The sequence below is a fragment of the Bartonella sp. CL25QHWL genome (assembly GCF_042195335.1).
Classification (GTDB): domain Bacteria; phylum Pseudomonadota; class Alphaproteobacteria; order Rhizobiales; family Rhizobiaceae; genus Bartonella.
The window spans coordinates 57,672-115,342 of record NZ_JBHIOE010000008.1; the positions used below are offsets into that span (position 1 = coordinate 57,672).

48 protein-coding genes and 1 pseudogene (2 of these 49 cut by a window edge) are annotated in these 57,671 nt (G+C 37.4%); 19 read left to right on the forward strand and 30 right to left on the reverse strand.

The window, feature by feature from the left end; genetic code table 11:
• From ACFILY_RS05925 to ACFILY_RS05940, 4 genes are all read left to right on the forward strand, one after another.
• On the forward strand, window positions 1-354 hold the end of the coding sequence (locus ACFILY_RS05925) for an asparaginase (protein ID WP_375637596.1). 636 nt of this gene lie to the left of the window's left edge; only the last 354 of its 990 coding nucleotides appear in the window; its start codon lies off the left edge, out of view; it ends in the stop codon at window positions 352-354.
• A 122-nt stretch (window positions 355-476) separates the two neighbouring features.
• Window positions 477-1,475 (forward strand): type I pantothenate kinase, encoded by a 999-nt coding sequence (gene coaA / locus ACFILY_RS05930; RefSeq protein WP_273790598.1) that lies wholly within the window; start codon window positions 477-479, stop codon window positions 1,473-1,475.
• Window positions 1,476-1,488: 13 nt separating this feature from the next.
• Entirely contained in the window at window positions 1,489-2,862 is a 1,374-nt protein-coding gene (locus tag ACFILY_RS05935) for a M17 family metallopeptidase (RefSeq protein WP_375631081.1), read from the forward strand.
• A gap of 153 nt (window positions 2,863-3,015) precedes the next feature.
• Window positions 3,016-3,903 (forward strand): NlpC/P60 family protein, encoded by an 888-nt coding sequence (locus ACFILY_RS05940; protein WP_375637609.1) that lies wholly within the window; start codon window positions 3,016-3,018, stop codon window positions 3,901-3,903.
• 877 nt (window positions 3,904-4,780) lie between these two features.
• Here ACFILY_RS05940 and mutT read toward each other — a convergent pair.
• The 3 genes from mutT to ACFILY_RS05955 all read right to left on the reverse strand — a co-directional run bounded on the left by mutT (window position 4,781) and on the right by ACFILY_RS05955 (window position 7,635).
• On the reverse strand, window positions 4,781-5,194 hold the full coding sequence (gene mutT / locus ACFILY_RS05945) for an 8-oxo-dGTP diphosphatase MutT (protein ID WP_375631082.1): 414 nt from the start codon (window positions 5,192-5,194) through the stop codon (window positions 4,781-4,783).
• Between the two features lie 125 nt (window positions 5,195-5,319).
• A complete protein-coding gene (gene argJ / locus ACFILY_RS05950; RefSeq protein WP_273790600.1) occupies window positions 5,320-6,552 on the reverse strand; it encodes a bifunctional glutamate N-acetyltransferase/amino-acid acetyltransferase ArgJ in 1,233 nt (410 codons plus the stop codon).
• 129 nt (window positions 6,553-6,681) lie between these two features.
• Window positions 6,682-7,635, reverse strand: coding sequence for a peptidylprolyl isomerase (locus ACFILY_RS05955; protein ID WP_273790601.1), 954 nt, complete (start codon window positions 7,633-7,635; stop codon window positions 6,682-6,684).
• A gap of 435 nt (window positions 7,636-8,070) precedes the next feature.
• Between ACFILY_RS05955 and secA the strand changes: the two genes are divergently transcribed.
• From secA to prmC, 4 genes are all read left to right on the forward strand, one after another.
• The gene (gene secA, locus ACFILY_RS05960) at window positions 8,071-10,788 is read left to right on the forward strand and encodes a preprotein translocase subunit SecA (protein WP_375637595.1); all 2,718 of its coding nucleotides are present in this window, start codon (window positions 8,071-8,073) and stop codon (window positions 10,786-10,788) included.
• On the forward strand, window positions 10,727-11,218 hold the full coding sequence (locus ACFILY_RS05965) for a Fur family transcriptional regulator (RefSeq protein WP_273790603.1): 492 nt from the start codon (window positions 10,727-10,729) through the stop codon (window positions 11,216-11,218). The genes secA and ACFILY_RS05965 overlap by 62 nt, the downstream gene beginning before the upstream one ends.
• Window positions 11,219-11,441: 223 nt before the next feature.
• Window positions 11,442-12,518, forward strand: coding sequence for a peptide chain release factor 1 (gene prfA, locus ACFILY_RS05970; RefSeq protein ID WP_375631085.1), 1,077 nt, complete (start codon window positions 11,442-11,444; stop codon window positions 12,516-12,518).
• Complete coding sequence (gene prmC / locus ACFILY_RS05975) at window positions 12,515-13,381, forward strand: peptide chain release factor N(5)-glutamine methyltransferase (RefSeq protein WP_273790605.1); 867 nt, start codon at window positions 12,515-12,517, stop codon at window positions 13,379-13,381. Before prfA ends, prmC begins: the two co-directional genes overlap by 4 nt.
• Here the strand turns inward: prmC and nrdF are convergent.
• The 4 genes from nrdF to nrdH are packed head-to-tail and all read right to left on the reverse strand — an operon-like array spanning window position 13,378 to window position 17,118.
• Window positions 13,378-14,352 (reverse strand): class 1b ribonucleoside-diphosphate reductase subunit beta, encoded by a 975-nt coding sequence (gene nrdF, locus ACFILY_RS05980; protein ID WP_273722534.1) that lies wholly within the window; start codon window positions 14,350-14,352, stop codon window positions 13,378-13,380. The two genes, prmC and nrdF, sit on opposite strands and share 4 nt — an antisense overlap.
• Window positions 14,353-14,363: 11 nt before the next feature.
• Window positions 14,364-16,514 (reverse strand): class 1b ribonucleoside-diphosphate reductase subunit alpha, encoded by a 2,151-nt coding sequence (nrdE, locus tag ACFILY_RS05985; protein ID WP_273790606.1) that lies wholly within the window; start codon window positions 16,512-16,514, stop codon window positions 14,364-14,366.
• Window positions 16,496-16,894 (reverse strand): class Ib ribonucleoside-diphosphate reductase assembly flavoprotein NrdI, encoded by a 399-nt coding sequence (nrdI, locus tag ACFILY_RS05990; RefSeq protein ID WP_273790607.1) that lies wholly within the window; start codon window positions 16,892-16,894, stop codon window positions 16,496-16,498. The genes nrdE and nrdI overlap by 19 nt, the downstream gene beginning before the upstream one ends.
• A complete protein-coding gene (gene nrdH / locus ACFILY_RS05995) occupies window positions 16,894-17,118 on the reverse strand; it encodes a glutaredoxin-like protein NrdH (RefSeq protein ID WP_273790608.1) in 225 nt (74 codons plus the stop codon). The genes nrdI and nrdH overlap by 1 nt, the downstream gene beginning before the upstream one ends.
• A 682-nt stretch (window positions 17,119-17,800) precedes the next feature.
• On the opposite strand from nrdH, the gene ACFILY_RS06000 reads away from it, so the two are divergent.
• The 4 genes and pseudogenes from ACFILY_RS06000 to ACFILY_RS06015 all read left to right on the forward strand — a co-directional run bounded on the left by ACFILY_RS06000 (window position 17,801) and on the right by ACFILY_RS06015 (window position 22,195).
• Entirely contained in the window at window positions 17,801-18,553 is a 753-nt protein-coding gene (locus ACFILY_RS06000; RefSeq protein ID WP_273790609.1) for an ABC transporter ATP-binding protein, read from the forward strand.
• A 3-nt stretch (window positions 18,554-18,556) separates the two neighbouring features.
• Window positions 18,557-19,426: a metal ABC transporter permease gene (locus ACFILY_RS06005; RefSeq protein WP_375631086.1), complete on the forward strand. Its 870-nt coding sequence runs from the start codon at window positions 18,557-18,559 to the stop codon at window positions 19,424-19,426.
• Between the two features lie 10 nt (window positions 19,427-19,436).
• Window positions 19,437-20,354 (forward strand): metal ABC transporter solute-binding protein, Zn/Mn family, encoded by a 918-nt coding sequence (locus tag ACFILY_RS06010; RefSeq protein ID WP_375631087.1) that lies wholly within the window; start codon window positions 19,437-19,439, stop codon window positions 20,352-20,354.
• A 1,640-nt stretch (window positions 20,355-21,994) separates the two neighbouring features.
• Window positions 21,995-22,195 (forward strand): annotated as a pseudogene (locus tag ACFILY_RS06015) (DNA-binding protein).
• A 28-nt stretch (window positions 22,196-22,223) separates the two neighbouring features.
• Here the strand turns inward: ACFILY_RS06015 and ACFILY_RS06020 are convergent.
• The 7 genes from ACFILY_RS06020 to ACFILY_RS06050 all read right to left on the reverse strand — a co-directional run bounded on the left by ACFILY_RS06020 (window position 22,224) and on the right by ACFILY_RS06050 (window position 30,981).
• The gene (locus tag ACFILY_RS06020) at window positions 22,224-23,270 is read right to left on the reverse strand and encodes a sn-glycerol-3-phosphate import ATP-binding protein UgpC (RefSeq protein ID WP_375637594.1); all 1,047 of its coding nucleotides are present in this window, start codon (window positions 23,268-23,270) and stop codon (window positions 22,224-22,226) included.
• 2 nt (window positions 23,271-23,272) lie between these two features.
• The gene (gene ugpE, locus ACFILY_RS06025; RefSeq protein WP_375637593.1) at window positions 23,273-24,124 is read right to left on the reverse strand and encodes a sn-glycerol-3-phosphate ABC transporter permease UgpE; all 852 of its coding nucleotides are present in this window, start codon (window positions 24,122-24,124) and stop codon (window positions 23,273-23,275) included.
• Window positions 24,125-24,134: 10 nt separating this feature from the next.
• On the reverse strand, window positions 24,135-25,019 hold the full coding sequence (gene ugpA, locus ACFILY_RS06030) for a sn-glycerol-3-phosphate ABC transporter permease UgpA (RefSeq protein WP_375637592.1): 885 nt from the start codon (window positions 25,017-25,019) through the stop codon (window positions 24,135-24,137).
• Between the two features lie 95 nt (window positions 25,020-25,114).
• Entirely contained in the window at window positions 25,115-26,449 is a 1,335-nt protein-coding gene (ugpB, locus tag ACFILY_RS06035; protein WP_375631091.1) for a sn-glycerol-3-phosphate ABC transporter substrate-binding protein UgpB, read from the reverse strand.
• Window positions 26,450-27,206: 757 nt separating this feature from the next.
• Entirely contained in the window at window positions 27,207-27,929 is a 723-nt protein-coding gene (locus ACFILY_RS06040) for a glycerophosphodiester phosphodiesterase family protein (RefSeq protein WP_273790616.1), read from the reverse strand.
• Window positions 27,930-28,005: 76 nt separating this feature from the next.
• Window positions 28,006-29,562, reverse strand: coding sequence for a glutamine-hydrolyzing GMP synthase (gene guaA, locus ACFILY_RS06045; RefSeq protein ID WP_375637608.1), 1,557 nt, complete (start codon window positions 29,560-29,562; stop codon window positions 28,006-28,008).
• Between the two features lie 132 nt (window positions 29,563-29,694).
• The gene (locus ACFILY_RS06050; protein ID WP_375637591.1) at window positions 29,695-30,981 is read right to left on the reverse strand and encodes an RsmB/NOP family class I SAM-dependent RNA methyltransferase; all 1,287 of its coding nucleotides are present in this window, start codon (window positions 30,979-30,981) and stop codon (window positions 29,695-29,697) included.
• A 454-nt stretch (window positions 30,982-31,435) separates the two neighbouring features.
• Between ACFILY_RS06050 and ACFILY_RS06055 the strand changes: the two genes are divergently transcribed.
• On the forward strand, window positions 31,436-31,582 hold the full coding sequence (locus ACFILY_RS06055; RefSeq protein WP_375631092.1) for a hypothetical protein: 147 nt from the start codon (window positions 31,436-31,438) through the stop codon (window positions 31,580-31,582).
• 179 nt (window positions 31,583-31,761) lie between these two features.
• Here the strand turns inward: ACFILY_RS06055 and guaB are convergent, their stop codons facing one another.
• The 3 genes from guaB to ACFILY_RS06070 all read right to left on the reverse strand — a co-directional run bounded on the left by guaB (window position 31,762) and on the right by ACFILY_RS06070 (window position 36,772).
• Window positions 31,762-33,261, reverse strand: a complete 1,500-nt coding sequence (gene guaB, locus ACFILY_RS06060; protein WP_273790618.1) for an IMP dehydrogenase — start codon at window positions 33,259-33,261, stop codon at window positions 31,762-31,764.
• 150 nt (window positions 33,262-33,411) lie between these two features.
• The gene (locus ACFILY_RS06065) at window positions 33,412-34,983 is read right to left on the reverse strand and encodes a phospholipase D family protein (RefSeq protein ID WP_375631093.1); all 1,572 of its coding nucleotides are present in this window, start codon (window positions 34,981-34,983) and stop codon (window positions 33,412-33,414) included.
• Window positions 34,984-35,386: 403 nt separating this feature from the next.
• Window positions 35,387-36,772 (reverse strand): sigma-54-dependent transcriptional regulator, encoded by a 1,386-nt coding sequence (locus ACFILY_RS06070; RefSeq protein ID WP_375631094.1) that lies wholly within the window; start codon window positions 36,770-36,772, stop codon window positions 35,387-35,389.
• 252 nt (window positions 36,773-37,024) lie between these two features.
• On the opposite strand from ACFILY_RS06070, the gene ACFILY_RS06075 reads away from it, so the two are divergent.
• Entirely contained in the window at window positions 37,025-37,384 is a 360-nt protein-coding gene (locus ACFILY_RS06075; protein ID WP_375631095.1) for a hypothetical protein, read from the forward strand.
• Window positions 37,385-37,659: 275 nt separating this feature from the next.
• Here ACFILY_RS06075 and ACFILY_RS06080 read toward each other — a convergent pair whose 3' ends face one another.
• Complete coding sequence (locus ACFILY_RS06080; RefSeq protein ID WP_273790622.1) at window positions 37,660-38,652, reverse strand: SIS domain-containing protein; 993 nt, start codon at window positions 38,650-38,652, stop codon at window positions 37,660-37,662.
• Window positions 38,653-38,691: 39 nt separating this feature from the next.
• Window positions 38,692-39,582, reverse strand: coding sequence for a UTP--glucose-1-phosphate uridylyltransferase (locus ACFILY_RS06085; RefSeq protein WP_375631096.1), 891 nt, complete (start codon window positions 39,580-39,582; stop codon window positions 38,692-38,694).
• A gap of 264 nt (window positions 39,583-39,846) precedes the next feature.
• Between ACFILY_RS06085 and ACFILY_RS06090 the strand changes: the two genes are divergently transcribed.
• Window positions 39,847-41,100, forward strand: a complete 1,254-nt coding sequence (locus ACFILY_RS06090; protein ID WP_375637590.1) for a lytic murein transglycosylase — start codon at window positions 39,847-39,849, stop codon at window positions 41,098-41,100.
• 14 nt (window positions 41,101-41,114) lie between these two features.
• On the forward strand, window positions 41,115-42,191 hold the full coding sequence (locus ACFILY_RS06095) for an SGNH family hydrolase (protein ID WP_375637589.1): 1,077 nt from the start codon (window positions 41,115-41,117) through the stop codon (window positions 42,189-42,191).
• A gap of 162 nt (window positions 42,192-42,353) precedes the next feature.
• Here ACFILY_RS06095 and ACFILY_RS06100 read toward each other — a convergent pair whose 3' ends face one another.
• Window positions 42,354-44,378, reverse strand: a complete 2,025-nt coding sequence (locus ACFILY_RS06100) for a M3 family metallopeptidase (protein ID WP_273790626.1) — start codon at window positions 44,376-44,378, stop codon at window positions 42,354-42,356.
• Window positions 44,379-44,930: 552 nt separating this feature from the next.
• Between ACFILY_RS06100 and mgtE the strand changes: the two genes are divergently transcribed.
• From mgtE to ppa, 3 genes are all read left to right on the forward strand, one after another.
• Entirely contained in the window at window positions 44,931-46,307 is a 1,377-nt protein-coding gene (gene mgtE / locus ACFILY_RS06105) for a magnesium transporter (protein WP_375637588.1), read from the forward strand.
• 1,268 nt (window positions 46,308-47,575) lie between these two features.
• The gene (gene typA / locus ACFILY_RS06110) at window positions 47,576-49,402 is read left to right on the forward strand and encodes a translational GTPase TypA (RefSeq protein ID WP_273790628.1); all 1,827 of its coding nucleotides are present in this window, start codon (window positions 47,576-47,578) and stop codon (window positions 49,400-49,402) included.
• Between the two features lie 68 nt (window positions 49,403-49,470).
• Complete coding sequence (gene ppa / locus ACFILY_RS06115; protein ID WP_273790629.1) at window positions 49,471-50,001, forward strand: inorganic diphosphatase; 531 nt, start codon at window positions 49,471-49,473, stop codon at window positions 49,999-50,001.
• A gap of 53 nt (window positions 50,002-50,054) precedes the next feature.
• On the opposite strand, the gene ACFILY_RS06120 is transcribed toward ppa, so the two are convergent.
• The 10 genes from ACFILY_RS06120 to ACFILY_RS06165 all read right to left on the reverse strand — a co-directional run.
• The gene (locus ACFILY_RS06120) at window positions 50,055-50,369 is read right to left on the reverse strand and encodes a DUF167 domain-containing protein (RefSeq protein WP_273790630.1); all 315 of its coding nucleotides are present in this window, start codon (window positions 50,367-50,369) and stop codon (window positions 50,055-50,057) included.
• Between the two features lie 22 nt (window positions 50,370-50,391).
• Complete coding sequence (locus ACFILY_RS06125) at window positions 50,392-50,685, reverse strand: YggT family protein (protein WP_273790631.1); 294 nt, start codon at window positions 50,683-50,685, stop codon at window positions 50,392-50,394.
• Between the two features lie 327 nt (window positions 50,686-51,012).
• Window positions 51,013-51,573 carry an invasion associated locus B family protein gene (locus ACFILY_RS06130; protein ID WP_273790632.1) on the reverse strand — a complete coding sequence of 187 codons (561 nt, stop codon included), beginning with the start codon at window positions 51,571-51,573 and terminating at the stop codon, window positions 51,013-51,015.
• Between the two features lie 99 nt (window positions 51,574-51,672).
• Window positions 51,673-52,194: an RNA pyrophosphohydrolase gene (locus ACFILY_RS06135; RefSeq protein WP_273790633.1), complete on the reverse strand. Its 522-nt coding sequence runs from the start codon at window positions 52,192-52,194 to the stop codon at window positions 51,673-51,675.
• 39 nt (window positions 52,195-52,233) lie between these two features.
• Window positions 52,234-53,544, reverse strand: coding sequence for a S41 family peptidase (locus ACFILY_RS06140; protein ID WP_273790634.1), 1,311 nt, complete (start codon window positions 53,542-53,544; stop codon window positions 52,234-52,236).
• Window positions 53,534-54,778, reverse strand: coding sequence for a murein hydrolase activator EnvC (locus ACFILY_RS06145; RefSeq protein WP_273790650.1), 1,245 nt, complete (start codon window positions 54,776-54,778; stop codon window positions 53,534-53,536). Before ACFILY_RS06145 ends, ACFILY_RS06140 begins: the two co-directional genes overlap by 11 nt.
• Window positions 54,779-54,911: 133 nt before the next feature.
• The gene (gene rlmH / locus ACFILY_RS06150; RefSeq protein WP_375631100.1) at window positions 54,912-55,394 is read right to left on the reverse strand and encodes a 23S rRNA (pseudouridine(1915)-N(3))-methyltransferase RlmH; all 483 of its coding nucleotides are present in this window, start codon (window positions 55,392-55,394) and stop codon (window positions 54,912-54,914) included.
• 1 nt (window position 55,395) lies between these two features.
• A complete protein-coding gene (gene rsfS / locus ACFILY_RS06155; protein ID WP_273790636.1) occupies window positions 55,396-55,782 on the reverse strand; it encodes a ribosome silencing factor in 387 nt (128 codons plus the stop codon).
• Between the two features lie 111 nt (window positions 55,783-55,893).
• The gene (locus tag ACFILY_RS06160; RefSeq protein WP_273790637.1) at window positions 55,894-56,487 is read right to left on the reverse strand and encodes a nicotinate-nucleotide adenylyltransferase; all 594 of its coding nucleotides are present in this window, start codon (window positions 56,485-56,487) and stop codon (window positions 55,894-55,896) included.
• A gap of 29 nt (window positions 56,488-56,516) precedes the next feature.
• Window positions 56,517-57,671 carry the 3' portion of a glutamate-5-semialdehyde dehydrogenase gene (locus ACFILY_RS06165; protein WP_375637587.1) on the reverse strand. It continues 102 nt past the right edge of the window, so 1,155 of the gene's 1,257 nt are visible here — the last part of the coding sequence; the start codon falls outside the window, past its right edge; its stop codon occupies window positions 56,517-56,519.

A 57,671-nucleotide genomic window follows, 5' to 3' on the forward strand; every position in this document is an offset into this window, starting at 1 on the left:
TCCTCTTTATCATCTGGTGCACAATTAATGAAACTATGCCTTGAAAGTGGGTATTATGCTGGAGTTGTTATTGCTGGTTTTGGTGCGGGGCACTGTAGTTTTCAAGAAGCAGACCTTGTACAACAATATGCACAAAAAATACCAATCATTATTGCTAGTCGTTGTTGTAATGGCTCAACAACTCGTATAACTTATGGCTATAAAGGCTCCGAAATCGATATGATTGCTTCTGGTGCTCTCATGTCTGGTTATTTATCAGCCGTAAAAGCGCGTCTACTTTTATGGGCTTTTTTGGCGCAAGGGCACTCATTAGCACAAATCCGTGCAAACTGGAATGACTGGACTATAAGTTAATGAAAAATGATCTATTATCTTAAAAGAAGAGAGCATGCAAAACAAAATTTATTTGAAAATAAAGCCGCTCTTCTGTCTGCTCTTAATCAATTGCTGCTGCAAAAAAATCTCGACAAATACAAATGATTGATACAACTATACAAAAAATTAATCAGAAAGATAATCTGGTCAAATCTGTTTCTGACCGATATTCACCCTATCGTGTTTTTACTGCACAAGAATGGTCAGAGTTTCGTGAAGACACACCTCTTACTTTGACTTTTGATGAAATTAAGCGTTTACGCTCTATTGATGATCCTATCGATCTTAAAGAAGTCCAACGCATTTATCTTTCTTTATCGCGTCTGTTATCATGCCATGTTGAAGCAGTACAGGAACTTTTCCACAAACGTCAGCAGTTTCTCCATCAAGAAGAGAGTAGAAAAACGCCCTTTATTATTGGAATTGCTGGTTCTGTAGCTGTAGGAAAATCAACCACGGCTCGCATTCTTCAAGAACTGTTGAAACGTTGGACATCTAGTCTTAAAGTTGATCTAATCACAACGGATGGTTTTCTCTATCCTAACGCAATCTTACAGCAAAAAAATCGTATGAATCGTAAAGGATTTCCTGATTCCTATGACATTAAAAAGCTGCTGTGCTTTCTTTCGGCTATAAAAGCAGGTATCGGAAATGTCCGTGCCCCACTTTACTCACATATGACCTATGATGTTCTAGAAAATCAGACAATTACCATCGATCGTCCTGATATTTTAATTGTTGAAGGTATTAATGTATTACAGGTCAGTGATCTTCCTAAAGATGGAAAAGCTATTCCTTTCGTATCAGATTTTTTTGATTTTTCAATCTATGTCGATGCCGAAACAGAAGTCATTCGTCACTGGTATTTGGAGCGCTTTAAACGTTTGCGTAAAACAACTTTTCAAAATCCTGAATCCTATTTTCATCGTTATGCCCACCTCAATGAAAAAGAAGCCTCAAAAATCGCTGAGGATCTTTGGCAAACGATTAATTTAAAAAATTTACAGGAAAATATATTGCCAACACGACCACGGTCCAATCTCATTCTACGAAAGGGAAAAAATCATTTGGTCGAATATGTCGCACTTAGACGACTATAAGGATCTCATAACTATGCAGCACCACCACATTCATTTTACCTCAACGCGTATCGATAACAGTTGCCCTATCATCTTGGTAAACCAAAGAAATCTTGCTAACTTATCACTTGATGCGTCAACAACAGCATGGATAAAAGTTAATGACTTTACTGGAAAAGCGGGACAAATACTCTTTGTTCCTCACGAAACGGGGCATTTAAAAAAAGTTTTATTTGGAATTGGCAATAATAGCGATCCTTTTATCACAGGAGTTCTTGCTCAAAAACTTCCTGCTGGTCAATGGCATTTAGAAGGTACAACCTCTGATGAAATAAATACCTATCTTGGATTAGCATTCGGTAGCTATCAATTTAATCGCTATCGTCAAAATTCTTCTTTCAAATCATTATCCATCCATGTCAATGAGGCCGTTGATCTTAATGAACTCCAACGAATTTATGAAGCTGTCTTTTTCGTCCGTGATCTCATTAATATTCCAGCCAATGATATGACCCCTGATGCTCTCGAAAAAGAAGCTCGAAAACTAGGAAAAACCTACGGTGCTCACATCAAAAGTATTTGTGGAGATGATCTCTTAACACATAACTTTCCGATGATTCATGCTGTAGGACGAGCAGGCAGCACTGCACCACGACTGATTGAGTTACTCTGGGGGAAAGAACATCATCCTAAAATAACGTTGGTGGGCAAAGGCGTAACTTTTGATACTGGAGGACTCGATATTAAATCAGCCAATAACATGTTGCTTATGAAAAAAGACATGGGGGGTGGAGCAAACGTTTTGGGATTGGCTAAACTTATCATGGATGCAAAATTGCCTTTCCGTCTACGTGTTTTGATTCCAGCTGTAGAAAATGCAATTTCTGCGAATGCTTACCGACCAAGTGATATCCTTAGAAGTCGTAAAGGTTTAAGTGTTGAAGTAGGTAATACAGATGCTGAAGGGCGCCTTGTCCTTGCCGATGCACTCGCCTATGGTGATGAAGAAAGTCCACAATTCATGCTTTGTATGGCTACTTTAACAGGGGCAGCGCGTATAGCATTAGGACCAGATCTTCCCGCATTTTATTGTAATGATTCAATATGGGCACAACAAATTTCTGAATCTGCTCACGCTGTCTTTGATCCTCTTTGGCAAATGCCCCTTTGGAAACCTTACCAAGAGATGTTATCATCACCAATTGCTGATCTTAACAATGTAACTGGAAATAGCTTTGCTGGTTCTATAACAGCTGCTTTATTTCTTAATTCTTTTGTTGAAAAAGCTGAACATTTTGCGCATTTTGACCTTTATGGATGGATTCCAAAAGAAAAACCAGGATACCCTATTGGTGGATCAGCACAAACTATTCGTGCCCTTTATAATATTTTTAAAAATGAAGTTTGACACACAATATTCAAAAAAATAGACAATTTTGCAGCTTAAAGAATAATTGGTCTTACACAGTGTTCTTAGTTTTGTTTGAGGATAAAAATCTTACCAATACAGCTTTCATGAGTTTGTTTAAAGGTAAGAAGTAACAAAATGGAAAGCAAAAAGATGATCTCTAAAGACCCAAGACTTCATGCATTCAGAGATGATCTAGCAGATCAACGTCTTGAAACAGAAATTACAGCTCAGCGCTTTGTTCAAGGTGAAAAAAGACGTGTTAATACAGCGGTCGCTGGACTTTTTAAAGAAAATAGTAAAAAAAGTGAAAGACAAACAGAATGCTTATTCGGAGAAGAACTTCTCATTTTTGAACAAGGGGAAACAATGTCGTGGGGACAATCACTCAAAGATGGTTATGTTGGTTATATTGATACAAAAGTTCTTTGTACATCAACCATAAAACAAACGCATGTGGTTTCAGTACCACGTACATTTAAATATTTACACGCTGACTTACGTGGACCAATAGTGTCCCCTTTATCTATGGGAAGCAAAGTCAGTGTTGTTGATGAAATTGAAGTCCGTGACACAATGTATTCTATTCTTGAAAATGGAACAGCAATCATTACGAGTCATCTCAGCCCCATTGGACGCGTATATGAAGATTATGTCACAGTTGCAGAAACCTTTATCCGTACACCTTATCTTTGGGGTGGTGTCAGCGGTTTTGGAATTGATTGTTCGGGACTCATTCAGCTCTCTATGATGATGACCAATCAAATAGTTTTACGTGATACCGATATGCAGCAAGAAACTATAGGCAGTCCTCTTACAGATACTGATAAACTTCAACGAGGCGATTTAATTTTTTGGAAAGATCATGTTGCTATTATGGTCGATCACGCAAATATTATTCACGCAAATGGTTTTTCTATGGACGTTATGATTGAGCCATTGGAAAACGCAATTACGCGTATCGCTAAAAAAAATCAATATCCCATCGCAAAACGCCGTCCAATTCAAGAAACTTCATACATGCCTCCTATAAAAAATTAATTGAATGTTTTATTATACAATATATTGATTTATAAGGATAATTATCCATCATTCACTCTGCGTCAAGCATTCTAAATATCGTAAAATTTTTTATTTCAAATCTGTTTTTATGTTGGATCAATCAAAGCCGCTTGTCTGTTCATCACAAGCGTAATTGATGTATAAGTAAAAATGATTATGAAAAGAAAAATATTCCTTCTGAATGCCCTCAAATGCCAAGAGCTATCGTAATATTGGGACCAGCTTACTTCTTCATAAGCGTAAAGATAGTGGCGCTCAATAGATTTTACATTATTTCCATAGGGGCTTTAACGTTATATCATTCCGGGCACCATCGCGAAATGGGCTTTGGAGCATTGCGAGGTGCCTCTTTTAAAAAAGCTCGTGAATATGCAACACAATGCCATTCTACATTACGTAAAGAACGTACCCCTCTTAATCAAAAGCAACATTTTTTGAAATTTTTCCTATTATCGATATCTCATGAAATAAATACCCCTTATACCTCTCAGTGCACCCAAACCCATCTCACAATGATACACGTGAAAAGTATAACATACATTGTCTACCACTATCTTTATACTTATGAATCGTGTAAAGACATCATTATACACTTTGCCAATTCTCAATGTTGCGATAACCCTTGGCTATTGGAGAGTGTTCTTTCAGCACGTATTTTATTTCTTTCTTAAATAATTTTATCCACATAACCCTCCCCGCTTGGAACGTGCAAAAGAATGGTTTTGATTAATTTAACATAAAACAGATTTGAAATGAGAAAGTTTTTTACGACTCTGGACTTCCCCATTCAACATAAAAAATTATAAATTATCATTTTAAATCAATATATTGAATTATATTTTCTTCTTATAACACATTAAAGAAGATGATTTTTCAATACCTGAACCAATGGTTTATCAGCATCAGGCATAGAGTATTTATCAAGATCATTAATAAAAACCCATTCTAAATTTTGCCCCTCTCGTCCTTGCGCAACACCCTCATAATGGTCACAAAGATACAATGGCATTAAGAGATGAAATGTTTTATAGTTATGACTTGCAAATGTTAAAGGGTGTAAATTATTTGGTTGAACATAAATACCAAGCTCTTCCTCTAATTCACGAATCAATGATGCTTCCGGAGTTTCACCTTGCTCAACCTTGCCACCAGGAAACTCCCATAAACCAGCCAGTGATTTTCCTTCAGGACGCTGTGTAAGCAAAACACGATTATTCTGATCGAACAATGCGCATGCAACAACAAGAAGAATAGAACTTTTCATACACATATCACTCCCCAATAGGGAACATAAAAATAACTGACTTTCCTATCATATCCCCTCTGCTCCTAAAAGAGCTCACATACCCCATTTGCTCTGAAAAATAATAAGCTGTTAAATATAAAGTGCATCCATTAACTTCTGTAATCGCTATTGATCATAACGTACTCTTTTGTTAAATCGCAAGACCAAACCGTCGCCGTGCTCTTACCCAAACCGATATCAACACGAATTGTGATGTGTTTACCTTGCATATAAGCACCTATTGTCTCTTCACAATACTCAGGATCTCGTACGCCATTCACGGCCACACGATGCTCACCAAACCAAATCGTCAATAGATCACGATCGACTTCAACACCGGCCTTCCCAACTGCCATAACGACCCGCCCCCAATTCGCATCTTCACCGGCAATAGCCGTTTTTACGAGCGGTGAATTTGCAATTGATAAAGCAATAGTTTTAGCTGCATTGTTTGTTGTAGCGCCCATCACATTAACCTCAATTAAATGACGAGCACCTTCACCATCACAAACAACTTGTAGTGCAAGTTCATGCAGAAGTGCACTCAATTGTTTCACAAAAACCCTATAACGCGGATCAGATTTACTTGTAAGACATGGAAAATGTTCTTTTCCTGTCGCAAACAACATAAGCGTATCTGAAGTTGAGGTATCGCTATCAACAGTAATTGAATTGAAAGAACCCTCAACTGCCTCTGATAACATGGATTGGAGTGCATCCGAAGAAATAGTCGCATCACTAACCACAAATGACAGCATTGTCGCCATATCTGGTGCAATCATACCAGAACCTTTTGCAATTCCATTAATGGTAACACGCTCTCCCCCACAGTCAAAAGTGCGCGTCGCAAGTTTTGGAAATGTGTCCGTTGTCATTATGGCTTTTGCAGCTTCCAACCAATTGCCCTCTTCTGCTGTCTCTGCCATACTTGGTAAAAGATTGACAATACCCGATGCATCCATTGGCTCACCAATAACACCCGTAGAAGCTATAAAAATTTCATCTTCTCTAACCTTTAAAGCGTTCGCTGCTGCACAAATAATTGCATCGGTTGTGTGCTTTCCTTTGCTTCCTGTAAAAGCATTTGCATTTCCAGAATTCACAACAACGCCCCTCGCAACCCCATGAGGAAGCGATGCACGACAATGCTCTACAGGGGCAGATGGACATTTTGAACGAGTAAAAACACCGGCCACACTCACTGGCTTATCGAATATGATGAAAAGAAGATCTGTACGATCTTTATATTTAATCCCAGCTTCAGCTGTTGCTATCCGTACACCAGATAATGGAGAAAGCTCTTGGATCTTTTGAGGCGACAAAGGAGAGATTTTCAAAACCACAATATGCTTTCTATAAAAAAATGAAATGATTGCAGATCAATAACCTCTCATAGAAAACTGCTAGGCTTTTTGAACAAAACTAACCTAGCAAATTATCTATTAAAGAGGCTATCTACTTATTTTTCCTAGCTATTCCGTATCTTCTTCATCTGATGTCTCATCGGGAAGTAGCGTCCCATTTTGATGAAGCGATTCCATGATTTTTGTAACATTAGGATCAGGGTATTTCACATCTATCTTGCTACGCAAATCAACAATCAGTTCTTGATAGCGCTTTTTTATTAGCTGTGTCCGCAACATCTCTTTAACATCATCAAATGCAGGCGGTTGTTTTACACGACGATCTTCTAATTTAATAATATGCCAACCAAAAGGACTTTCAACGGGTTGTTTTGTGTATTCGCCAACTTTCAAACCAAATGCGGCATCTTCAAAAGGCTTGACCATTTGACCATGGCTAAAATAACCAAGATCACCCCCAACGGCAGCAGAACCATCTGTTGAACTTTTCTTTGCAATCTCTTCAAAATTTTCGCCTTTATTTAAATGCTTAATGATAGCTTCTGCTTCTTTTCTCGTTTTGACCAAAATATGACGCGCTTTAACCTCATCCTCTTTAGGTAAAGCAGCAACTTCTTGCTTATAAAGAGCTTCCAAATCAGTATCCGATATTTTATCAACAATCTCCTGTTTAAAATAAAGCTGTTGAAGAACATTGTCACGCATGACTGCCATACGTTTATCGTAAGCTTCTGTCTTATCAAGACCCTTGCTTCTTGCTGCTTTTGCGAGTGCCTGCATATCTAAATAAGCTTTTAAAACCATCATACGGCGTTGTTCATCAGGAAAACGTGCTAAATTAGGATTTATTTCAAGCGCTAAATCATCCAATTGGCCTGCTGTAATATTTTTCCCATCAATAACCGCCATAACATGAGAAGGAGAAACGGCTTTTTCAGAAGCTTTCTCTAAAGTCTTTAAATCACTCGACGATGAATTCAAACCTTCTTGAGCACTCACCCCTAAACTTGTACTTGCCAATAAAGTTGATGCTAAAAAAAGCGTGATAAAGTTAAATTTCATAAATATACTCCTTAAAAATGAAGGCAGGTTCAAGATTCCAATTTTCTTTACCATAACACTTTAATCTTTAAACATAGAGAAATAAATTAGTAATTTTATTTTAAAAAAGTATAAAATCATCCTTTTATCTCAGTTTCTCCAATCCTATCTAATGCAGATGAAAAACATGATAATAGAGAAAAATGACATATTGTATCTTAAATTACTTTGTATTGTATCAGTTAAATAGCATACTTAAAGTTGACATAAAGCGCTTAGCCTCTTATCTCTACTTTACAATTAGAGTGAAAAATTGCACACCAGCAAGTATAATGGTACCATCTGCATTTCATGATGTCTCCAATGATATCAGACAACCTGAAGGAAATGTAGAGTATGGGGAGAGCATATGAATTTCCCAACAAGAGTGACAACAATTAAAAGAAAGGGCCAGAGATGGTCAGTTTAGGTGTTTTTGCCCGTAAGTTTTTTGGTTCAGCTCATGAGCGACATCTCAAAGCACTCCGCCAAAAAGTTGCACAAATTAATGCTTTGGAAGAACAATTCGTAAAATTAAGTGATGAGCAGCTTTGCCAAAAAACAGATGCCTTTCGTAAACGTCTTAGTGAAGGTGAAAGTGTTGATTTGCTCTTACCAGAAGCTTTCGCGACTGTTCGTGAAGCCGCAAAACGTGTTTATGACATGCGTCCTTTTGACGTACAACTTATTGGTGGAATGGTCCTTCACGATTGCGGCATAGCTGAAATGCGTACTGGTGAAGGTAAAACCTTAATGGCAACTCTACCAATTTATCTCAATGCATTGGAAGGTAAGGGCGTTCATGTTGTGACAGTAAACGATTATCTCGCCAGTCGTGATGCTGAAACAATGGGAAAAATTTTTAGTTTTCTAGGGCTTACAACAGGCGTGATTCTTCATGATCTTGATAGTGATGCCCGCCGAGAGGCCTATGCATGCGACATCACCTATGCCACAAATAATGAATTAGGTTTTGATTATTTGCGTGATAATATGGCCTTCGATCGTAGTCAAATGGTCCAACGTGAACATCATTACGCAATTGTCGATGAAGTTGATTCGATTCTTATTGATGAAGCCCGTACCCCCCTTATTATTTCTGGTCCTCTAGAAGATCGTACTGACTTCTATAACCTTATTGATACATTTATTCCTGCCTTAACTCCAGAAGACTATGAAATAGACGAAAAACAAAAAACAACGACCTTTACCGAAGTTGGTACTGAAAAAATTGAAAAAATGCTCGAACAAGCTGGGCATCTTAAAGGTGAGAGTCTTTATGACATAGAAAATGTCGCTATCGTTCATCATGTCAATAATGCTCTAAAAGCTCATAAACTGTTTGCTCGCGATAAAGATTACATTGTTCGCAATGATGAAATCGTTATTATTGACGAATTTACAGGGCGAATGATGCCTGGGCGGCGTTATTCTGAAGGACTTCATCAAGCGTTAGAAGCTAAAGAGCATGTTGCTATTCAACCAGAAAACCAGACACTTGCTTCCATCACTTTCCAAAATTACTTCCGTATGTATAGGAAATTATCTGGCATGACTGGAACTGCAACAACAGAAGCCGAAGAATTCAGAAATATTTATGGTCTTGACGTTGTCGAAATCCCTACAAATTTGCCAATACAACGTATTGATGAAGATGATGAGATTTATCGAACAGCAGAAGAGAAATATCGGGCAATTGTGCGTGATATCCGTCAAGCGCACGAAAAAGAACAGCCTATTCTTGTTGGAACAACCTCTATTGAAAAGTCAGAACAATTGGCAGAGCGTTTGCGAAAAGAAGGCATTACCGATTTTAGAGTCTTAAATGCTCGCTATCACGAACAAGAAGCATATATCATTGCGCAAGCAGGCGTTCCTAGAGCTCTCACCATTGCAACCAACATGGCAGGACGCGGTACGGATATACAGCTTGGTGGTAATGTTGAAATGCGCATCCGACAAGAGTTACAGGATATCCCCGAAGGTCCAGAGCGAACAGCTAAAATTGAAGAAATAAAAAAAGATGTTCAGAAGCTTAAAGAAAAAGCTTTAGCGGCTGGAGGGCTTTACGTTATCGCTACTGAACGTCATGAAAGCCGTCGTATTGATAACCAGCTTCGTGGACGTTCTGGTCGCCAAGGCGATCCTGGTCGCTCAAAATTCTTTCTCTCTCTTCAAGATGATCTTATGCGTATCTTTGGCTCTAACCGTATGGATGGTATGCTGCAAAAACTTGGATTGAAAGAAAATGAAGCTATTATCCACCCATGGATTAATAAAGCCCTTGAAAAAGCACAAAAAAAGGTCGAAGCACGAAACTTTGAAATTCGTAAAAATCTGCTAAAATATGATGATGTCATGAATGATCAACGCAAGGTTATTTTTGAACAGCGTATGGAGGTCATGAACGCAGATGATTTATCAGAAATGATCCTTGAAATGCGCAATGAAGTCGTAGAGGATCTCGTAGAGGCTTATATTCCATCAGGGACATATTCTGAAAAATGGGATGCAAAAACTCTTGAAGAAGAGCTTCAACAACTCTTTAATCTTGAGCTTCCAGTGGAAGAATGGGCAAAAGAAGATGGAATTGCCGAGGAGCAAATTCTAGAGCGTGTATCAGATGCTGTTACAAAACTTGAAAATGAGCGTACTGAACGATATTCTCCAGAAGTTATGGCTTATTTTCACAAAGCAGTATTGCTCGAAACTATTGACACGTTATGGCGTGAACATCTGGTGAGTTTAGACCATTTGCGTTCTGTTGTTGGTTTTCGTGGTTATGCGCAGCGGGATCCGCTCAATGAATATAAGACAGAATCATTTGAACTCTTTCAAAGTATGTTGAGAAATTTGCGCCGAATTGTCACTTCTAAGCTTATGCGCTTTGAAATCATTCAACACCCCACAGAACCGACCATACCTGAGCAAACTGATGCTGCTTCTTCTGTCTTTAATGATCAAAGTCAAGAAAATGCTCCCACCTTATCGGCACGATCACAAGAAAATAGATTTGTTAATCCACAAGATCGTGACCCTAACGATATAACCACATGGGGAAAAGTTGGACGTAATGAGCGTTGTCCTTGCGGTTCAGAGAAAAAATACAAACACTGTCATGGAGCCTTTATTTGAAAAGCAAATTATGCAAATGAATAAAAAGCGAAATTATGAGCAAGAATTGCGCACCGCTGGTTTAAGAGTAACACGTCAACGACGAGTTATTCTTGATATTTTGACTGATACAAATGATCATCCCAATGCATTTGAAATTTTTCAGCGTGCAAACAAAATAGATTCGAATATTTCACTCTCAACTGTTTATCGAACCATGAAAATATTAGAAGGAAATGGAACAATTCATCGCCATAGCTTTAGTGGTGGTCCATCTCGTTTTGAGCAAGCAGATGGGCAACATCATGATCATCTCATTGATATAGAAACAGGACAAGTCATCGAGTTTCATTCTGATGTTATTGAAAAGCTACAAGAGGAAATTGCAAAATCTCTTGGCTATGATATTATTCATCACCGCCTTGAACTTTACGGAAAAAAAAACTCTTAAAAAAGTGATCATATATCATTAGATAAAAGACCTCAGGCAAATCAAATTTTATAAAAATTTACCTTTAAAATATAATAGTTTTCATTGGCAAAAAAAAAGAATTGCTTTATTACCCCTCTTTGTATGATGCTATACGGTAATTCATTGCCAATATTATAACAAAAAATCATTGCAACAAAATATTATAAAAAATTGTATTATAAAAAATTAGGCCAATATTATCATGGTTTCCTTGCCACAAGATCGTATGAGACAGCTTGAAAAGCGCTTTGAAATAATTGAAAGCCAAATGACGACGAATCCAAATGCTGAAACATATGTTAAATTAGCTTCTGAATATGCAGAACTACAACCCGTTATTGCCTCTATACGCGCATTAAATGCTCTTTACGAAGAGATTACAGAATTAGAAACGATTATCAACGATAAACAAACAGATATAGAGATGCGTAATCTTGCCCAAGAAGAGCTACCATCGTTATATAAAAAAGTAGAGCAATTTGAAAAAGAACTCCAGATTCTGCTTTTGCCTAAAGATGTTGCTGATGAAAAAAACGCTATTGTTGAAATTCGTGCAGGAACGGGTGGATCAGAAGCAGCACTTTTTTCCGGTGATCTTTTCCGCATGTATGAACGTTATGCCCATGCTCACCATTGGAAAGTAGAAGTTATTTCACTTAGTGAGGGGGAAGTTGGCGGATATAAAGAGATTATTGCTACCATTTCAGGAAAAGGTGTCTTTTCTAAATTGAAATATGAATCAGGGGTTCATCGTGTGCAACGCATCCCTGAAACAGAAACAGGTGGACGTATCCATACATCTGCTGCTACCGTTGCTGTGCTTCCAGAAGCTGAAGATATTGATATTGATATTCGTCCTGAAGATATTCGTATCGACACAATGCGTGCATCCGGAGCAGGAGGACAGCATGTTAATACAACGGATTCAGCTGTTCGTATCACGCATATTCCAACAGGAATTATGGTCGTACAAGCAGAAAAATCACAACATCAAAACCGAGCAAGAGCCCTTCAAATTTTACGGGCACGCTTATTCGATATCGAACGACAAAAAGCGGAAAGTGAACGTTCAGCTTCTCGTAAAAGCCAAGTTGGTTCTGGTGATCGCTCAGAACGTATTCGTACCTATAATTTTCCACAAGGACGTGTCACGGATCACCGTATTAATCTAACCTTGTATAAGCTTGATCGCATTCTAGAGGGAGATCTTGATGAGCTTCTTCATGCACTCATCTCAGATCATCAAACAACACTGCTGATGGAAATGGATAATAATTGAGCAAATATTCTTTCAAGAATGTCATCCAACAAATGCAAGAAAAATTGCGCACGAAAGGAATTGCTGAAGCCGATCTCGATGCGAAAATACTCGTTGAATGGATAACAGGAATAAATGCTGCTGAAAGAATTTCTAAACCAGATATGCATCTATCTTCTGAGCATATTATACAAATAGAACAAGCTTTACAACGGCGTATTGCAGGCGAACCCGTTTACCGTATTATAGGAGCACGAGAATTTTATGGTATATCTTTTACATTGTCTCAAGAGACGTTAGAACCTCGCCCTGATACAGAAACGCTGATAGATCTTGTTCTCCCTTTTCTCCAAAAACAGGTCGAAAATTCGAGAAAAACAACATTCCTTGATATGGGAACAGGAAGTGGCGCCATTGCTATTGCACTCCTTAAACAAATTCCCCAATCCTATGCGGTGGCAGTCGATATTTCTGAAGATGCCCTTAGAACAGCAAAAAAAAATGCAAAAAATGCTGAAGTAGCACACCGCTTCACACCTCTTCTTAGCGACTGGTTTGATTCTGTCGCAGATCGCTTTGATTTTATTGTTTCCAATCCACCTTATATTCCCGCAAAAGATATCAAAAAACTTGCAAAAGAAGTGCGCTTACATGACCCATTGCGCGCTCTGATAGGAGGAGAAGATGGACTTGATTTTTATCGAAAACTCGCCCATGAAGCAGCCAACTACTTAAAAGAAAACGGCTATATCGCTGTTGAAATTGGTTTCTCTCAAGAAAATGAAGTCTGCAATTTGTTCGAAAAAAATGGTTTTCAATGTTTAGAAGTGCGCAAAGATCTAAGTGGAATACCCCGCGCACTTCTATTTGCATGCAAACATTAAAATTCCCAATCATCATCCGTGGTAGCAACCGCCTTGCCGATGACATAAGAAGAACCTGCCCCTGAAAAAAAGTCGTGATTTTCGTCAGAGTTTGGTGATAAAGCTGCCAAAATAGCGGGATTAACACGACAAACCTCAGGGGGGAAAAGAGCTTCAAAACCTAAATTCATTAAAGCCTTGTTTGCATTATAATGAAGAAAAATTTTAACATCTTCTGTCAATCCAAGCGCATCATAAAGATCTTCAGTATATTTGCACTCAATGTTATAAAGATCAAAGAGCAGGTTAAAAGCAAAATCTTTAATTTCTTGTCTTTTGGCTTCATCAAGCTTTGCAAAGCCCAATTGGAATTTATAACCTATATAATAACCATGGACTGCTTCATCACGAATGATTAGTCGAATGAGGTCTGCTGTATTGGTCAACTTAGCGCGACTGGCCCAATACATGGGCAAATAAAAACCAGAATAAAATAAAAAGCTTTCCAGCAAAGTCGAAGCAATTTTTTTCTTAAGTGGATCATTTGCTTCATAACGCTCAAGTACTAATCTAGCCTTTTTCTGCAAATGAATATTTTCTTCTGACCATCTAAACGCGTCATCAACTTCTACCGTCGAACAAAGGGTTGAAAAAATAGAGGAATAAGAACGTGCATGAACCGCTTCCATGAAGGCAATATTCGTCAAAACTGCCTCCTCATGCTCTGTTATCGCATCAGCCAGAAGCGAAATGGCTCCTACAGTGTTTTGAATTGTATCTAAAAGCGTTAGTCCTGTAAAAACACGAATTGTCAATTTACGTTCTTCATCCGTTAAGCTTGACCATGAGGGAATGTCATTGGAAAGTGGAACCTTCTCAGGTAACCAAAAATTCCCAGTTAAGCGATTCCATACTTCAAGATCCTTCTCATCATGTAATCTATTCCAATTAACAGCGCACACAACAGGATTTTTGGTTGTAATCTTTGTCATATGATGATCTCCTATAAACTGCAAGAAACACAGCCATCAACTTCCGTTCCACTTAATGCTACTTGCCGTAACCGTACATAGTAAATACTCTTGATACCCTTTTTCCAAGCATAAATTTGTGCGCGGTTAATATCACGTGTGGTCGCTGTATCAGGAAAAAATAATGTTAATGAAAGACCTTGATCAACATGCTGTGTTGCAGCAGCATAGGTATCTATAATTTTTTCAGGGCCAATCTCATAAGCATCTTGGTAAAAATTCAAATTCGTATTATCCATATAAGGAGCGGGATAATAAACGCGTCCAATTTTTCCCTCTTTGCGAATTTCAATTTTTGAAGCAATTGGATGAATAGAAGAAGTGGCATGATTAATATAGGAAATAGATCCCGTAGGTGGAACTGCCTGCAAATTGCGGTTATAAAGCCCATACTCAATAACTAATTTTTTGAGTTCCTGCCAATCCTTTTGATCTGGGATAACAATATTATTCCGTGCAAAAAGCTCTTGCACAAGCGCAAATTGCGGTTTCCATTCTTTTTCAATATATTTTTCGAAAAAACTTCCATCTGCATAAGCTGATTTTTCAAACCCTGCAAACATTTCTTGACGTTCGTGCGCAATTAAATTGGAAGCCCGTATGGCATGATATGTCACAATATAAAAATAGATATTGGTAAAATCAATCGCTTCTGGAGACCCATAATAGATCTGCTCACGCGCTAGAAACCCATGCAAATTCATTTGTCCCAAACCAATCGCATGACTTTCAGCATTGCCTTTCGCAATGGAAGGCACACAGGCAATATTGCTCATATCCGAAACAGCAGTAAGAGCACGAACAGCAGATTCCACGGTCTGTCCAAAATCAGGACTTTCCATTGCTTTGGCAATATTCATGGATCCAAGATTACAGGATATATCACTTCCAATCGTGCGATAAGTTAAATCTGTCTCCAGTTCACTCGCCTCACTCACCTGCAAAATTTCTGAACATAAATTGCTCATACTTATGCGCCCAGCTATCGGATTCGATCGATTAGCAGTATCCTCAAATAAAATATAGGGATAACCGGACTCAAATTGAATTTCCGCTAATGTCTGGAAAAAAACGCGTGCACTTATTTTCTTTTTACGAATCTTTGCATTATCAACAAAAGAACGATAATGCTCCGTTAAAGAAATATCGCTAAAAGGCTTACCTGTCACACGCTCGATATCATACGATGAGAAGAGATACATATCCTCATTATTCCGTGCAAGCTCAAAAGTAATATCAGGAATAACGACACCAAGCGAAAGCGTTTTAATTCTAACTTTTTCATCAGCATTTTCACGCTTTGTATCCAAAAATTTCATAATATCTAAATGATGAGCATGCAAATAAACAGCTCCAGCCCCCTGTCGTGCCCCAAGCTGATTGGCATAAGAAAAAGAATCTTCCAAGAGTTTCATCACCGGTAAAACACCTGAGGACTGATTTTCTATTTGCTTAATTGGTGCCCCTGCTTCCCGCAAATTCGTTAAACAAAGCGCCACACCTCCACCACGTTTTGAAAGCTGCAAAGCCGAATTAACCGCACGACCTATCGATTCCATATTATCTTCAACACGTAGCAAAAAACACGAAACCAATTCACCTCGTTGTTTTTTCCCAGCATTTAAAAATGTCGGTGTTGCCGGTTGAAAACGTCCTGTAATAATTTCATCCACAAAATTTTCAGCAAGAGCTTTATTCCCTTGTGCCAAATATAAAGCTACAAGACAGACGCGATCTTCATAACGTTCAAGATAACGTTTCCCATCAAAAGTCTTCAGTGTATAGCTGGTATAATACTTAAATGCGCCTAAAAAGGTAGGAAAACGAAACTTAAATGCATAAGCACGTTTAAAAAGTTTTTTAATAAAAGAAAAATCATAAAGCTCAAATAAAGCTTTTTCATAATAACCTTCTTCTATTAAGTAATCTATTTTTTCCTTCAGGTTATGAAAAAAAACTGTATTTTGATTAACATGCTGAAGAAAATATTGCCGTGCGGCAAGCCGATCCATATCAAATTGAATATGACCATTTTCATCATAAAGATTAAGCATTGCATTCAGCGCATGATAATCAGTAATCTGATCCGATTTCTGCGATTGTCCTATACCAATTGTTTCCAAAATATTTCCAATCCCTTTTTTACATAAATAACGTCTTCATCAGTTCCACGCAGCTCAAAACGATAAAGGCAAGGTACACAACATTTTTCAGCAATAATTTTACTTGCTAAATTATAATAGCGACCAAAATTACGATTCCCACCGCCAATAACACCACAAATTAATTTTCGGTTCTCAGCTTCATTAAGAAACTGGACAACGGCTTTCGGCACTGCCCCTCTTCCTTCACCATCTGCATATGTAGGAACAACCAGTACATAAGGTTCACCAACCAATGCAGAAGGCTTTCTTTTATCAATTTTGAAGAGTCGTTGACCAAGCTGCGAGACAAAATGCTGTGTATTACCCGTTGCACTCGAATAATAAACAATAAGCCCCATTAAGCACAAAGACCACTAATCATATCTGGTCTAAAACCAGACCAATGATTTTCACCACAAACAACGACAGGAACCTGACGATACCCCAGAGATTGAACAAAACTGTATGCTTGTTCATCACAGGAAATATCAACAACACGATAACGAATGCCTTTTGCATCAAAAGCGCGGCGTGTAGCATCACATTGGACACAAGATGGTTTACTATAAATAGTGATCGACATTTTCTTCAACTTTCACAATTCCAAACAATCAACCCTCAAAGGTCAATCTAATAATTTTATAGGTACTCAAGAATAACAAAAAATAGAAATTGTACGCAAAGCATGTGGTTATTTTTCAAATAGTACACAGCTTCCTGAATATAACAGAATTCCTCATCAAATAACTTCAAAGACTATGATGAGAATAAGAGATTATTCTACAACTTAAATGGCAAAGTCCCCTAGTTATAAAATAATCTTTTGCTTGCATTACAATTCCCTCCTGCTGTCTAAAAAACTAACGTTCTAAACTACCGTTTTCCAAGAGCTCTGTTTTACTCTTTTACGGCAAAAATCAATTACAAAAATGAAAGGGAATCCTTCCAAAAGAGATCCTTCAGCAAAAATACTGCTATACCCTTGGTCAATAAACTCTTTACAATAATGGAAATAACTTAGATACCAAACGAAACACACTAACACCCTCTCTTGTGCTTATTTAGAATCACCAATCATTTTGATACTATATATAGTATATACTCTCTCTCTTTCGTCAAGGTGAATTCAATTATTATTTTTAATTTTCCACGATCTTCCCACTAAAATTTTCAGTACTCAAAACTATGTAATAATATAACATTTTGTTGACAAACGTTATATTATTACATAGTTTCCAAAATAATAAGCAACGATGGTAAAAAATATGGATCTGCTCTTCAATAAGACAACATTAGGCTATAGGAATAGAATAGCAATAAAGAACTTTTCAGCAAAGTTAAAAGCTGGTTCATTGGTCGCAATAACAGGTGATAATGGCGCTGGAAAATCGACACTGCTAAAAGCCATCGCCGGATTGATTAAACCTCTTAAGGGAAAAATTATAAAACAAAAAAAAAGTCGCATTGCTTATCTTGCTCAGCAATGTGATATAGATCAAACATTTCCAATTGATGTGAAAACGCTTGTAAAAACAGGACTGTGGTCTTTTTGTGGATTATGGAAAAATCAGCGCCCTTATGATTCTAAGATTCAAAATGCGCTTAAAATGGTTGGGCTTACAGAACTCGCACCCCGTTCACTTGAAACATTATCAGGCGGGCAATTACAACGCGCTCTTTTTGCGCGTATCATTGTGCAAGATGCCAATATTATTTTGCTTGATGAACCTTTCAATGGTGTAGATCATAGTACCCAAAAAGACCTTCTTGCACTGATCACATACTGGCAACAGCAAGGACGCACAATTCTCACCGCACTCCATAACCCTCTCATCGTGCAAGAATTTTTCCCCCAAATGATTCAAATTGATCAACAAAACGCCTTTTATGGAGAAACAACACAGTTTTTAAACAACACCATTCATCACGTTATGCCACCTCTCTCATCCAATTCTTTCCCTGTTAGCGCACAAAAACAAAATCTTCCCATCAATGATCCTCTCTTTCTTAGGTTATAAGACGTGTATGCATTTTTTCTTGCCCCCTTTGTTGATTTCCAATTTATGCAAAACGCCCTTATCGGTTCTATTTTCCTGTCTATTAGCGCTTGTCCTGTTGGTGTGTTTTTGATGCTCCGTGGAATGAGCTTGACAGGAGATGCTATCTCTCATGCCATTCTTCCTGGTGTTGCAACTGCTTTTCTGATTTGTGGTTTTTCCCTCATATCTATGACACTTGGTGGCATCTTCGCTGGTCTTATTGTTGCTTTAGCAACCATTTTGATTTCACGAAACAGCTTTCAGAAAGAAGATGCATCCATGACCGTCTTTTATCTTATTGCACTCGCGGCAGGTGTCATTATTATCTCACTGAAAGACTCAACAATTGAGCTGCTTCATCTCTTATTCGGATCGGTTCTTGCACTTGATGCACAAGCCCTTTGGTTAATCGCTACTATAATGCTGATTACACTATGCAGCCTTTGTATTTTTTGGCGTGCACTCGTTTTAGAAAGCTTTGACCCCCTCTTTTTTAAATCACTCTCTCCATTGAGTAAATATATTCATATTTCATTGCTTGGACTTGTGGTGTTGAATCTGGTTGGAGGCTTTCAATCACTAGGAACATTACTCTCCGTTGGCATTATGATGATTCCAGCCATTACAGCCCGTTTTTGGTTTTCACGGCTAGGCCCTATTTGCGCGCTTTCCACTCTTTTTGGAATCATTTCTAGCGTATGTGGTCTTCTGCTTTCTTTTCATCTTTCACTTCCCTCCGGCCCTGCTATCATCATTGCCGCAGGATTTATTTATCTTGTTTCCTGTTTGATAAGTCCACGTGGCTTTATTGTAACATGGTTTCCCCACCTCTTTTATACCTCCTCACTTTAAGGAAAAAAATGTGCCTAAGTTTGCTCAAAAATTTGCTCTTCTTGGAGCTTTATTGCTTGCCCTTTCTCCATTTTCTGCTTCTGCACACAATAAAATCAAAGTTGTTGCGAGCTTTTCTATTCTCGCAGATCTCGTCAAAAATGTAGGAGACAACCATATCTCTATGACCACTTTTGTAGGTCCCAATGCGAATACCCACACTTATGAACCTACCCCCCATGATGCTCAAGCTCTTAGAAATGCTCAAATTATTTTCATCAACGGGCTTCATTTAGAAGGATTTATTGATCGCCTCATTACAGCAAGTGGTACAAAAGCACTTCTTGTCGAAGTTAGCGCTAACATTCCCTCCCTCAAAATGAAAAATCAAGAACATAATGCCCATCACCACCACAGCGTTATTGATCCACACGCTTGGCAAACCATTCCCAATGTCAAAATCTATGTGAAGAATATCGCTGCTGCTTTTTGTAAAATCGATCCACAATCCTGCACCAGCTACAAAAAAAATGCCGAAACCTACATTCAAAAACTTAAAATAGCACAAGATACCCTGAAAACAAAAATTGCTACCATTCCTAAAGATAAACGTATCATTATCACATCTCATGACGCCTTTGGCTATTTTGCCAAGGAATATGGTTTTACTATCCTTGCCCCTCAAAGTGCTTCAACAGAAGCTGAAGCATCCGCAGCCGATGTTGCTAAACTTATCAAACAAATTAAAGCGAATAAAGCAGCTGCACTATTCGTTGAAAATATCTCTAATCCCCGTCTCATAAAACAGATTGCAAAAGAAACAGGCTTAACAATTGGTGGAACACTTTATTCTGATGCATTGTCAAACAAAAATGGTCCAGCAGCAACTTATCTCGATATGATGGAACATAATGTGAATACCATCATTGATGCCATCACAAAACATTAAGATCTTCTACAAAAGAGATAAAAAAGAGTTCATAAAATCATAAGTCTATGATTATATTACTAATGATGCCCAACATCTATAATTGATAACATTGATATGAAATAAAGTGACTTTTACAGAGAAATTTATATTCAATAGATTCTAAGATAGATAAAGTAAGTGGATTTATTACCTCATGGTGCCCAAATCATTAGCAGTAGCACTCTACTTTTCAATGATTCTTTTACAATAACTCTCGACACTTGAAACGATTCATAAGAAGCATTTGGTGTCTCTTTCTTAAAATATTTTTATCTATCCAACCCCATTTATAACATGCAAGTGGGATTAGCGTATGAATAAAAACCACTTGAAGAAAAAATGCCTCTTCTAAAGAGTCTCAACACAATAATTTTTGCAATGTTGGAGACTGAAAGAGAGTATGATGATGTCCCCAGCTTGCATTTTTATAAGCATAAAGATGGCGATACACTATGGATTTTATGTTATACCACTCATAAAAGACTGCGTGAAAAAATAGTTGAAACAACCTTGTAAGATATTTTTTAAAACAAGTGCGTGAATTGGCAACCCAATAGCCTTCTGTTTAGGTATTCTGTTTTGTATGAGAGGTGCAACTCTATTCAAAGAACGTAATAAAAAAATGTGTTCAGCAATGCGTAATCTCCATTATGTAAGAGACATTGGCTCAGATTTTTTTTGAAAATCGCAATACTAAATTAAAAGATGATGCTAAAGATAGAAACTATTTTTTATCTTGATGCTTTCATATTCTCCCTAAATTAAGCTGTCTCCTCATTTTAGAAATTACATAAGAAGACAAGCTTATTCCACTCTGACATACAAAAACTGAATACAGCACCAAACCGTCTTCATATTTATCTCAAACATACTGCTGTATAAAGTTTAGGTTGATTTATAAGCAACAAAAAAGCACGCGCTTTATAAGAAAGTAATATCATAAAACCATTAATAGACTGGCAATACATTGAAAAATATACCAGCTTTTATAAAATGCTTTGCAAAACAATAATATAACTGTCTTTGTCTCTGCTGATTCTTATAGGTGTTCGCACCAATCCCTTATGTTATATTCATAAAGATCTGTTTTAGGATGATCTATAGGCAATTTTTAACTCAAGACTATAGAAAGATCGATGAGATGTTACAGATGTGTTTCATCTGCTTTTATCGTTAACAGTCATGAAAATTCTAAAACAAGCACGCCTTCTATATCTCAGTGATTTTTTTGCAACTTATCAGATACCCTCGCTGAGAATTGCATAGTGATTTACATGAGAAAAAATAAACTTGTAGCATGCGCGCATAGGTTTCTCTCTAATTTATGTGATTGGTAGAAAAAACAAATGCTTCTTATAGGAGCTCTGAAATCATTTTAGATCATATGGTCAGCGGTAAAATAGAATGCGCCTATTCTCGTACAGACTATTTAGAACAGCGTCGTATTTTGTGGATCAAATAGACTTCTTATGTTAGGGATCAAAGCTAAGATATGGGGTGCATCCTCCCTTATCTGTGACGCATTTTTCTCTCTATTTCTCTCATTTACTTTTTATAAGATACATAAATTATTACATCAAGAAACATATGATAATATGTTGTTTTTTATAATGAAAATGATGTTTGAAAATAATATTCTTCTTACAGACCGTGAAACCGCAAAATTTTTTCATATAAATGTTTTGACATTCTCAGCGCCATGGGACAATGGATCATTACCAAAACTATTAAAATTTTGTTTTTAATCCCGCCGGTTACAACCTGATTTTGTAAATGTAATCGAGAAAGTCAAAAAGCAACATTATCATGACGCAGCATAAAAGAGAGTCGTGTCACATCAATTAATGCTTACTTATTATTTGTGCGCTTTCCTGTGTTTTTATTAAAAGTATGAAAATTCTGATGAGCAACTGTGAAACTTAGTTTTTGACCATAGTCGTGTGTCAAGCGTTCTTTTATTTCAATCGTAAAGATGATACCATTCCAACGCGTTAAAACATGGCAACCTGTTCCAATAGGCTTGATAAGCTCAATTTTTGTGTGAAAGACTGGTCCTTTATCTGGATGTTCGCCCAATAAGATTATTTCAGGTCTGAATGCTAAAAGATCAGTTTCTTCGCCATAAGTAAATGAATGCCCTAAATGTTGTTCTAAGACATGGCGATCAAGAAAATTCATAGGAGGAGAACCAATAAAATCAGCAACAAATGTTGTTGCTGGAGTATCGTAAATTTCCATTGGTGTTCCAATTTGCTCGATAGCTCCTTTATTCAAAACGACTATTCTATCAGCTAATGTCATAGCTTCTAGTTGATCATGGGTAACATAGAGGCTCGTTGTTCCTAATGAACGCTGTAGTGTTTTTATTTCAATACACATTTGCGCCCGTAATTTTGCATCAAGATTTGAAAGAGGTTCATCAAAGAGAAAAACACGGGGTTGACGTACAATCACACGCCCCATTGCAACACGCTGGCGTTGTCCTCCTGATAATTGTCGTGGTTTACGATCAAGAAATGGTTCTATCTCCAAAAGCTTTGCAGCATGTGCGATACGTTTTTTAATTTCTTCTTTAGGGGTTTTACGATTTTTAAGACCATATTCTAAATTTCCACGAACTGTCATATGGGGATAAAGGGCATAATTTTGAAAAACCATAGCGATATCACGATCAGCTGGTTCACGATCATTGATACATTCGTTATCAATGCATAATTCACCTGAGGTAACTTGTTCAAGTCCTGCTATAATACGTAATAAGGTCGATTTTCCGCACCCTGAAGGACCGACAAGAACAAGAAGTTCTTTATCGGCAACAGTTAAGTTTAAATCATCAATGACCAGAATGCCGTTGTCATACTGTTTTTTTATATTTGATAACTGGATTATGGCCACAATTACTTCTCCGTTTCAATAAGGCCTTTGATAAAAAGCCGCTGCATGAAGATAACAACAAGAACAGGGGGAACCATGGCAACAACCGATACTGCCATGAGTATATTCCATTGAGGATCATGTTGAAGTGATTCGACAATAAGCTGTTTTAAAATAATAAGGATCGTTTGATGATTTTGATCCGTTGTGATGATAAGAGGCCAGAGATATTGTATCCATCCATAAATGAACATAATGATAAATAAGGCAGCGATATTGCTTTTACTAAGAGGAAGAAGGATATCCTTAAAAAATTTAACTGGACCTGCACCATCAACACGTGCCGCCTCTAAGAGTTCATCTGGAACAGTCAAAAAAAACTGGCGAAATAAAAATGTAGCGGTTGCAGATGCAATAAGTGGAATAATCATTCCACTATAGGTGTTAACCATCCCCAATTTTGCAACAATCTCATAGGTTGGAAGAATACGAACTTCGACAGGGAGCATCAATGTAACAAAAATAAGAACAAAAGCAGTTTTTCGGAAGGGAAAGCGCATGTAAATAATTGCATAAGCAGACAAAAGTGAAATAATAATTTTTCCAATACTAATCCCAAGAGCCATAATGAATGAATTCATTAAGAGTGGCCAGAGGTTGGGCAAACCTAGCCGTGCAAGGCCATCACCAAAGATTGTTTTATAATTTTCCAGAGCGTATTTCCCAGGCAAAAGAGGAAGTGTTCCTGAGTTAAATGCTGCTGAACTATGAGTTGATGCAATGATAGCAACATAAACTGGAAAGCAAATAATGATAATACCAACAATGAGAGTAATATGGGTTAGAAATTTCAAAACAGGGCGATTTTCAACCATAATTTGTTTCCTAATATTGTACACGGCGCTCAATCCAGCGAAACTGGATAAACGTTAAGACAATAACCATCAACATCAATATTGTTGATTGTGCTGCTGATGCACCGATTATTTGATTTCTAAAGCCATCGTCATATACTTTATAGACGAGTATGCTCGTTGCACGCGCAGGACCTCCAGAAGTTGTATTATCAATAATACCAAAAGTATCAAACATAACATAATTGACATTGACAATAAGAAGGAAAAACGTCGTTGGTGAAATTTGCGGGAAGACCACTGTCCAAAATCGTTTAAAGGGACCAGCACCATCAATGGCGGCTGCTTCTATTTGAGAACGCGGAACAGACTGAAGACCTGTAAGAAAAAAGAGAAAATTGTAAGAAATTTGTTTCCAACTAGCCGCAATGACAATAAGAATCATTGCTTGAGTGCCATTAATACGATAATTCCATAGCACTCCTATTTTCTCGAGAAGAAAAGGCATAATTCCGATGGTGGGATGAAAGATAAACAGCCATAATATACCTGCCAATACTGGAGCAACAGCATAGGGCCAAAGCAAAAGCATTGTATAAGCCTTTTTTGCACGGATGACACGATCAACACAGACAGCTAAGAGAAGTGATATTGTCATTGAAGCGACAGTAACTGAGATGGAAAATACTGCGGTTGTAAGAAGCGATTGCCGATAAGTAGGATCAGAAAGAACGGTTAGATAATTCTCAAAACCAATAAAGGTTGTTGTAAAGCCAAAAGTGTCTTCACGCTCAAAAGATGATTTTATTGCTTGAGCAGCAGGCCAAAAGAAAAACAAAAAAGTCACAAAAAGCTGAGGAAAAAGCAGTCCATAAGAAAGTAGATTATTTTTAAAATATGCATGTTTTTCTTGCATTCGTAGGGCTCTTTAAATGTAGAGACTTTAAAAAGGTAAACAAAAAGGACTCAACTGTTTTTGTTGAGTCTTTAATGTTTAACAATAAAACGAAATTAATGATTAGATCTTTCAAATTCACGCAAGAGTTTATTTCCACGTTCAACGGTCTCATCTAAACCATCTTTCGGCGTTTTTGAACCACTAAGAACAGCTTCCAACTCTTGATCAAGAATGGCACGGATTTGTGGTAAATTACCAAATCTTATCCCTTTTGAGTTAACTGTTGGTGGATTAAGATTAATCTGTTTGATAGCTATATCCGCACCTGGCGTTTTTTCATAGAAATGTTGTTTTTTACTCAATTCATAAGTCGTTTTTGTGGTTGGAAGATAACCTGTCTCCTGATGCCATTTTGCTTGATTTTCTGTTTTCGAAAGAAATTTAAGAAAAGCGGCTGCCCCTGCATATTCCTTTGGGGTATGGCCCTTAAACGCCCAAATAGAAGCTCCCCCAATAACTGAATTTTGTGGTGCTCCTTCTGTATCCTTATAGTACGGTAGCATACCAACCCCCACATTAAACTGAGCTTCAGAAACAATTCCAGCATGTGATCCTGAAGATTGCATAAAAATTGCACAATTTTGTGCCATAAACATTGGTGTTGAATCTAATGCACCTGCTGGACCACCATAGCGGAAAATACCTTGATCAGACCACTTTTTCAGGTCAGTCCACATACGCACTTGTAAAGGTCCATTAAATGTAAGTTCTGAATCAAGTCCTTTAAAGCCATTTTCCTTTGTTCCAAACGGAACATTATGCAACGCTGAAAAATTTTCTATACCAATCCATTGAGCGGCATAAGCCATTGTAAAACCACAAGTTGCTGCTTTAGTCTCAAGAATTTTTTTGGAAAAGTTTTCTATATCTTGCCACGTTTTAGGAGGCTGTTCTGGATCAAGCCCTGCTTTTTTAAAGATATCTTTGTTATAATAAAGGATGGGTGTTGAAATATTGAATGGCATAGAAACCATACGCCCCTGTTCATCGGAGTAATAACCACTAATAGCAGGGAAATAATCTGTAGGATCAAATTCTTGTTTTGTATCAGCCATAAGTTGATAAAATGGGTAGATTGCGCCTTTTGCAGCCATCATAGTTCCAGTACCAACGTCATAAATTTGGGCAAGTACTGGCTGTTTCTTTCCACGAAATGCTGCAATAAGTGAAATCAACCCCTCTTCATATTCACCGCGATATGAAGAAACAACTTTATACTCAGATTGACTTGCATTAAAATCGTTAATGAGACTTTCAGTTTGCTTTCCTAATTCACCACTCATAGAATGCCAAAAGCTGATTTTTGTCTGCGCAAAACTTGCTGTTATTCCCGCTGTGGACATTATGATAGCAACCGTGGCCGCTATGGAAAGATAAAAACGACTCATGGTTCACCCTTTCTGAAGTGATGGAATACAAACTACCCCTAAATTTATAGTATTACACATGAACATGCTATGACAGTTTTATTTCAGAAACATATTCTCTCATTTAAACAGGAACCACCAAAAGGTCAAATGAATTTGTTTAAATTTATTCATTTTCTTTTATAAGCATTCTTATGTATTAACGAAGAGACAAATAAAACTTTTCTTAAAATTAAAAATCATTTTGAGCGCTTAATAGTCTCTTTCCCTGTAACAAGATCACGCCCCTCACGCAAAACAAAATGACAATGTATGACCAATTTCCATGCTGTTAAAAAATCTTTCAATACATCTACATTTCGTGATAGCTCCTATAATATAAGCCATAAAGCCTCTCCACTAAAGTATATAAGACTTTTTGTATACCATCACTTTTACACTTCATAAGAGTGCAAAACGACATCATCATGTGAGACCCTAATGCTTCAACAAATCTTGCATTTAAAATACGTTAAATGAATATTTTTATTCTTTTCTCAATCATTTTTTATCCACACACCAACCCTGCTTGTAATGTGCAAACGAATGATTTGAATTGATTCATTGTAAAAAGATTTGAAATAAGAAAATCTTATGTATTAAGGTCTATTATTCACATGAATAAACCATTAATTATCATTATAAATCAATGTATTATTGTTATATATTAGATAATTTTTATTCTTTTATTACGCTAGCTTTATGAAAATATATAGTTCCTTTTGTGTTGATGTGTTTTTTACCTTTGTGCACGCAATTGCAATGCGAGATCAGGTTGATCTGTCGTAATGTAATGTACAGGCATATCAAGCCAATGTGATAACCGAGCTTTTCCATTAATTGTCCATACCCCTACAGTAAAACCAGCCTCAAGAGCTGATTCAATAAAGTTCTGTGAAACAATGGAGCCATCTAAACTTAGATCAGAATAACCTAATTGCTTCCATTCAGAAAAATGACGGTACATATCACCTTCAAAATTATCAACACATGGACCAGATGGTATTCCTGCTTCAATAAAAGGACGAAGGATAAAAGGATCAAAACTAATTGCAGAAACCCGTTCTAATAAATTTCGGCTTTTTATTAGTGCAAGCGCTTTTTGGGATAATATTGTTTCACGCTCCACTTCACCACATGTTTTGATTTCAAGATGCAATGCAACATTCGTTGGTGCTAAAAGATCAAGCACTTCTTCTAATAAGGGAGGTGCTTCTTGGCTTCCTTTCACGCAGAGTTGTTTGCGTGTTTCATTATCAATGTCGTGAATATACCCCTTTTTCCCAACCAATTGGTCTAAACGGAAGTCGTGAAAGACAACCACTTCACCGCTTTTCAGCAAATGAACGTCGCATTCAACTTCATCAACACCTAACGCTATAGCATTATTAAATGCTGAAAGGGTATTTTCAGGATAAAGATGAGCTCCTCCACGGTGTGCAACAATTTTTTTCTCAGACATGCAAAATCCCACACTTCTCAATTTTAAACGATATTGACGTACAGATTGTCAGATAAAGGCTTATTCTTCATTTCAATTATTCCCATTCAATAGTACCAGGAGGCTTTGAGGTTACATCATATACAACACGATTAATCCCTCTAACTTCGTTAATAATACGTGCTGCTGTCTTACTTAAAAATGCCATATCATAGGGATAAAAATCAGCGGTCATTCCATCTACAGATGTGACAGCGCGAAGAGCACAAACAAATTCATAAGTGCGATCATCCCCCATAACACCAACAGTTTGAACTGGAAGAAGAACAGCAAAAGCTTGCCAAATTTCATCATAAAGACCGGCCTTACGGATTTCCTCAAGATAAATAGCATCTGCTTCGCGTAAAATTTCTAATTTTTCACGTGTTACAGCACCTGGACACCGAATTGCAAGGCCGGGACCTGGAAAAGGATGGCGACCAATAAACTGCTCCGGTAGCCCTAACTCTCGTCCTAGCGAGCGAACCTCATCCTTAAAGAGCTCACGTAACGGTTCTACAAGTTTCATCTTCATCTGTTCTGGTAGCCCACCCACATTATGATGGCTTTTAATGGTTACCGTTTCACCAATAGCAGACACACTCTCAATAACATCTGGATAAAGTGTTCCTTGTGCTAAAAACTCTGCACCTCCTATTTTTTTCGTTTCTTCTTCAAAAACTTCAATAAAAAGGCGACCAATTGTTTTGCGTTTTTTTTCTGGATCTGTCTCACCTTTTAAAGCATTAAGAAACACATCAGCAGCATTAACGTGAATAAGCTCTATATTATAGTGATCACGAAAGAGCGTGAGAACTTCTTCAGCTTCATTCTTGCGCATCAGCCCATGGTCTACCAAAATACATGTCAGTTGATCTCCTATAGCTTCATGAAGGAGTACCGCTACAACAGATGAATCCACTCCCCCTGAAAGACCACAAATCACACGACTTTTCCCAACTTTTTGTCGTATCGTAGCAATTGCCTGCTCACGATAAGAAGCCATTGACCAATTGCCTGTAATAGCAGAGATCTTATGAACAAAATTTTGCAAAAGTTTTGTACCATCCGGTGTATGGATAACTTCAGGATGAAACTGTACCGCATAAAAATGTCTTTTTTCATCCGCAATAGCCGCATAGGGAGCTCCTTTTGAGGTTCCTATGACACGAAAACCTTCTGGTAAAACTGCCACACGGTCACCATGGCTCATCCATACTTGATAACGAGAACCTTTTTTCCACACTCCATCAAAAAGGGCACTCTCTTCTTGCACTTCCAAAAAAGCACGCCCAAATTCACGCTCATGCCCAACTTCAACCTTTCCTCCAAGCTGAACACACATGACTTGTTCACCATAGCAAATACCCAGAATCGGAATACCCGCCTCAAAAATTTCCATTGGAGCACGCGGAGAGCCCTCATCAATAACGGAATAAGGACTCCCTGATAAAATAATAGCTTTAGGATTTATGCGGCGCACAACTTCTAAAGCCAATTGAAAAGGAGCAATTTCACAATATACCCCCATTGCTCGTACCCGTCGTGCAATAAGTTGTGTAACTTGTGAACCAAAGTCAATAATAAGAACAGTGTCTGGATGTGATATGCTCATAGAAAACCAATCAACAATTGTAAAAGAAAACTCATGAGAGTTATGATTTAATCTTTCTCTTTTCACAAGCCTGTTTTCTTAAGAAAAAGATTATTCTCGTAAAGTTTATGATAAAAAGTGCAAAAATATGGATCAATGTTTTTTTTGCAACACAGATAAAAAGAACCCATCTGTTTGTGTTGTGGCTGGCGACAAAGTAAGTCCATAATTTGAAAAAACTGGTTGCACAGGAGAAAAACTAAAATGTTTCTGCCAAAGCGCTGGCATATCTATTGGAGAAAAATGAGAATGTTGTTGAAGGAAATGGGAAATTTGTTCCTCATTTTCATCTGTAAAAAGAGAACAGGTAATATAGATTAGGCGCCCATTTGGCTTAAGATAAGCTATCGCTTCATTCAAAATAGCCCTCTGTTCTGTTTGGCGTTGTTTCACCTGTTCTAATGTTAAACGCCATTTCGCATCTGGACGACGACGCCATATTCCTGTCCCACTACATGGTGCATCTAGTAGAACTCTATCCATCTGGCCTATTAATGGCTTCAATTCTTCTTTTTGTGCTCGTGTTTGTACATTACGAACACCAGCGCGTCGAAGACGATCAAAAATAGGAGCTAAGCGCGCTTTATCGGAATCATAAGCATAAATTTGTCCACGATTGTTCATATCGGAAGCTAAAGCTAATGTTTTGCCCCCAGCACCTGCACAATAATCTAATACCTGCATGCTCTCTTGCGCGTCCACAAGGTGAGCAACAATTTGAGATCCTAAATCCTGTATTTCAAAGTGTCCTTTTTGAAAAGCTTGTTCCACTTGAACATTGGGATGACGATTAAACTTTTCAATCGGTGCAATTCTTAAAGCTTGCCCAAACCATGGAAAAGATTTAAGTTTGGTTTTTGCTAATTCTTTCAGCACCTTTTCTGGTGTTGCCTTTAGGTTATTTACCCGTATGTCTAAAGAAGGACGCGTTGCTAACGCAGCCGCTTCAGTGATCCAATTATCACCAAATAAAGGACGCAGATGTGCTTGACACCATTGTGGAATATCACCACGAATATAGTCTGGAGCATCCACTAATTGCTGACCTTGCCACGATTTACGCTGCTTAGCCCCTAATAACTGTGGTGCAAACCGATCTTCTGCCAACTCACCGTCAATTTGCTCCAGCGTCATTTTTCCATAATCTAATAAGGCACCAAAAACGATATCTCGGATATCATCACTCTCCATACGCCATTGTAAAGAATAACGTCGTCTTAAAACATCATAAACGATTGTACCAATAGCTGCGCGATCACCTGCTCCAGCAAAGCGATGAGAAAGCCCCCAATCCTTTAAAGCTGCTCCTACTGGGCGATGCTTCATTTCTATCTCTTTGAGAACATCTATTGCTGCTTGCAAACGCCCACCTAATCGCATTCATTTCTCCCATTAAAATAATAAAATTTTAAATCATCTAAAAAAATAATATTATCGTCTTCTTGCCAATGGAACCTTCTCAAAGCCATAAAAAATTTACATTCAATATTAAAATGATCTGATCATACTTTTTTATAAAATCCAATTTAGAGTATCTAGATTTTTCCTTTCATCTTCTGCCCATTCGCTTTTTATCCTTCTACCTCTTATGCTAAAAGATACGTAGCCATCCATAAAGAACTTATTTCCGCCATGCATTACGAAAAAATCAAATATCTCCCATCTTTGTACGGCTATCCTGCTGAAAAAATAGAAAAAGTCTTCTCATAAAATTAAACAATTTCATCTTACGTTCAACAAAAAATTAACTTTTTAGAAAATGCTTGGAACCACTATTTGGCATGACCGTTTTTACTCTAATGGCAACTGCCAGACAATTTAAAAGGAGAAAATAATGACTTATAATAATGGAAAAACAACTTCGTCTAAAAGCCGTCATAATACAATGCCCTCAAACAACGGAAAGAAATCCATCCAAAGTGATCAGACAAACACTCGCCAACGTGCGTCAAAGACTGGACGGAAGACAACAAAAAGTTAATTCTAATTTTATATAACTTATTTCATATAGTCTTAACAGAAAGAATTAGAGTTTTGACCTCTAATTCTTTCCTTTTTGGGATTATTACACCAAATTACAAACAGAAAAAAGCGCAGTCTCTCTTTCTTATTCTCGGAAGATTTTATATTTATGCAATATGACATTAGGATCTTGTATCTTTAAACTGGCCCACGATAATTTGGACTCTCTCGTGTGATAGAAACATCATGCGTATGACTTTCATGGAGTCCCGCATTCGTAATACGTACAAACGTTGCTTTTTCACGAAACTCTACAAGATCTTTTGCTCCAACATACCCCATCGAAGCACGAAGTCCACCAGCAAGCTGATGTAGAACTGATGCTATAGGACCTTTATAAGCCACCTGCCCCTCTACACCCTCAGGAACCAACTTAAGTTCATCACGAACATCATCTTGAAAATAGCGATCTGCCGATCCTCGTGCCATAGCACCAACAGATCCCATGCCGCGATAAGCTTTAAAGGATCGTCCTTGATATAGATAAACTTCACCAGGGCTTTCTTCTGTACCCGCTAAAAGAGAGCCAATCATAGCAGCACAAGCCCCACCTGCTAAGGCTTTAGCAAAATCACCCGAAGCTTTTATCCCCCCATCAGCAATAACGGGAATACCGACCTTATCAGCAATTTCTGCCGCACTCATAATGGCTGCAAGCTGAGGAACACCAACACCTGCAACAATTCGCGTTGTGCAAATAGAACCAGGACCAATACCAACTTTTATAGCATCCGCACCACTGTCAATCAAAGCCTGTGTTGCTTGCGGAGTTGCGACATTACCAGCAATAATGGCTGGAGAAAACGTCATTTTTTTAATACGCTCAACTGTGTCTAATACACGCTGAGAATGTCCATGTGCAGTATCAATCACTAGAATATCAACACCTGCATCAATTAATCGTTCAGCCCGCTCAAACCCATCGTCCCCTACACTACTTGCAGCTGCAACACGCAAGCGACCTTGCGAATCTTTGGCAGCGTTTGGATTTAATTTTGCTTTTTCAATATCCTTAACTGTTATCAGTCCGACACAACGATTCTGTTCATCCACAACTAATAATTTTTCAATACGATGATGGTGTAAAAGATACTTTGCTTCATTGAGTTGAACATTTTCACGCACTGTGATTAAATTTTCATGCGTCATTAATTCATAAATTTTTTGTTTGGGATCCGATGCAAAACGCACATCCCTATTTGTCAAAATGCCAACAAGCCGTCCAGCAGTTTCACCTTTAGCACCATTTTCAACAACCGGAATACCGGAAATACCATGAGAGCGCATCAAAGATTTTGCTTCTTCAAGTGTTGCATCTGGTCCAATGGTGACTGGATTAACAACCATACCAGATTCAAACTTTTTTACTTGGCGGACCTCTTCTGCCTGCTCTGCAGGAGACATATTACGATGAATAACCCCAAGACCACCAGCTTGAGCCATCGCAATAGCCAAACGCGATTCTGTTACCGTATCCATTGCCGCAGAAAGCAATGGCAAATTGAGCTTAATATCCGCTGCAATGCGCGTACTGAGATCCACTTGACTAGGCATAACAAGAGAATGACCGGGTTGTAAAAGTACATCATCAAAAGTCAGTGCCAATGCACCTGTCCCCGTTTCAACAATCTTTGCCATAGCAAAATTCCTTTTATAATAAAACACCGCAAGGAGCTTTAAAATACAACTGCGGTTCTCATACATGGTAGATTGGCAAAAAATTATGCCATGCTACAAACAAAATGAAAAGAAAAATAAAATATTTTTTTAAGTGTGGTTTATAAAAATTTACAATTGTGATTCAATAGGTAACCAACTTATTATTTTTGCAAATGCGCGACGCCAAAAATTGCTTTCTGGATCATAGTCAATGCTATATTTTTTTTCATTTTCAATAAAATCCCAATAAATACGATTATTATCACCAAGACGCAGATGATAGCTCATTTCCCCTGTGGTTTCTTCAGAAAACAACAAATCTAATCTTGCTGTAATGGGAGCACATTCAAAAAGAATGCCCATTTCTGTATTTAATGATGCTGATCTTGGATCAAAATTTAAAGATCCAATAAAAGCTGTTTTACGATCAATTAAAAAAGCTTTGGCATGTAAACTTGCCTTACTCGATCGAAACAATCGTAACCCATGAGTATTGCCTTCCGCTTTTAATTCATAAAGATTAACACCACTTTTCAACAATGCCTTACGATACGGTACATAACCACCATGCACTAATGCTACATCAGTAGCTGCTAAAGAATTTGTCAGAATTTTGACATCAACACCCTTTGAAACCAAATTACTAAAATTCTGCGTGCCAACCTTACCAGGAACAAAATAAGGTGACGTAATCTGAACCGTTTTTTGGGCATTTCCAATAACCTTTGAAAGTGCCTTCATAAGCCAATTGCTTGCTTTTTTACGCAATGCTTTTTCTGGAGGGTCAGAAAGAACAACAACTTTGTCTGCTAAAAATAACCGCTTTCCTGTTTGGATAAAACAATTAAAGTTAATGTGCTCTTTGACATAATCTAAATAAACTTTTGCAACCTTGGAATCACGAAACTTTCGTAATTTATCTTTCCAATAGCTAAGATCACTTGCGCTTTTAGGAACAACCAAAGTATGAATTGGCAAAACAACAGCACTATTCCAAAAATCATCAAAGATACTTTCTACCTTTTTAACAGAGGGACCGATTAACATCAAATCTAAATCTCGAAAATGGGATTCTTTACCAGCATCAAAATAAGAATCTGCAAGATTACGTCCTCCTACAAAAGCGACCCTGCCATCAACAATAAAAGCTTTATTATGCATTCTACGTGTTACGGTAATTGCCCGTAATATAATTTCTAAACCACGGCGTAAACCACCTTTACGAGATCGCCCTGGATTAAACATTCTCACCTCAATATGAGGATGTTTATCTAGCGCAATATAAGCTGGATCACGTGCCTGAGCATTAATATCATCCAAAAGAAGCCGTACCCGAACACCCCGATCTGCTGCCTCAACTATTTCACTTAATAATAGGCGCCCCGTTAAATCATCGTCCCAAATATAATACATCAGATCAAGGCTACGCCCAGCCTCTGCAGCTCCTATTGCACGAACACAAAACGCATCCAAATTGCTGATAATGAGGGAAAGGGCATCTTTATCAATCCCCAATCCATTTTCTTCCTCAGCTAATTGACTGACGATACGATCAAGCTTAGTTTCATCTTTCTGAATAGGTAACGCATAAGAACACTGCCCCCTAGCATTTTTCACAAAACGCCCATAGGTGTAGATTGCCAACATAGATGCAATAAAAAAAAAGAGGACAAAACCAATAACAATCTGTAAAAGAGTCAAAGAGGATAAACTTTCTATTTTAAACTATCACATCATCAGTAATGCAAACGATAACACTAATCACTTTATCTTAATCGTATAGCAGATAAAATGCCACTTCTTGCTTAAGAGAGTATAAATTTAATATTGATGATACAAAAATTTTAGCGGTAGTATTTAAAAGTTTTTAAAAATGCTTCTCTGTTTTAATAAATGTAAACTTAACTAAAATTGTATAAATTGAAACAAACGATTAAAATAATCACATAAAATTTATATTTGATTTAAATCTACAAAATCATCCTCTATAGATAAATTTTACAATAAATAATTGTTTTCTTAAGCTTCCCCCACGAACTTTATCAAAATCCACTCTATTTTTTTGAAACTCATGCTTGTCATGAAGAGAAATTTGTTATGAATTTTACTTTCGTTCTTGATTTCTTATTGCTCTCAATTCTTCCATTTTTCTATAAAGTGTAGAGCGACCAATATGAAGGCGGCGCGCAATCTCACTCATATGTCCTTTATAATGTTTAATCGCTTTCTCTATAATATCATGTTCCATCTCTGCAAAAGTACGCACATGCCCATCAGTATTCAAAAATTTTATCGATTCTTGTTCATTATCTTCTTGTATATTACCCTCAATGATATTGGGAACATTCATTAATGAATTTCCCATTAATTGCGGAAAATCTCGAACAGTTAATAACGGTCCTTCACTGAGTAAAATCGCACGAAATAAAAAGGTTTCAAGCTCATTTCTATTGCCAGGCCAATCATACTGCATAAGCAAGGAAAGAGCAGAGCCTGCTAAACCATGGACATGTGATCGCCCTGTTTCTGTGATAATGCGATCAATCAAACGTTGTGTAATCTCTGGAAAATCATCCCTTAATTCTCGTAAAGCAGGGACGCTAATAGACAAGTGAGAAAATTGTTCAAACAAACTATGCAAAAAAAAGTTCTCATTAACCAAGTCCTTTAAACGCGATGTTGAAATAGCAATGATCCGAAAAGGGAAAAATCCTCCTTTTGTATCCCTTTCCCTCTCTTTAAGGTAATGAGCAAACCGTTTTTGCTGTATGGGCTCAAGTCGATCAATATCACAAAGGCAAAGTGTCCCTTTTTCAAGAGAAGAAACCAATGGTAGGAATTCTTTAAACCACTGCTGATTTTCTTCTTCTGGATCAACGATGGCTGAACATTGAAAGCGAACAAAAACACCCTCCGAAAATAATCCCTCATGATGAATAATCCGAGCTAATGTCTCACGTCCTGTTCCAGCTTCCCCCTCTATCAAAAGATTCTGTAAAGAAGTTGCTGCTTGTCTCGATTGTTCTAACACTATCTGCATAGCTCTACTTTTTACGCAAAGATCAGAAAACCGTAAATGATTCTCTTTTTTTCGCCGAATATCTCGAACCTCATGCTCCAAGGCAGAAATAAGAGCAAGAATATCCAAAGTAACTCTTACGCGTAATAATGTTACTGGATGGATCCAATAATCAATAGCTCCAGCTGTTAAAGCTTTCTGGAGTAAATGCTGATTCTCTTGTTGTGCTATAACGACAATAGGAACAGAAACACCAGCAACTCTAATCATTTTAATCAAATCGCTCACACTCAAATCACTCATAACGACATCAAGGAGTGCAAGCACAATGTTTTTACGCCTGTGTAAAAGATCAATCGTACGGAGACCATTTTCTGCTTCAATGACACGATAACCAAAACCTCTCAGCATAGCAGAAAGTTCTATACGTCTTCCATAATCTTCACTCGCAACAAGAATGGGACCAACCATAATGTCAATAATCTCCTTTGAGACTACTCAGCAGCTTAATATCAAAATTGTTGTAAACCATAAGAAATATTTCACCTCTTGTGTTTCACTTACAAACTTCATCAAGCTATCAATTAAATACAACATTAAGGCATTTTTTTCCATTTTTTTGCTTTTTCATTGATTTTCATTAAATTTTTCATATTGACTCATGGGGTAATTTAATAATGTTATAGAAACTCGAGAGAAAATAATCTAAATAGAGTGCAATAAATGAAACATACCTTTCATATTTTATGTCTTACAATCACCGCCTTGCTGTTAAGTGCCTGTAAATTTTCGCAATATTATAATTCAAATATGCCAACTGGAATTGATGGAAAATGGGTTGATGAGAATGGTATTATTTCTTCTTTCCACAATGGTGTTTTTGAAACGCGTGCAGCAGATACAGAAGAAAAACTATCAGAAGGGGCATATAATTATCTCAATGCCCAAAATATAGAAATTGAAATACGCTCTATTCTCCGTGGAACAATTTCTAGAGTCAATTGTACAATGTCATATGACGCCACACAACTTCTCTGCACCTCACATACAGGAGCACAGTTTTTCCTTAAGCGGAAATCTTAAACAAAGTACAAGGGAAACCTCTCTTAAGAACAGAGGGAGCACACACATTAAGCAGGAGGCGATCCGTTCTCCTCCTGATAGAAAATCCTCTCTAAAATACGCAAAGAGGCTGGTATAATCTTTACCCTGAGAATTTTCTAAACATTATGAAATGCGTAAAATAATCATTTTCTTCCACAAAATATCAGTAAAGCCACCTACAATAAAATTGTAACTTTGTATCCTGCAATCTATTTCAACCTAAAATAACATTTTATTTGATAAGGAAGCTTAATCTAAGCAGCGCCAATGCGCAAAAGATCATGAAAATGGACAATTCCTATCGGTTTTTTATCTTCAACCACGAAAAATGCACCAATCTGATGATCATTAATAAAAGCTGTTGCTGCACCAACAAGTGTATTTGGCTTTACAACTTTAGGAGCTTTGGTCATCACCTCGTCAACATTAAATTTTGATAAATTAAAATGAATGTTACGTGCAAGGTCGCCATCAGTTACAATTCCGATTAGTTCACCTTCTTGATTCACAACACCAACACAACCAAAATGTTTTTCCACCAAAACATTCATCGCTTCAGTCATAGATGTTCCCTGCATTACCAAAGGAATATTATCACCCTCATGCATAATATCACACACGTATTTAAGGCTTGCACCAAGAGAACCACCAGGATGATATATTTTGAAATCCGTTGCGGTAAAACCACGCATTTCTAAAAGAGAAACCGCTAATGCATCTCCCATTGCCAATTGCATAATTGTTGAAGTTGTAGGGGCTAAACCATGGGGGCAAGCCTCTTCTATCTTTGGTAATAATAGCACAATATCAGCTTGTCGTCCTAACACAGAGTGCTTACTTGATGTCATCGCAATAAGGGGAATACGAAAACGCGCCGCATAACTCATAATACCACTTAACTCTTGAGTTTCACCAGACCATGATAAAGCAAGAATAACATCATCAGATCCAATCATACCAAGATCACCATGATTGGCTTCTGCAGCGTGAACAAAAAAGGCAGGTGTTCCAGTTGAGGCTAAGGTTGCTGCAATTTTTGTCCCTATATGACCACTTTTTCCAAGACCAGTAATGACCACATGTCCACGAGCATTTCTAATAGTTTGAACAGCCGCTTCAAAAGAAGAAGAAAGACTTTCCAGAAGAGCTTTTTCAAGGGCTTCAAGCCCCTGCTTTTCACTGGCAAGTGTTTTAAGCGCTGATACAACAGCACCCTGCAAAGCCATATGAGGAGACGGTATTATCATAATCAAATTCGATCAATAAAATTAAGTGAGAGATCTATATTATTTTTCAACATTAATGGTTTCCAGTAAATTTTTCAATGAGGCAGAAACGTGGCTGTGCATATCAGCGCGTGCCAAAGAAAATGCAACGTTGGCTTCAATAAAACCAGCTTTAGAACCGCAATCAAAAGTGCGCCCTTTTACTTGCAAACCCCAAAAATCTTGCTCATTTGAAAGCCGTATCATAGCATCTGTTAATTGAATTTCATTTCCTGTTCCCCGTTCTTGAGTAGAAAGAATATTAAAAATTTCTGGCTGCAAAATATAACGTCCATTGATGTACAAATTTGATGGTGCCGTTCCTTGTACTGGTTTCTCTACCATTTTTGTGATTTCAAAACCATTTGCAATCTGTTTGCCTTTCCCAACAATACCATATTTATGTGTTTCTCTAGGATCGCATTCCTGAACTGCTATAATATTTCCCCCACCCACCTTTTCATAAAGGCTCATCATTTCAGAAAGACAGCCCTTTTTCGCCTGTATCAACATATCGGGTAATAATAAAGCAAAAGGTTCCCCTGCAACTAATTCACGCGCACACCAAAGAGCATGCCCTAATCCCAAAGGTTGCTGTTGCCGAGTGAAAGAAGTTGACCCTGGTAATGGCTGTAAACGGTATAAGTGTGCAAGATCTTCTTTCTTTCCACATTCAGCAAGTGTCGTGTATAATTCAACTTGCGCATCAAAATAATCCTCAATGACTGCTTTGTTACGTCCAGTCACAAAAATAAAATGCTCAATACCAGCTTCCCTCGCCTCATCCACAACATATTGAATAACAGGTTTATCAACAACTGTTAGCATTTCTTTAGGAATCGTTTTTGTCGCAGGAAGGAAACGCGTCCCAAGACCTGCTACTGGGAATACTGCTTTCCGGATTTTACGCACACTCACCCTCCTCAATGAATTCATATAACTTTTTTGTTTTATTTATCATATGTTTTTACGAAATGGTAAAAAAGATATCTTATTGTTTTGATTATCATTATAATGGATAATAAAAATGTAAAAAGAGTCTGAGAATTTATTGAAAGGATTAAAACGTATTATTTATTCAGTTTTTTCCTCTTCTTGATCATATTATCGATTAAACTAAATACAAAATAAAGTTATTGCACATCTAATGAATTGAATATTAATGGGGATTTCAAAATGCAAAAAACAGAATTGAAGACTCTCTTTTTAGAGAAGTCAATAACTTGGAGAACTCTTTTCACTGTCTCTGCCGTTATTTTTTCTGCTTTTTTTATGTTTTTTATATCCCTTTCATATGCTGATAGCGGATTTAAACACTGGATTAAAGAATTTAAAAAAATAGCTATTGCTCACAATATTACCCCCTCTACGTTTCATATGGCGTTTAAAGGTGTTAATGCCATTGATCCAGAAGTTCTAAAAAGCGCCGCATACCAACCGGAATTTGTTGCTCCTTCATGGAACTATTTCGATAATCGTGTCCATGATATTGCAATTGAGGAAGGACGGCACCAAACTCAAAAATGGAACAAATGGCTTCTTCAAATTGAAAAACGTTTTGGTGTTGATCGCAATATTCTGCTTGCTATTTGGTCAATGGAAAGCAACTATGGGAAGGTTTTAGCCAATAAAAGTGTAATGCGTGATACCATTCGCTCTCTTGCAACTTTAGCCTATGCTGATAAAAAACGTGCAAAATATGCATATACACAGCTGATTGCTGCTATGAAAATTCTACAAAGTGGCGAAATTAAACGCTATCAACTCACTGGATCTTGGGCCGGTGCATTGGGGCATACACAATTTATTCCAAGCAGTTATCTCGCCTATGCAGTTGATATGGACCAAGATGGACGGCGTGATATCTGGAACTCTGTTCCAGATGCTCTGGCTACTGCTGCTAACCTTCTCCACAAAAATGGCTGGCAACCTAATCTTATTTGGGGAGTAGAGGTAAAAGTGCCGCAGGGGAAAAACCTTCCTGAAGGCTGGTATTCCTTTGAACAATGGAAAAAATTAGGTGTAAAACACGCAAATGGGCACCCTCTTCCTACATCAGCTGAACAAGCAATATTAAAATATCCAGATGGAGCAAAAGGACCTATATTTTTAGTCACAAAAAATTTCTTTGTTCTGAAACATTATAATAATGCAGATCGTTATGCGTTTGCTGTTGGCCTTCTTGCTGATCGCATTGCTGGACATCCTGGATTGGTAAATGATTGGCAAAGACCTTTTCAACCTCTTACTTTCCAGGAATGTAAAGAACTACAATCTCGCTTAAGTGCACTGGGCTATTATAAAGGGAATGTTGATGGAAAAATCGGAACAGCTTCTCGCAAAGCAATTAAAGCTTTTCAACTGCGTCACGGTCTAAAAGCAAATGGATATCCATCATCTCAAGTGCTTTTTCTCCTTCGCAAACAATAAGGGAGACTAAATTTTTGTCTTCTTTTCGCCTGATATACTTGACATTATTGCTGTTTTCACTTTCTATTGTGGGGATCTTACAGCCATCCCCAAGTAAAGCAACGAACTTCTTCAAATGGTTGTCACAACAAAACAAACAGACACAGCAGCCACCGCAAATTATAGAACAAAAAATAGACAAGCCGCAAAAAAAGATCGTAACACAAAAAAACATACAAAAGCTAAAAAATGAGAATGCAAAGCGCATTCTTGTCATAGGGGATTTTGCAGCTTCTGCTGTTGCCGATGCACTTAAGAAGTCTTTTATAAATAATAGCGATATCGTTATCATGAACAACACAATACCAGCTTCCGGCTTAGTTCGAACGGATTATTATTCTTGGCAAGGCAATATTTCTAAACTCATTGATCAAAATAATCCCGATGTTATTATCATGATGATCGGTGCAAATGATAATCAACCCATCACAGACTCTCATAACATGATTAACACAGATCAGTCAGAATGGATGCGCATCTACAAACAAAGAATTATCGAAATTGCTGAAAGTCTTCATGCCTCTGGAAAACCATGGATATGGATAGGTCAACCTTCTTTTGAAAATGATCTTTTGACACAAAAAATAAAAATTTTTAATGCGCTCTATCAACAAGAAACAGAAACAGCAGGAGGGTATTTTCTCGATATCTGGAGCGGCTTTAGTGATGAAGAAGGAAATTTTTCTTTTTCAGGCTATGATATTAATGGGAAAATAACCAAATTACGCACCAATAATGGCATGCATTTCACCCCTGAAGGAAAGAAAAAACTTGCCTCTTATTTAGAAAAGCCATTGAAAAATATTTTAAATTTTTATGCCTTTTCTCATGGAAATCCTTACTCAACCGATCAAGCTATTCAAAAACTTATACAAGAATCAGAGAATCAAGAGCGGAGTAAAATTATGCGTCAGCTTCCAATGAGCCTCGATGATATGGCACAACAAAACACTCACCTTTTAGGCAAAAGAAAGTCAAGTTTTATAAAAAAATCATGGTTTCCACCAAATGGGCATCAAAAAGATCGAGCTGATGATTTTTCTTTCCCATAATGTCTATTTAAAATACAAAATCTGTTTTCCTCTATAAACAAAAAGCGAATAAGATAAAAAACTCTGTTTACAGAGCTATAATGAAGAGGAAATTTGCATAACTCGCAACTGCACCTTTCGAATAATATGAAAACGGCATGGTGTTAACCATACCGTTATATCTTATAGTCCACGTTTGTTAATCATTGCCTCTGGTAAAGGCATCCGTCCCCGAAAAGCTTTATAAAGCTCCTCTGGATCACGACTTCCTCCAGCGGAGTAAATACAACGCTTTAAAAGATCAGCGAGCTCTGAATTAAAAACATCTCCCGTTTCTTCAAAAGCCTGAAAAGCATCTGCATCAAGAACTTCCGACCACATATAAGAATAGTAACCAGATGCATAACCATCCCCTGCAAACACATGCATAAAATGTGGGGGACGATGACGCATAATAATTGTGTCAGGCATTTGCAGCTTTTCTAATTCTTGGCGTTCAAACACTGTTGGATCAGTGACTGTTTCGCCTTGATGAAAAGCCATATCCACTAAAGCTGATGAGATAAATTCAACGGCAGAAAATCCTGCATTAAATGTCTGTGCTACTAAAACTTTATCTATCAACTCTTGTGGCATAGGATGGCCTGTTTTTGTATGTATAGCATAAGATTTTAATATCTCTGGCACGGTTAACCAATGTTCGTAAAGTTGAGAAGGTAGCTCAACAAAATCACGTGCAACAGATGTTCCCGACACAGATGGCCATGTGACATCAGAAAGCAAACCATGCAATGCATGTCCAAATTCGTGGAAAAGCGTACGTGCATCATCAAGTGATAAAAGAGCAACTTCTCCTTTGGGCGGTTTAGCAAAATTACAAACATTGTAGATAATAGGCTTTTGTCCGCCATCCAATTTATGTTGTGATTGCAAACTACTCATCCACGCACCGGAGCGTTTTGAAGAACGCGCAAAATAATCACCAATAAAATGCCCAAGTAGACTTCCATCAGACTTTTTTACTTCCCACAAACGTGCATCAGGATGCCAAAGTGTAACAGCGTTTTTTTCTTCAAATGTAATGCCAAAGAGTTTTTCTGCTACCCTAAAAGCCGCTTTAATCATACGATCAAGCTGAAAATAATATTTAATCTCCGCGCTATCGAAAGAAAGTTTTTCAGTACGAAGTTTTTCAGCATAATAACGCCAATCCCAAGCAGCTAAAGATTCATTGCAGCCCTGATTGTTGGCAAAATTTTGTAAGTCAATTTGCTCAGTAGAAGCTTTCGCTCTTGCGCGCTCCCATACAGGCATAAGCAAATCCATAACGGAATCAACACTTTTAGCCATAGTATTATCGAGCTTCAAATCTGCGAAAGATTTATATCCCAATAATTTAGCCTGCTCATCTCGAAGCGCAACAATCTCTACAATAATTGTTTTATTATCATTCTTGTTATTATTTTCACCACGTTTAGCCCAAGCTTGGAATGCAACCTCACGCAAATCACGACGATCAGAGAATTTTAAAAAAGGTTCAACAATCGAACGTGCTAGTGTTAATGCATACGCTTCTTCATTGCCTCTTTCACACGCAATTTCCTTCATTGAAGCAATGAGATCTTGCGGTAAACCAGATAAGTCTGTTTGTTTTAAAAATAGAATCCATTCAGCTTCATCATTTAAGACATTTTGTCCAAAAGTAGCATTTAAAAAAGCAAGTCTTTCATTAATTTCCAAAAGCCGTTTCTTAGCTTTTTCATCGAGTTTTGCCCCATGACAAACAAACTTTTTCCACCATAATTCAAGAACACGTGTTGTTTCACTCTCAAATGTGCCCAGCTGCGACTGTTTATAAAGCATATCTATTTTCGCAAATATCCGCGCATCCATCATCATTTTTGAAGAATAACGAGAAAGTTTTACAACGAACTCTTGCTCTAGCTGTTGAATTAATACATTCGTATGAGCACTGGTGCGTAAGAAAAATATTGAACAGACACGATCAAGCGCTTTGCCGCAAAGCTCAAAAGGCTGTAAAAAATTCTCAAGCGTTGGTGGTTCTTGCACCATCGCAATCGCCTCTAGTTCTTCTTCGGCTTCTTGAAGAGCCTGTTCAAAAGCGGGTTTAAAATCTTCATCACTTATAGAAGAAAAATCAGGAAGACATGAAAATCCCTTCCACTCCAGCACTGCTTCTTTTGCCATAATACTTTATGTCTCCATTATAAATTTAAACTGTAACAATTATCTTTACGACACAAATTGATAACATACTAAAACTATCTCGTGAGTTTCAAAACTACCTTTCAAAACGCTATTGAATAAAAAACCTGAAAATCGCAAAGTTCTTTCATTTTAAACCATATTATATTGAAGCAATAAAGATTATTCGCTCACACATCACAATAGAATTGCATATTAACAAAAACACTTGGAGAAAGGCATAATCTCCACTCTTTACAAAATATTGCTGTAGATTCTTTTGAAAATCACAAAACTGCATTAAAGAAATGATGGTAAAAATCAGAACTGATTTTTACATTTACGCTTTTATATTATCCTCAAATTAAGCTGTATTCTCGTTTTAGTGATTCAGAAACTTGTTTATAACTTATAATTCACCCTTGACTTTACTTCAAATATTAACAATTGGGAATATAGCTGGGGAGTTTTTTTTAAATCTTCCATAAACTTTTGTTTTTATCTCATCTATTATCTAGATTTATAACTCTCCAACTCTTCAGGAGGTACTTTATCATGACTGAAATCAAAACGGCCTTCGACTTCAAAAATTTTTCTCCTGAAGCTCTTGCTGAAAAGTTAAAGAACCAGCATTTTGCAGACTCTATTGATATCATAAATGACCTCGATATCATGGAACGTGTAACTATTCTTAGTCTTCTGCCTCTTGATTATGTTATCGAACTTTTTGATAAACCAGAGCTTGAGCAACCTGCTGCCATCCTAGAACTTCTCCCTATAAATCGTGCTGTTGAAATTCTTGATGGCATGTCTGCCGATGCTGCTACAGACGTCTTTCAAGAAATGGATAAAGAAACCCGCACACGACTTTATGCCTTGCTTAACCCCTTAACGCGCGCTGAACTTAAAAAACTCACCAGTTATCCTGACCATACAGCAGGGGCACTGATGACAACAGAATTTATAGCCGTTCCTTCAAACTGGACCATACAAAAAACTTTGGATCACATCCGTGAGGTCGAGCGAACACGTGAAACAGTTTATACCAGCTATGTAATTGACCCTAAAACAGGTACTCTTCTCAAAGCTGTTTCCCTGCGTAACCTTATTCTTGCCTCACCTGATGAACTAATTCTTAATGTCCCTACCCATGACTCGCCCATTACAATATCGCCCTTCACACATCATGAAGATATCGCACGCCTTTTCCAGCGCCATGATCTTCTCTCTGTGCCTGTAGTTGATGAAAGTAACCATGTCATTGGCATTGTAACCGTTGATGACGTGCTTGATACTATGGTCGATGAGATGAATGAAGATGCCTATAAATTTGGGGGTATGGAAGCGCTTAATAAGCCCTATATGCAAATTAAGTTTCCTGAAATGATGAAAAAACGTGGCGGATGGCTCGCTTTACTCTTTATCGGTGAAATGCTAACAGCAAGCGCTATGCAACATTTCGAAACAGAACTCGAAAAAGCGATTATTCTTACACTGTTCATACCTCTCATTATGAGCTCAGGAGGAAATTCCGGCTCACAAGCTACATCCCTTATTATCCGTGCATTGGCTTTACGTGAACTCACGTTGAAAGACTGGTGGAAAGTGATCATTCGTGAAATTCCAACAGGACTATCCCTTGGTCTCTTACTAGGAATTATTGGTGTTACGCGCATTGCTCTTTGGCAAAAACTGGGTATCTACGACTATGGACAACATTGGATTGCTATTTCGACAACAGTGGGTACAGCTTTAGTTGGAATCGTTACCTTTGGTTCTCTTTCTGGATCTATGTTGCCTTTTATTCTTAAAGGTTTAAAATTTGATCCAGCAAGTGCTTCTGCTCCTTTTGTGGCAACTTTAGTAGATGTCATGGGCATTATAATCTATTTTTCTGTAGCTTCCCTCATTTTGTCAGGAACTCTTCTTTAAACATGTAAAGTAAAAACTCTTACTTATGGAAAGATCTTGTCATGTAACCTAAGATTCTTTCCATAAGAGAATAAGCTTTATTATTTATTTTCTAGCGCACCGCTCCATAGATAATTTATTATTTTTTTTGAATAACAGCTCCGAATAACGTAAATTTACCTCATCATAAAGCTTCTCATATTAAATCGATTAAAGTCATCTTCTTGCCAGTCACAAACGAGATCGGTGTATGGCTAAAAACTATTCAAGAAAAAAATAAAATACTTCTTATATCTTCTTTCTCGTAGCAAAAACTGGCGCAATATTGACAGCTGAGAAAGAATGATAATGATAATGCTCAACAGTTTTATATTTTTTCACAAAGGCGTTAATAGTATACTATTCGCGTATATTATATCATTTATGAGCCTATCATGGAATGGATGTAGTATACGTTAAGCAATCTCTCTTAAGTACATGAATATGCAACAACAAGTATATTCTGTTTAAAGTGTTCTGTTTGGCATGAAAAGCATGCTCCTATTAGAGAATACGATTAACAAAAGTGTGAGGGGCAAAGCACTATCTCCATGGTTTAAAAGATATTACTTTAGATGCCTTTGAAAGCATAAATTGGATTAACGGCAAAGATGGAAATTTTCTTTGGATGCCTTCATATTCTTTCTAAATAAGACTGTATTCCGGGTTCATAAATAAATAAAACAGATATAACTCTTGCCCCAATCTGGCATACAAAAGCTAGAACTTCTTATAAAATTCTTAATCATCTCAATATTTACCTCAAATACACGGTTGCATTAGATCTGGATTTTGTTTGACAAGTTATAGAATAAGAAAAAGCTTTATTTAGAATAAGAATGTTGTACAGTTGTCAATAAATTGGCTATGGATTGAGAGATATTCCGGATTTTTATTAATCTCTTTGCAAAACAACAACAATAATATGGCTACCTTTATACTTACTTACTCTTACAAGAGCTCATATAAACTCCTTGTGTCATATTGATAGAAATCAAGTTGACGGTGATTTTTTGGATAATTCTTAGCTCGAGAATAGAACATACGCACTATAAAAATCCTTTTACGAAGCTCCAGCAATTGAAGCTTAATAGAGCCTTAAAGACTTGGATAAATAGTTTTGTCATAAAAATATTGCCTCCATCTTCCAAAACTATAAAAAAACATGTAAAAGGTTTTTTAATAGTCAGGCAAAGAATGTAAAGACTTTGCCTCAAATGAAATTTCATTAAACGAAAAGAAGAAAATTTATGCAATTGCGTAACATTGCCATCATTGCCCACGTTGACCATGGGAAAACAACGCTTGTAGACGGACTTCTCAAGCAATCAGGAAACTTCCGTGATAATCAGCGTACAAGCGAACGTATGATGGATTCAAACGATATTGAGAAAGAACGCGGAATTACAATCCTAGCGAAAGTGACATCTGTTGTTTGGAAAGATACTCGAATTAATATTGTTGATACACCAGGACACGCCGACTTTGGTGGAGAAGTTGAACGCATCCTCAATATGGTTGATGGAGCCATTGTACTTGTTGATGCTGCTGAAGGACCAATGCCACAAACAAAATTTGTTGTTGGCAAAGCATTGAAAGTAGGATTGCGCCCTATTGTTGCTATTAATAAAATTGACCGACCGGATGCACGCGTTGATGAAGTCATTAATGAGGTTTTTGACCTTTTCGCTGCTCTTGATGCAACCGATGAACAGCTTGATTTTCCTATTCTTTATGGATCTGGACGCGATGGATGGATGGCTGAAGCCCCTGAAGGACCAAAAGATCATGGATTAGGTCCTTTATTTGATCTTGTGACGCAGCATGTCCCTTCTCCTAGTGTAGCAGAAGGACCGTTTCGCATGATTGGAACTATTCTTGAAGCGGATCCGTTTTTGGGACGAATTATTACAGGGCGGATTCATTCTGGCTGTCTAAAACCCAATCAAAATGTCAAAGTTCTTGGACAAGATGGAAAACTTTTAGAAACTGGGCGTATTTCAAAAATTTTAGCGTTTCGTGGCTTAGAACGGCAACCTATTGAAGAAGGAAGTGCTGGTGATATTGTTGCGATTGCAGGTCTGCAAAAAGGTACCGTAGCTGATACTTTCTGTGATCCTACTGTCAATGAACCCCTTACTGCCCAACCAATTGATCCTCCTACTGTTACTATGAGTTTTCTCGTCAACGATAGTCCCCTTGCTGGAACTGAAGGCGATAAAGTAACAAGCCGTGTCATTCGTGACCGATTGTTAAAAGAAGCAGAAGGCAATGTCGCTCTTAAAATTGAAGAATCAGCCGATAAAGATTCTTTCTACGTTTCAGGACGAGGAGAATTACAGCTTGCAGTTCTCATTGAAAATATGCGCCGTGAAGGATTTGAACTTAGTGTTTCACGCCCACGTGTTGTTATGCAAAAAGATGAAAATGGAATAACTCTTGAGCCAATCGAAGAAGTTGTTATCGATGTTGATGAAGAATATTCCGGTACTGTTGTACAAAAAATGTCTGAACGTAAAGGCGAAATGGTGGAATTACGTCCTTCTGGAGGTAATCGTGTCCGCCTTGTCTTTTATGCACCAACCCGAGGACTCATTGGTTATCAATCTGAACTTTTAACGGACACACGTGGTACAGCAATTATGAATCGCCTTTTCCATGCTTATGAACCTTATAAAGGAGACATTGCTGGTCGTGTTAATGGTGTTATGATTTCAAATGACAACGGTGAATCTGTCGCTTATGCTCTTTTTAATCTTGAAGATCGTGGTCCTATGATCATCGATGCGGGTGTGAAAGTCTATCAAGGTATGATTATTGGCATCCACTCACGAGATAATGACTTAGAAGTCAATGTCTTAAAAGGGAAAAAACTCACCAATATGCGCGCTTCTGGAAAAGATGAGGCCGTAAAGTTAACGCCTCCCATTAAAATGACATTAGAACGTGCCTTATCGTGGATACAAGATGATGAACTTGTGGAGGTAACCCCTAAAAATATTCGTCTCCGCAAACTCTATCTTGATCCTAATGAACGTAAACGTTTTGAAAAAACACGTGCATCAATTTCAAGTTAATTTCATAATCTCTTTGGTAAAATATTTAATTGTATTGAGCCTCACTATATTCCAGAAAGGATGTCTCTATGAATATTAAGGAAATACCCGTAGGCAAAAATCCACCAGAAGATATTAACGTTATTGTGGAAGTCTCCCTTGGTGGGCAACCAATAAAATATGAGATGGATAAAAAGTCTGGTGCATTATTTGTTGACCGTTTTCTTCATACATCAATGGTTTATCCTGGAAATTACGGTTTTGTCCCTCATACGCTTTCAGATGATGGTGATCCTATTGATGTCCTTATCTGTAATACCCGTCCACTTATGCCTGGTTGTGTTATCAATGTTCGCCCCATCGGAGCTCTAATGATGGAAGATGATGGTGGTAAAGATGAAAAAATTATTGCCATTCCCACTACAAAATTAACAAAACGCTATATCAATATTCATGACTATACAGATCTACCCGAGATTACACTCAAACAAATTGAACATTTCTTCAAGCATTACAAAGATCTGGAACCTGGAAAATGGGCTAAAATTGAAGGATGGCGTGATAAAAACTTTGCGCATGAATTAATTAAGCAAGCTGTTGAGCGCAATAAAAAAATATAACGATTTTAATAAAATAAAGCCTATTTAAAAATAGGCTTTATTCTTTATTTTTTCTACGAGATGCAATCTCTAAAGGATTGCCATATCTGCTTTAGCTCTTCTAAATGTGTTGAAAAGTAAAGTTGTTTGTAGCGAGATATTGCACCGTTTTTCAGAGAAATAGAAGAAGATGGTATTCTCCATTGCTTGGCAAGAAATTTAATGAGAGCTTTATTCGCTTTTCCATCTTCAGGAACAGCACGAAGGCGTATAACCAGATATTGTTTCTCACCATCCCTACATTCAATCCCTATTATTTTGTCAACGGACGATTTGGGAATGAGATATACAAACAAAATCAAGTTATTTTTATCAACTTGATAAAACATGTATTCGCCTCAAGTAATATTTCTATACATACATGTTTGCGTAAACGCGCCACATAAAAGTACGAATAAAATATATAATAATGAACACTACAATAGGTGAAATATCAATCGTTCCCAAATTTGGTAAAATTTTCCGGATACGGCTTAGAACGGGATTTGTAAGACGATCTAGAAAGCTTCCTATCAAAACAACAAAGCGATTGCGTGAATTTATGATATTAAAGACATAAAGCCAAGAAAAAATGACACTAGCGATCAAAATATCAATATAAATCTCAAAAATCAAATCAATCGTTCGAAGCAATGCATAAATCATGCGTCATCCCTTTCAATCAAGGAAACAGAAGAGCGTATAGAAAACCTTCATTAAAGCAGGTCTGTGTATCAAAAAATGGTTTTATATTTCAATACTCTTTTTTCTTGAATAAAAACCAGACATCTAAATTCTTCATCTCTCTATTTAATGACGATGCAGTTAGAAAACAAATATCAAAATTAAAAATAGAACATACAATAGAAGAAACGGCAAAAAATCTGAATATCCCTTATAGGATTAATCTTAAATCTCATCGTCTTAATTATTAATATATAAAAAACAAACAAACTAAAAACGGCCTTTTAAAGGCCGCTTTTAGTTTTAAAATTATTTCTGCAAAGCAGTCAAACGATTAAGAGCACTGCTAAAACCATCTAGCTGAACAAATAAATCATTCAAAGCTGGTTCACCTGCAGCAGCAATTGTCATCGCCAACTTTAACTGTTTTCCAGAACGTAAAGCTGCTACGTGATTTTTGTCAAAAACGACAGGAACCACACAACCTGCTGGTACACAAGTCCGGATACCGGTTTCGATAACAGCTTTTCCCTCATCAACTTGTAAACGAACAGGCTTAGAAACCAAAATGCCAAAAGGAACTGTTAAATTACCAGATACAACACCCTCAGCATCGAGAGTAAGGCCCATAGCCACAACAACACGCCCCTGCTCATTCACTTCTTGACGGTGCATAAAACAAATTCTTTTCCCTTCTTGTATACCACAGTTAATAGTCCACAAACCGTAGGTTTCAGTCAAAGAAGAAGCTCCATTTGGCAATGTCGCTGCCGCATCTTTTGATGCAGGAGGTTTTGAACTTGTTGCAAATGCAACAGATGAAATACTCAAGAGAGTAAAAACTATAAGTAAATTAAATAACTTTTTCATTTTATATTCCTGTTCTTTACATAAAAGAGAAACATGTTTATTATTTATTATAATATAAAGCATCTTAATAAAAAAAGCTTTCTCGTAATCATATAGCTTTTATAATGGTCTAAGGCTACCTCGAAATTCGCTGACAACTTTCGTATAAACGTGCTTTTTAAAAGAAACAGCAATCAACGGAAGGGTTTCTAGATCAATCCATTTCCATTGATCGAATTCCGCTTTATTGCCATCTGGTGGCGGATTAATCGCAATTTCAGAAAGCTTTCCTGTAAACTGGAAAGCAAACCATTTTTGTATTTGCCCACGATATTTATTTGTTAATGTGCACCCAATAAGTTCTTGTGGAAAATCATAATGGAACCAATTTTGTGCTTCTTTAATCAACTTCACAGATCGAATACCCGTTTCTTCATAAAGTTCACGATATGCTGCATCTAATGGTTTTTCATCTTCATCAATCCCTCCTTGAGGAAGCTGCCAGCGATGAGATATTTCAATATCTGCATGAATGGGCATCATTAAACGACGCCCAACCCACACTTTACCGTCATGATTAAAGATAACAATCCCAACACATTTGCGATATGGAAGAACCTTCAAATTAATACCTGCATCCATTTAATATTCCTCAAAATCGCAAGCTATAGATATCAATTCTCACTTTAACACATCCTTATTGGGATCTGGTGGAAATGCGGCATTTGCCATTTCACCTCGTAACAATTTATAAGCCTCATTCAACTGGATATCATCTTTAGGGTCTTTGGGAACAAAAGCAGCTGAACCAGATCCTTTATTACTCTCTCGTTTTCCTTTGATATGTCCTTTTAATGCAGACTCACCAACTTTTACATCATAACCCTTATATTTTTCAGGGAGTGGTTGCTCTACAATAATATCAGGTGTGATCCCTGTTCCTTGAATAGAAGTGCCAGATGGCGTGTAATAAAGTGCTGTTGTTAAGCGTAAAGCCCCATTTTCACCCAAAGGAATAATTGTTTGAACAGATCCTTTACCAAAAGACTGCGTCCCTAAAATTGTTGCACGACGATGATCTTGTAATGCACCCGCAACAATTTCAGAAGCACTTGCCGAACCACCATTAATAAGGACAATGAGCGGTTTTCCATTGATGACATCACCTGGCTTCGCATCAAATCTTGTCACATCACTCTTTTTGCGCCCACGAGTCGACACAATTTCACCTTTATTGAGAAAAGCACTCGAAACATTAACAGCTTGATCTAAAAGCCCACCCGGATTAAGCCGCAAATCAAGGACGTAACCTTTTAGCTTATCTTCAGGAATTTTAGATTGGATATCTTTAATTGCCGCCAGAAGATTATTCAATGTCTGCTCAGAAAACTGGATAACTCTTAAATATCCAATATCACCCTCAACCCGATATTTCACCGCTTTTACTTTGATAATATCACGAACAATCTTCACTTCAAATGGCTTATCAACACCAGAACGAATAATTGTTAAGGTAATTGGTGTTCCAGGAGCACCTCGCATCTTATTAACAGCTTCATTCAATGTTTGACCATTCGTTTGTACATCATCAATTTTTGAAATAAGGTCTCCTGCTAGAATACCTGCTTTTGAAGCGGGAGTATCATCCATTGGTGAAACAACTTTAATTAAGTTTTTTTCCATAGTGACCTCAATACCAAGACCTCCGAACTCTCCTTTCGTAGAATCCCGCATATCCTTGGCTTCTTCAGCATTCAAATAAGATGAATGAGGGTCCAGTGATGTGAGCATGCCATTGATAGCATTTTCAATAAGCTTTTTATCATCTGGAACTGTAACGTATTGCATACGCACACGCTCAAAAACATCGCCAAATATAGCTAGCTTTTTATATGCATTATCTTCATTATTCGCAGCAACAGACTGCACCATAATCATTGAACAGGCGCCGAGCAATACCCCAGCGACCAAAAGAATAACTTTACGAATCATTTTGGCTCCTTCTTATTTTTTCAGTCTGCCACCAAGGAGTTGGATTTACAGGTTTTCCCTGCTTTCTAAACTCAATGTAAAGCATTGGAGAAGTTTTTCCTATATCCAATGCAACACTGTTTGAAATAAATTGCATCTCCATTATACCCAGAGGCTCACCTGAAAGAACAAATTGCCCCTGTTTTACATTAATTCTCGACATTCCAGTAAGAATGATATGATAACCATTTCCAACATTGAGAATGATTAACTGTCCATAAGAACGAAATGGCCCTGCAAAAGCAACAAAAGCATCCACAGGTGATATAACAACAGCTCCTGCCTCTGTTTCTATCGTTTCACCAAAGCGCGTAATCTGCGAACTTTTGTTAGAGTGATGTATTCTTTTTCCTGAAACAGGAAAAAGTAAAGAACCTTTTCGGCTTTCAAAATTGGACTGTTCTAACAATTGCAAACTTTTCCGTACCTGTACTGATGCATCAGAGTTAAGTTTTGACTGACGATCGAGCTCTAAAATCAATTCTTCCAAAGACTGCGCTTTTTTAGCAAGAGCAATATTTTTTTGTTGCTGTTCTGTAAGTTCTTTTTCTGATTTTTTTTGTAGTTTGTTTTTTTGGTCTAATAAAAGCTCTAGACGTTTTCGCTGCTCTGCTTGATTTTGCAGTTTTGTCTTTAATGCCTTATATTCCGTAGTAATGGAATTACTCAAATTGGTCAACTCCTTGAGTTTTTCTGTTAAATCTCGTGTTTTCTCCTGCATCTGAGGAATAACAGTACCTAATAAAACAGAACTACGTATAGAAGCCAACGCGTCCTCTGGCTGTATCATAAGAGCAGGAGGCGGATTCAATCCCATACGCTCCAAAATTGCAAGAACTTCCGCAAATTCAGCACGACGATTTTTTAAACTTTGATAGACTTGTACCCGCTTTTCTATCATTTTTTTAAGCTTTTCTTCCCTTTTAGCAATATCATCTGCTACTATACGTTCTTCTTTAGCCGCTTTTATGAGTGCATCACTCAAAACACGTTGATCTTTTTTTAAATGCTCAACTTGATGCATAAGAAAAGCAACACGCTCACGCGAAAGTGAAATATTTTGGCGAATTTCTCCCAATTCTTTATGTACTTCCGTACTCCTCATTGTATCTTCCGCACGCGATACAGAAAAGCAAAAAAACATACTCAAGAGCAGAATGACAAATATGACGCACTCCTCATATAAATATAGCATCTTTCTATGAAGAAGCTTTTTCATTTGCAAAAACCATGACACCTCATCGTATACATTAGAGATGCTTTAAATGGTGTCAGCTAAAACAATATTAATAAACATATAAATAAGTGCTAAAAATTGCACAAAAATATTAAAAACGATGATACGGATGGTTATTTTCAATTGTTACAGCGCGGTAAAGTTGTTCTGTAAGAAGAATACGTGCAATTTGATGTGGCCACGTCATCAAACCAAAAGATAAAAGAAAATCAGCACGCTTCTTTATTTGTTCATTATGCCCATCAGGTCCTCCCAAAGCAATGACGACATCTCGAATGCCCTCATCACGATAACACCTCAATTTTTCAGAAAAAGAAATTGACGAAATCGATTCTCCACGCTCATCTAACACAATTAATCGACATTTTTCAGGTAAAAATTCAATAAGTTTTCTCCCCTCTTCCTCCATACGTTGACAAACTGTGTGAGCACGACTTTCTGGTATCTCTTGTAACTTTTTTAAATGAAAGCCTACATCTCCAGAAATTTTAGAAAAACGATCCAAATAATGCTGAACTAATTTTTGCTCCGCCCCACTTTTCATACGACCAACCGCAAAAATAGAAATTTGCATTTTAATGATCTCCGAAGAGAAGCAAAGCCGTATCGTTTAAATCCGGCGTCATCCATATTTTTTCTAAATTATAAAAAAGACGAATTTCTGGACGAAAAAGATGAGTGATAATATCACCTGTATCAATCAATACCCAGTCACCTCCAGCAAGCCCTTCTACACGCGCAAGCCCCTGCCCACTATCTTTCCAAGTATGTAATAAATGATCAGCAACAGACGATACATGACGCTGCGAATTTGCTGAAGCTATGACCATATAATCAGCCAAAGATGACTTCCCTCGAATATCAATAGCAACAATATCTTCTGCTTTTGTATCTTCTAAACTCTTGAGAATAACTTCAAGACTCTCACTAACAGAAAAAACTTTTTTTTCTTTTGAAGGCATAATATCGTAAGAGTGTTTGTGTGCAACGTTTTTCAGATCAATATCCTTTCTTATCGTTGTGGAATCTAAAAAAGAGACTTCTCTAAAGAGAAGCAGAATCTTATGAAATGTTCAAGAAAAATCATTCTTCTTCAAACGAAGGTTTGTTGAAGATTGAAAAGATAAAGGTCCATGCAAATAAGTCCAAACTGGTGGCTTGATAAAAGGTAATCGCTTACTTTCTCTCTCATCCAAACGAAAACGGCGATAAATATGTGCCATAGGAGAAGAAAGTGCTGACCGATTGCCTAAAGGACGATCAATAATCGCAATAGGAAGCATAGAGACGATATCATGCCATCGATACCATTGATGTATCGTCGCAAAACTATCTGCCCCCATAATCCATACAAAATTTACGCCACTGTAATGGGTAAGAATATGAAAAATCGTATCTACTGATACTTTGCTCCCTATAGCCTGTTCAAAACCTGTTAAGCGAATTTTTGGATGGTCAATAAGTTTAAAACTTAATTGCATTCTCTCCTCTAAAGAGGGCAACTGTGTACAATCCTTTAAAGGATTTCCTGGAGTGATCATCCACCATAACTGATCAAGATGCAAACGCCGAATGGCAATTTTTGCAACAAGAAGATGCCCCGCATGCGGTGGATTAAAGGAACCACCAAAAAGACCCACAACATTAGATCTTTCAACATGTGGCATACAATTTTTCCATGGAAAAAATGGTGTTCTCAAGCTCTAACCTGACCATTTCCTTTAACGTGATATTGAAATGATGTTAGCTGTCCAACACCTATGGGACCACGTGCATGCATTTTTCCTGTTGCGATACCAATTTCCATTCCAAAACCAAATTCACCTCCATCAGCAAATTGTGTAGATGCATTGTGTAATAAAATAGCTGAATCTAAATGATTAAAAAAATTCTTCACCACTTCCAAATCCTCAGCAATAATCGATTCCGTATGTCCTGATGAATAACGCTTGATATGAGAAATGGCTCCCTCAACACCCTCAACCGTTTTAACAGAAAGAATAGAATCAAGATATTCATGCGACCAATCTTCTTCAGAAGCTAATTTGACATCTGGCATAAGAAAAACAATATCTTCTGTGGCACGAATTTCACACCCCTTTTCCTGTAAAGCAGTTAAAACAGGAAGAAATTTTTTTAATGCTTGGCCGTCAATGAGAACTGTCTCAACAGCACCGCATATCCCTGTTCGCCGCAGCTTTGCATTTAAAACAATATTGCGTGCCATATCTAAATCTGCCGATTTATCAATATAAATATGACAAAGTCCCTCCAAATGAGCAAAAATTGGAACACGTGCATCAGACTGAACGCGGGCAACAAGGCTCTTTCCACCACGTGGTACGATCACATCAATCGCTCCATCCAATCCTTTGAGCATTTCCCCAACGGCAGCACGATCTGTCGTTCCAACCATTTGGATAGCATCTTTGGGTAAACCAGAGCGCTCTAAACCTTGTACCAAAGCTAAATGAAGAGCATGAGAAGAATGAAAGCTATCCGAACCACCGCGCAAAATCGCAGCATTACCTGCTTTTAAGCACAAAGAACTCGCATCAACTGTAACATTGGGACGACTTTCATAAATAATGCCAATCACACCAAGAGGTGTTCGTACACGACTTATATGAAGCCCATTTGGACGCGTCCATTCATCCATCACTTGTCCAACAGGATCAGATAAACGAGCAACTTGGCGAACACTGTCTATCATTGCACGTAAACGCAAATCATCTAATTTTAGCCGATCAATCATTGCAGCTTTCAAATTATTCTGAGCAGCATTCTCTAAATCTTGACAATTCGCCCGTAAAATTTCATCTGACTGAGCCTCTAGACTTAAAGCGATCAT

Bases quoted from the DNA above. Each gene is read 5' to 3' on its own strand.
- coaA (WP_273790598.1), top strand. From the start codon at position 477: ATGATTGATACAACTATACAAAAAATTAATCAGAAAGATAATCTGGTC.
- ACFILY_RS05935 (WP_375631081.1), top strand. From the start codon at position 1,489: ATGCAGCACCACCACATTCATTTTACCTCAACGCGTATCGATAACAGT.
- ACFILY_RS05940 (WP_375637609.1), top strand. From the start codon at position 3,016: ATGATCTCTAAAGACCCAAGACTTCATGCATTCAGAGATGATCTAGCA.
- mutT (WP_375631082.1), bottom strand. From the start codon at position 5,194: ATGTGTATGAAAAGTTCTATTCTTCTTGTTGTTGCATGCGCATTGTTC.
- ACFILY_RS05955 (WP_273790601.1), bottom strand. From the start codon at position 7,635: ATGAAATTTAACTTTATCACGCTTTTTTTAGCATCAACTTTATTGGCA.
- secA (WP_375637595.1), top strand. From the start codon at position 8,071: ATGGTCAGTTTAGGTGTTTTTGCCCGTAAGTTTTTTGGTTCAGCTCAT.
- ACFILY_RS05965 (WP_273790603.1), top strand. From the start codon at position 10,727: ATGAGCGTTGTCCTTGCGGTTCAGAGAAAAAATACAAACACTGTCATG.
- prfA (WP_375631085.1), top strand. From the start codon at position 11,442: ATGGTTTCCTTGCCACAAGATCGTATGAGACAGCTTGAAAAGCGCTTT.
- nrdF (WP_273722534.1), bottom strand. From the start codon at position 14,352: ATGACAAAGATTACAACCAAAAATCCTGTTGTGTGCGCTGTTAATTGG.
- nrdI (WP_273790607.1), bottom strand. From the start codon at position 16,894: ATGGGGCTTATTGTTTATTATTCGAGTGCAACGGGTAATACACAGCAT.
- nrdH (WP_273790608.1), bottom strand. From the start codon at position 17,118: ATGTCGATCACTATTTATAGTAAACCATCTTGTGTCCAATGTGATGCT.
- ACFILY_RS06000 (WP_273790609.1), top strand. From the start codon at position 17,801: ATGGATCTGCTCTTCAATAAGACAACATTAGGCTATAGGAATAGAATA.
- ugpE (WP_375637593.1), bottom strand. From the start codon at position 24,124: ATGGTTGAAAATCGCCCTGTTTTGAAATTTCTAACCCATATTACTCTC.
- ugpA (WP_375637592.1), bottom strand. From the start codon at position 25,019: ATGCAAGAAAAACATGCATATTTTAAAAATAATCTACTTTCTTATGGA.
- ugpB (WP_375631091.1), bottom strand. From the start codon at position 26,449: ATGAGTCGTTTTTATCTTTCCATAGCGGCCACGGTTGCTATCATAATG.
- ACFILY_RS06040 (WP_273790616.1), bottom strand. From the start codon at position 27,929: ATGTCTGAGAAAAAAATTGTTGCACACCGTGGAGGAGCTCATCTTTAT.
- guaA (WP_375637608.1), bottom strand. From the start codon at position 29,562: ATGAGCATATCACATCCAGACACTGTTCTTATTATTGACTTTGGTTCA.
- ACFILY_RS06050 (WP_375637591.1), bottom strand. From the start codon at position 30,981: ATGCGATTAGGTGGGCGTTTGCAAGCAGCAATAGATGTTCTCAAAGAG.
- ACFILY_RS06055 (WP_375631092.1), top strand. From the start codon at position 31,436: ATGACTTATAATAATGGAAAAACAACTTCGTCTAAAAGCCGTCATAAT.
- guaB (WP_273790618.1), bottom strand. From the start codon at position 33,261: ATGGCAAAGATTGTTGAAACGGGGACAGGTGCATTGGCACTGACTTTT.
- ACFILY_RS06070 (WP_375631094.1), bottom strand. From the start codon at position 36,772: ATGGTTGGTCCCATTCTTGTTGCGAGTGAAGATTATGGAAGACGTATA.
- ACFILY_RS06075 (WP_375631095.1), top strand. From the start codon at position 37,025: ATGAAACATACCTTTCATATTTTATGTCTTACAATCACCGCCTTGCTG.
- ACFILY_RS06080 (WP_273790622.1), bottom strand. From the start codon at position 38,652: ATGATAATACCGTCTCCTCATATGGCTTTGCAGGGTGCTGTTGTATCA.
- ACFILY_RS06090 (WP_375637590.1), top strand. From the start codon at position 39,847: ATGCAAAAAACAGAATTGAAGACTCTCTTTTTAGAGAAGTCAATAACT.
- ACFILY_RS06100 (WP_273790626.1), bottom strand. From the start codon at position 44,378: ATGGCAAAAGAAGCAGTGCTGGAGTGGAAGGGATTTTCATGTCTTCCT.
- mgtE (WP_375637588.1), top strand. From the start codon at position 44,931: ATGACTGAAATCAAAACGGCCTTCGACTTCAAAAATTTTTCTCCTGAA.
- typA (WP_273790628.1), top strand. From the start codon at position 47,576: ATGCAATTGCGTAACATTGCCATCATTGCCCACGTTGACCATGGGAAA.
- ppa (WP_273790629.1), top strand. From the start codon at position 49,471: ATGAATATTAAGGAAATACCCGTAGGCAAAAATCCACCAGAAGATATT.
- ACFILY_RS06120 (WP_273790630.1), bottom strand. From the start codon at position 50,369: ATGTTTTATCAAGTTGATAAAAATAACTTGATTTTGTTTGTATATCTC.
- ACFILY_RS06125 (WP_273790631.1), bottom strand. From the start codon at position 50,685: ATGATTTATGCATTGCTTCGAACGATTGATTTGATTTTTGAGATTTAT.
- ACFILY_RS06130 (WP_273790632.1), bottom strand. From the start codon at position 51,573: ATGAAAAAGTTATTTAATTTACTTATAGTTTTTACTCTCTTGAGTATT.
- ACFILY_RS06135 (WP_273790633.1), bottom strand. From the start codon at position 52,194: ATGGATGCAGGTATTAATTTGAAGGTTCTTCCATATCGCAAATGTGTT.
- ACFILY_RS06140 (WP_273790634.1), bottom strand. From the start codon at position 53,544: ATGATTCGTAAAGTTATTCTTTTGGTCGCTGGGGTATTGCTCGGCGCC.
- ACFILY_RS06145 (WP_273790650.1), bottom strand. From the start codon at position 54,778: ATGCTATATTTATATGAGGAGTGCGTCATATTTGTCATTCTGCTCTTG.
- rlmH (WP_375631100.1), bottom strand. From the start codon at position 55,394: ATGCAAATTTCTATTTTTGCGGTTGGTCGTATGAAAAGTGGGGCGGAG.
- rsfS (WP_273790636.1), bottom strand. From the start codon at position 55,782: ATGCCTTCAAAAGAAAAAAAAGTTTTTTCTGTTAGTGAGAGTCTTGAA.
- ACFILY_RS06160 (WP_273790637.1), bottom strand. From the start codon at position 56,487: ATGCCACATGTTGAAAGATCTAATGTTGTGGGTCTTTTTGGTGGTTCC.